The sequence below is a fragment of the Achromobacter sp. FW305-C-28 genome (assembly GCF_058783235.1).
Genome location: NZ_JBYSYL010000003.1, coordinates 337635 through 392552, shown reverse-complemented (window position 1 = coordinate 392552; position 54918 = coordinate 337635). Strand labels below are relative to the sequence as shown.

The following is a 54918-nucleotide window of genomic DNA, read 5'->3' as shown; positions in this document are numbered from 1 at the left end:
CCGCCGACACGTGCACGCGCTGCACCGATTCGGTGGCGTTCATGACGCTGAGCGCCGCCGGGAAGAACGCCGACAGCGCCACCACCACGATGATGGGCGTGTTGCCAAAGCCCATCACGATCAGGAACAGCGGCACCCACGCGATCGACGGAATCGATTGCAGGATGACGATGGCGCTGCGCAGCACTTCGCGAAAGAAGAACAGCACCGCGGCCACCAGACCGAAGCCGATACCCGCGGCCAGCGCCAGGCCATAGCCCGCGCCCAGCCGGCCCAGCGTGCCCATCAGGCTTTGATGGAACGAGGACTTGCCGAGGTCTTCAATCAGCCGCTGCACCACGGCCGGCACGCCCGGCATCAGGAAATCGGGCAAGGCAAAGGCAGCCAGCTGCCACAGCGCCAGGATGAAGACGACGCCCAGCACCCCCGCCAGATGCTTGCGGGCACCGGTGACACGAGTGGATGCGCTCAAAGCTTGCGAGCCTCTTGCCAGGACAGGTCGACGATGCTGGAAACGTCGTACGGCTTGCCGTCACGCGTCTTGAGCGAACCCTGGGCCTGCAGGATGTCGGCGATTTCCTGCATGCGGCGCGTGTCCTTGTCGGTCAGCTTGGGCGTGAACACCTGGGTGCTGATGGCTTCGGCAATGACCGTTTCGCGCGGCAGCTCGCCGCGATGCAGCGTCTTGAGCGTGGGCTCGGCGATGAAGTACGACGCGATCAGCTTGGAGGCCTGCGCGGGTTCCTTCTGCAGCAGCGCGATGGCCTGGTTCTGCGCGTCCAGCGCCTTCCAGACATCGCCCTTGCGCTTGGCCAGCGTTTCGCCGGAGGTGATCACCACCATGCACGGGAACGGCCAGGCCTGGCCCACTTCGTAGATCTGCTTGACCGGCGCCACCAGCTGCGCAATGCGGTCGTAGGGTTCGAACAGGAACGCGGCGTCGACGCGCTTGCCGACCAGCGACTGCACGGCCACCGCGGGGCTCACGCCCATCACGTTGACGTCGTCGGCGCCCAGGTTGCCCTGCTTGAGCACCACGCCCTTGAGCACCACGTCGGCGGTACTGCCTTCGGCTTGCGAAGCCAGCGTCTTGCCCTTCAGGCCGGCGATGTCCTTGATGCCCGAATCGTCGCGCACGATCAACGAGTGGTAGCCCTGCTGCGCGCCGCCCACCACCTTCAGGTCCGCGCCCTTGGACGCCCACGCGACCGCGTTGGTGAAGCCCAGCACGCCGATATCGAGCTGGCCGCCGACGATGGCCTTGATGAGGTCGGTGCCCGACTTGAATTCGATCAGCTCGGAATCCAGGCCGGCCTTCTTGTAGAAGCCACCCTCTTGCGCCACGATCGCCTGCGCGTCGTCCATCACGCGCAGATAGCCGACACGGAACTTCTCGGCGGCCATGGCGGGGGCCGCGGCCAACAGCGCCGCGGCGAGCGGCAGGGACAGCCATTGCTTGAATTTCATGGGAAATACTCCAGGGAATCAGGGATGGCCGGCGCCGCCAGGCGCCGTCCGCAAAACCGGAAAATCGACAGGGATCAGGCCGCCAGCGCCAGGTCGGCGTGCGCCGCCGAGCCATCGACCGCAATGCCCAGCAGCCGCAGGATCTCGCGCTTTTCAGCGGCCAGGTCCGACAGGTCGTGGGTCTTGCTGCGGTGGGCCAGGTTGAACTCGCGCAGCACCCGGGCCGGACGCGGGCTGAACACCACGATGCGGTCGGCCAGGAACAGCGCTTCGTCGACGTCGTGGGTGACCAGCAGCACGGTGGGCTTTTCCTGGGCGATGAGCTGGCGCAGCACGTCCTGCAAGGCCAGCCGCGTCAGCGCATCCAGCGCGCCGAAGGGTTCGTCCATCAGCATGGTCTGCGGCTGGGCGATGAAGGCGCGCGCCAAAGCCGCGCGCTGGCGCATGCCGCCGGACACCTGGTGGGGGTAATAGTGTTCGAAACCCGCCAGGCTGACGCGCGCCAGCCACTCGCGCGCGGCTTGGCGGGCGCGCTTCTTGGGGGTGTTCTGGAATTCCAGGGCCAGCGCGACGTTGTCTTCCAGCGTCAGCCACGGGTACAGCGCGTGTTCCTGGAACACCAGCGTACGGCTGGGATGCGGGCCGGTCACGGGCTTGCCGTCGGCCAACACCTGCCCTTGCGTGGGTTTTTCCAGGCCCGCGGCCAGGTGCAGCAAGGTGGACTTGCCGCAACCCGACGGGCCGACCAGCGCGACCAGCTCGCCGGTCTTGAATTCGCTGGAAAAGCCATCCACGACCGGCAGGTCGCCGAAGTGCTTGTGGACGTGATCGAAGGTCAGGTTCATGGAACGAATCGTGCGCGCGTGGGGAACGGGCCTAATCTAACAATTCGTTATATGAACTCCAACGATCAATATTGAATGTCTTTAAGACTTTCAGTTATATGAATAAGGGCAAGCGGCGCAGGCGGGGCGCCTAGGCCGCCGCCTGCGCCCGGCTGGCGTGGCGTTGCAGGCCATACGCAATCACGAAGCCCAGCAGCACCGCCACCGCCGCGGCCAGGAAGATGGCCGGATAGCCGAAGCCGCCCGAGATGTAGCCCGCCACCGGGCCGGTGGCGCCCAGCGCCAGGTCCAGGAAAGCGGAATACGCGCCCAGCGCCGCGCCGCGGCTGCCGGCGGGCACGCGCGCCACCGCTTCGACGCCGATGGCCGGGAACACCAGCGCGAAACCACAACCGGTCAGGGCCGCGCCCACCAGGGCCGCGGTGGGATTGGGGGCCAGCCACAGCAACGCCAGCCCGGCCGCCTCGACCAGGAAAGACACCTGCGCAACCCGGAAGCCGCCGAAGCGCGTGATGGTGCCGGCAAACAGCAACCGCACGCCGATGAAGGCGCAGCCGAATGCGCTGAGCGCGTGGGCGGCACCTTCCCAGGAGAAACTGGCGTAGTACAGCGCCACGAAGGCGGCCAGCGTGCCGAAGCCCACCGACCCCAGGCCCAACGCCATGCCGTGCGGAAACACCCGCAGCACCACGCTCTTGAACGCCATGCGGTGGCCGCCGACGATGGCCACCGGCGCCCGCGCCACCGCCAGCCCCAGGCCGGCCAGACCCAGCAGCAGCACGGCCCCGCCCAGGGCGCCCATGCTCCATTCGGTTTCCAGGTACACGCCCAGCGGCGCCCCCAGCGCCAGGCCGCCGTAGGTGCAGATGCCGTTCCAGGAAATCACCCGAGCGGTGTGCAGCGGGCCGACCCGGGCGATGGCCCAGGTGGCAGACCCCGTGCCCACCCAGCTTTCGCCAAAGCCCAGCGCCAGGCGGCTGACGATGATGGCGGACAGGCTGAGCCAGGCGCTGCGTTCAAACGCGTAAGCCAGCAACAGGAAGACCCCGCTGGCCGCGCAGGCGGCCATGCCGATCACCACGGTCTGCTTGGGCCCCACCGTATCGGCCATGCGGCCCGCGTGCGAGCGGCTGAGCAGCGTCGCCACGTACTGCACGCTGATCGCCAGCCCGGCCAGCACCGAGCCGTAGCCCAGTTGCCCATGCACGTAGCCGGGCAGCACGGCCAGCGGCAGGCCGATGGCGAGATAACAGATGAAGGTGAAGAAGGCGATCGCGACGATGCGCGAGGTCAATGCGAACGTCCCGATCGGCGTGCCGTCGGGCGTGGTGTGGGGTGTGGGAGACATGGCTACCGGAGTGGAGCCTGGCGCGACAGAGAAGCCAGGGTTTACCCGAATGATAGCCCAGCAGGATTGCGGCAGGCTGAACGAGGTTCAGCCGGCCGCCAGGGAAATCCAGGAATGAGTCTGAAAAGCGAGCCTGAACAGCGGGCCGGATGCCGCAAGCCCGCGCGTCAGACGCCGGCCATCAGGCCTCGATGCCGCGCGAGGAAAGGTAGTCTTCGTAGCCGCCACGGTAGTCGACGATCTCGCCCGAGGGCAGGATTTCGATCACGCGGGTGGCCAGGCCCGACACGAATTCACGGTCGTGCGACACGAACACCAGGGTGCCTTCGTACTTTTCCAGCGCGAATTGCAGCGACTCGATCGATTCCATGTCCAGGTGGTTGGTCGGTTCGTCGAGCAGCATGACGTTGTGCCGGCCCAGCATCAGGCGGCCGAAGGTCATGCGGTTCTTTTCGCCGCCCGACAGTACCTTGGGCGCCTTGGGCAGGTCGTCGGCCGAGAACAGCAGGCGGCCCAGCACCGAACGGATCGACTGGTCGTCGTCGCCCGGCTGGCGATGGTCGCCCATCCAGTCCAGCAGGTTGATGTCGGTTTGCAGGAACTGGTCGGACACGTCCTGGGCCATGTAGCCCAGGTCGGCGTTGTCAGACCATTTGACCGAGCCCGAATCCGGCGCCAGTTCGGTGGCCAACAGGCGCAGCAAGGTGGTCTTGCCCACGCCGTTGGCGCCGATGATGGCGATCTTTTCGCCGGCATCGACCATGGCCGAGAAGTTGCGGATCACGGGCGCGTCGTAGGCCTTGGTCAGGTTTTCGACCGTGACGGCCAGGCGGTGCATGACCTTGTTCTGCTCGAAGCGGATGTACGGGTTCTGGCGCGACGACGGCTTGACCACGACCTGCTCGGCCTTGATGCGGTCGATCTGCTTCAGGCGCGAAGTGGCCTGGCGCGACTTGGACTTGTTGGCGGCGAAGCGGCGCACGAAGTCCTGCAGTTCGGCCACGCGTTCCTTGGCCTTGGCGTTGTTGGACACCAGGCGTTCGCGGGCCTGGGTCGAGGCCAGCATGTAGTCGTCGTAGTTGCCCGGGTAGATGCGGATTTCACCGTAATCCACGTCGGCCATGTGCGTGCACACCTGGTTCAGGAAGTGACGATCGTGGCTGATGATGATCATCGTGCTCTGGTAGCCGTTGAGCACGTTTTCCAGCCAGCGGATCGTGTTGATGTCCAGGTTGTTGGTCGGTTCGTCCAGCAGCAGCACGTCGGGATTCGAGAACAGCGCCTGCGCCAGCAGCACGCGCAGCTTCCAGCCCGGCGCCACTTCGCGCATCGGCAGGTTGTGCTGGTCGACGGCGATTTCCAGGCCCAGCAGCAGCTCGCCCGCGCGGGCTTCGGCGGTGTAGCCGTCGTACTCGGCGAACTTGGCTTCAAGGTCGGCCGCGCGCATGTAGTCGTCTTCGGTGGCTTCCGGATTCGCGTAGATGGCGTCACGCTCGGACATCGCGGCCCACATCTCGGTGTGGCCCATCATGACCACGTCCAGCACGCGCAGGTCTTCGAAGGCGAACTGGTCCTGGCGCAGCTTGCCCAGGCGCACGCCGGGTTCCAGCGACACGTTGCCCGCCGACGACTCCAGGTCGCCGCCGATGATCTTCATGAACGTGGACTTGCCGGACCCGTTGGCCCCGATCAGCCCGTAGCGGTTGCCTTCCCCGAACTTGACGCTGACGTTCTCGAAAAGGGGCTTGGGACCGAACTGGATGGTGAGATTGGCGGTGGATATCACGGTGGTTTTGGCTGGGGGAGGAGTGAGTTGCGAAGGTCGCGGGCGTCCAGGGACGCATCCGGCGAAACCCGATAGTGTACCAAGCCCGACCAAGCGGGGGAGTCCCTCCGGCCTTCGCGGTATCGCCCGACAGCATCGGCCCGTACCATTTGTTGTCTTAACGTAAACATTTGTATTAAATGGGGTAGTATTGCAACGAAAAATCGCATGGTTTGCCTGCCGGCCCCTGTCGGCTGATCCCATCTTCCCCGCCCGTGACCGATACCTCCTCGTCCTCCGGAAACATCAGGTTCTATTTCCGGTCACTCGTCATCGCCGCGCTCGTCGCGATCGTCATGCTGTGGGCCACGCCCCGGCTGGCGCCCAGTTCCGATCTGCTGACCTACGCCGTGGCGCGCCTGCAGGCCCGGCTGGTGGGCGGCTACTACAGCCCCGCGCACCGCAACGACACCACCGTCGTGCTGATCGATGACGATTCGCTGGACCCGCAAAAAGGCGCCTGGCCGGTGCCCTACCGCACGCATGCCCGCTGGCTGCGCAATATCGGCCTGATCCACCAACCCCGCGCCCTGTTCCTGGACATCACCTTCGACCGCGAGCGCGACGACCCGACGCTGCCTGAGCTGATGTCGGCCCTGTGCGAGCTACGCGACGCGGGCGTGCCGGTATTCCTGGCCGCCCTGCCCGGCGCCGATGGCGCGCTGCGGATACGGCCGGGGTTGACCAACCCGCTCGGGCAAGCGCCTTGTTTCACCTTGGTGGATGTGCGTTATGCACCCAGCAAGGTCGACCGGCTGGTCTGGAGTTACCCGCTCTGGTCCGACCCCGACACGCGCAGCGCCGCCCTGGCCATCGCGCAGGACGCGGCAGGCATCACCTTGCCCCGGACGCGCGACGCCATGGCCTTGACCTGGGGCGTGAACAACCTGGACCAGCGCCGCTTCACGCCTGACTGCCGCCTGGCCCGCGGCGGCATCGGCGAAATGCTGCCGGCCTATCTGCGCAAACTGCTGGGCCAGGCCGATGCCGACATGCCGGTGTGCCCCTACACCCGCACGCTGGCCTTGTCCGAATTGCGGGCCGCGGACGCCGACGAGGCCCGGCTGGACGACCTGCTTCGCGGCCGCTACGTCATGATCGGCGGCGCGCTGAGTGGCTTCAACGACACGGTATTGTCGCCCGTGCATGACGTCATTCCCGGCGTGTTCATGCACGCCATGGCGCTGGACAACCTGCTGACCTACCAGGACCGCTACAAGCGCGCGGTGGAATGGGATATCTGGCCGAACATCTTGTGGCTGCTGGGCATTCCGGTCGTGATGGCCGCGCATTTCCTGCATTGGCTGGCCCAGTGGCTGGCCCGGCGCCTGCGCGAACGCAGCGCCCGCGCCAGAAAGTGGCTGGTGGCGCCGACGCAGTGGCATTTCGAAGCGACGAACCCGGATGGCGCCTCCGCCCCCCTGCCGGCCCCGCTCGCGGCGCTGGCCGCGGCGCCAAGCCTTTCGGCGCGCGCCCGCCTGCTGGCCCGCGTGGCGGCGGATCGGGCCTCGCGCCGCTGGCTCGCCCGCAAAGCCGGCGGCAAGCTCGTGATCGTGCTGGCCCTGGGGCTGCGCAAGATCGGCACCATCCTGCTGTCTTCGCTGGCCGTCATGCTCATCGTGCTGATCGCCCAGGCCTATGTGGATGTCGGCACCTTGCCCATCGTCGACCTGGCGATCCTGGCCCTGGCCGCGCACTGGCTGGGCTGGACCAACAAGATCACCGAATTTCTTATCGGCAAACCCGGGAACCGGCCCGCCGCGCCCACGCCCGCCCCCCAGCAGGAACCTTCCGCCAAACTTCACCAGGAGTAGCCCCGCATGACCCCGCTTTCCTCCCTGATCGCCGCCACTGCGGCGGTGCTGGCTGTCTCTGCCACGCCGGCAGTCGCCGCCGACCAGATCGTAGGCGTCAGCATCAAGCCCCTGCCGCTCTATGCCCAGCCAGGCGGCACCACCCCCGCGGCCAAATCCGATGGCCAAGGCATGCCCTGGCCCGTGCTGGAAACCCGCGAAGAGTTCTACCGCGTCAAGGTGGACGGCGGCGACTATTGGGTGGACAGCATGCAGGTGCGCGTGTCGCGCAATTCCGCGGCCCAGTGCGGACCGGTGATCAAGCGCGTGCCCGGCCCCACGGGGTCCACCGCCGGCGCGGGCGAGAACGCCTGCCGCTGACATGCCGATGCCTACCCGATACGCCTTGCGGCTCGCCCCCCTGACGTTGGCGCTGGCCCTGGCCGGCTGCGCCAACCTGCCTGGCGGCAGCACGTTTTCCGTCAAGACCGGCGAACTGCCGCCGCCGCCCACGGGCCGCCTGTGGCCGGATGCCGAGCGCGATGCGCGCAACCAACGCGCCGCGCAGATGGGCCTGGTGTCCATGCCCGACATGCAGGCCTACCTGAACGGCCTGCTGGGCCGCATCAAGGAAGCCGCGGGCGTGCCCGACTGGCCCGGCCGCGTCTACATCACCGCTTTGCCGGCCCTGGATGCCCAGAGCACCGGCGCGGGCAATATCTATCTGTCTATCGGATGGCTGCAGTCGGCCGAATCCGAAGACGAGATCGTCGCGATCCTGTCCCACGAATTCGGCCATATCTACCTGGACTACCACCAGCTGGAATCGGCCAACGCCACCACCGACCAGGTCGCGACGCTGGCCGCGGTGGGCGTCGCGCTGGCGCAGAAAGCCGGCAGCGCCGCCGGCTGGAACCCTGTCGACAGCGTGATTGCCTCGTACACGCTGGGCAAAGACGTGCTGATTCCCGCCTGGAGCCGTCAGCAGGAAGAAAACGCCGACCGCTTCGGCGCCACCGTCAGCCTGAGGCTGGGCTATTCGTACACGCAGGGCTTCAAGGCTTTCCTGGAACGGCAGGCCACCTGGGAGGCCGACAACGCCACACTGCAGGAAGCCTCGCGCAAGCGCATGGTCGAACAGGTCAAGCAGGCGGCCGCGCAGGACACCCGCAAGCAGGCCGCCGCCAAGGGCAACACGATCGCGCCGCTGACGGAAATGCAGGCCTCGCTGAGCGCCGGCATGGCCGGGGCGGGCGAAGACCTGCGCAATGGTCTGGACGACTTCTGGAAAAAGCTCACGGTCAGCCACCCTAGCACCGAAGCCCGGCTGACGTCGCTGACGGCCCAGGTCACGCCGCTGATGGCCGGCAAGCCGCGGCCCGCGGCCACGATCGCGCCCTGGGACAAGGCCCGTGCGCAACGCCGCAGCGCCGCTACCCTGAAGAATTACCAGGCGGTCAATGCGGCCCAGCAAGCCTTGCAGGCGCAGGACTTTGCTCAGGCCCGCAAGCTTGCGGCGCAGGGCGCGTCCGGCCCCACCGCCCAGCACGCCCTGCCCTTGCTGACGCTGAGCCTGGCGCAAGGCGAATCCGGCAAGCCTGCCGCGCGCGCCAGCGCCTTGCTGGACCGCAACCTGCAGTCCGAAGGCGACCGCGCCTGGCAGATCTATGTCTTGCGCGCCAACACGCTGCTGGGCGCCGGCCAGCGCGGCCCGGCCACAACGGTGATGAACCAGGGATTCGACTACTTCAAGGATGCGGCGCTGGCCTGGCCGGAGGCCATCCGCTTCTACGGACAGGCCGACAGCTGGGACCGTGCGCGCAAGCTGGCGCAGGAATGCGGCTCGCGCTTTCCCACCCACGCCAGCGCGTGCAGCAAGGCGGCGCAGAGCCCCGCCGAGCAAGCCGAGGCCAAGCGCCGCGGCGAACAGAAGGCGCAGTCGCTGGTCGACAAGCTGTTCAAGAAGTGAAGTGAGGGGCCGGGCGCCGTGCCCGGCTCGTCTCAATGGTGGTGTTCGTCCAGCACCAGGTGGGCCAGGCCGTCTTCGGTGGCGATGCCCACCTTCTGGCCGATCGGCAGGGTCGCCTTGGTGGCCACGTGGCCGTAAGGCAGGCCCGTGATCACCGGCACCTTGACGGTCTTGCGCAGCCACGCCACCACTTCGTGCAGGTCGTAGCCCTTGTCGTGCGGCGCCAGCTTGTAGTCCGAGAAGCGGCCCAGCACGATGGCCTTCTGCTTGCCCAGGATGCCCGCCTGCCACAGCTGGATCAGCATGCGTTCGATGCGGTACGGGTGTTCGGCCACGTCTTCCAGGAACAGGATGCCGCCGCGAATCTTCGGCATGTAGGGCGTGCCGATCAGGGACGCCAGCATGGCCAGATTGCCGCCCCACAGGATGCCGCGGCAATCGACCGGGTCGGCGTCCCGGGTTTCGAAACTGAGGATTTCCAGTTCGCCGCGCATGACTTCGCCGAACAGCGCTTCGGTCAGGTCGTCGACCTTCTTGCCGCCGAAATCATAGATGGCCGTGGCGCCGGTATAGCTGACCGCGCCGGTCTGCGCCAGCAGCGCCAGGTTGAAGGCGGTGAAGTCGCTCATGCCGACAAAGCGCTTGCCGCTGTCGGCCATGGCCTTCCAATCGATGGCGTGCAGCAGCCGGCCCATGCCGTAGCCGCCGCGGGTCACCATGACGATGGGCAGCTTCTGCTTGGTGGCGCGCGTCAGGCTGGCCAGGCGCTGGGCATCGGTGCCGGCAAAGCGCTGGTGCTCGGCCAGCGCGGTGCGGTCCAGCGCGGTCTTGAAGCCCTGCTGCGCGAGACGTTCACGCGCCAGTTCGACGGTGTGCGGGTCGCGCACGGCCGACGACGGCGAGATCAGATAAATGCCACGGGCGTCGGGGACGTTGTGGCGGTGATCATGGCTGTGATCGTGGCCGCAGGCGTCGCCGCACTCGTGGTCGTGATCGTGGGTGTTGCTCATGCGATGGATTCCTTGGCGCGGCGTTCGCGGAAGAACCGGCGCAGCAGGTCGCCGCAGGGTTCGGCCAGCACGCCGCCGGTGACTGAAGTGTGATGATTGAGTTTGGGCACCGAGCCCACGTCCAGCACGCTGCCGCAGGCGCCCGTCTTGGGGTCGTAGGCGCCGAACACCACCCGCGCCAGCCGGGCATGCAGCATCGCGCCGATACACATGACGCAGGGTTCCAGCGTGACATACACGGTGATGCCAGGCAGGCGATAGTTTTCAAGCGCGCGCGCGGCGCTGCGCAAGGCGACGATTTCGGCGTGCGCCGTGGGGTCGTGGTCGATGATGGTGCGGTTGTAGCCCTGCCCCAGGATGTCTCCCTGGGCCGAGACCACCAGCGCACCCACCGGCACTTCGCCGATGTCGTAGGCGGACTGCGCCCGTTCCAGCGCCAGCGTCATGTAGCGGGCGTCCTGCGCGGTCCAGGGCGGCTCGGCCGCCATGGCAAGCGGATCAACCACGGTACACCCGCGACTTCAGCGCGATGCGGCCAGCCAGGCTGGTAACCGCTTCTTCGAGCCATTGGTAGAGTTCGGCATTTTCGTCGTAGCGGGCCTGGTTCAGGTTCGACACCCGCCCTTCTTCGATGAAGCCCCAGGCGCGGCTGCGCTTGTCGCGGTGCTTCGGGTCCCAGACGCCAAAAGCGAAACCGCCGGCGCGGCGGATCAGCGAGAAACACGGAATGTCGGTATAGCCGTCGCCCACGAACACCATCTGGTCGAACGGCACGCGCAAGCGGTCTTCGGGCACCTTGCGGTTGACCTCGAACGGCTTGTTGCGAAAATCGCGGCCGATGATGCCCTTTTGAATGTGGAACAGGTAGCGCGTCTTGTCGGTGAAGCTGACGATGCGGCGCGGAAACGTGATGCCGCCGTCTTCGCCATAGACGAATTCCGAGGCCCAGATTTCGGTGAATTCGTGCGCAATGGGCGTGGACCGCACCACATCGCCGATGCCGCTGGAAATCAGGTAGAACTCAAGCTGCACCTGCGGCTGCTCGGCCCGCACGGCCGCGCGCAGGCGCTGGAACAGCGTGGTGACGCCGTCGTGCAGTTCGAGCCGCGCGCCCCATTCCTGCAGGCGTTGCTGCGTGATCAGGCCGTGCTTGCCCTCGCGGGACAGCTGGATCATCTGGTAGAGGTAGGCGGGAACGGGGTCCCAGTCCTGTTTGGACAGCAGCGGATCCACCTGGTCTTTCCAGAAGGACGCCGTGTCCACCCCGATGCTGTCCAGGAAACCGGACGTGCTGTCCGAGGCCAGCGTGTCGTCGAAGTCGAAAATCAGGGCGATGACGTCGGACATGGATATGCGTAAGTAAGGGCGACAGCCGCCATTTTGCCTGAATGTGGCGGCTGTCGCCCTCAAGGGGATGCCATGAGACCGTTATGAGCCGGTCAGGCTGCCTTCATCAGCGCATGGGCGCGGGCGGCGGCGGGGCCATGCCCGGGGCGGGGGCCATGCCGGGAGCCGGCGCCATGCCCGGGGCCGGCGGCGCCGGCGGCACGGTATTGGCCGGCACCTGGATCACGGTTTCACGCAGTACGCCGCCGCCCTGCACGCTGCCGCGCACCTGGGTGGGTTGCGTCATGCCGGTGATGCAGTCCTGGCGGGAATCGGCCGGCAGGCGGTTGCAGCGGTCGATCATGTTCTGCTGGTGCTGCTCGGTGGTGCCATCGCTGAGTTGCTTGCGGTTGGCTTCCTGGCGCGCCGCGCCGGCTTCGCGCATGCACGCGGCACGGTCCTGGCCGGTGCTGCCGTTCTTGCAAGCCGCCACATCCTGTTCGTATTGCGCCTGGATGCCCGCGCGGCCGATCGGGTCGGCCGCCTGGACCGCTCCGGCGGCCAGCATCAGGCCCGCCGCGCAAAGGGATGCCGCAAGGCGTTTGGTATGCATGGGACGTACATTCATGGTCAGCTCCTTAAAGAGATTGAACCCGAACGGTGTGGCCCCGAAAGACCCGACACCGTTTGCTTGATACAACTATCCCACGATGCCTCAAAGGGGACATGTCAGGCAACGTGCAATCGTAAGCCGACGTATCAGATGCTGCGACGCAAAATCAGCGCGCGTCCAGATCGGCATCCGCCTTCGTCAGGCGGTTACGGTAGGTGGCCGCGCGCATCAGCAGCATCGCCGTCACCGGCGAAGACACCACCAGCAACAGCGTGATGATCACTTCGTGAAACACCGGCCGCCCCGCCATCGACGAAAACACCAGAATGGATGCGGCCAGCACGCTGCCGCAACCCAGGGTGTTGCCCAGCGTCGGCGCATGGATGCGGGCGTAGAACGAGCGGAATCGCAGCAGGCCCGCCGAGCCGGTCAAGGCCAGCAGGCCGCCCAGTACCAACAGAATGCTGGCCGGAATGCCTGCCCACAGGGGGATGGGAGTTTCGATCATGGCTCGATCACCTCGCCGCGCAACAGGAAGCGGGCCATGGCGGTGGACCCGACAAAGCCGAACAGCGCGATCAGGAGTGCGATGTCGAAGTACACGGACGTGCCCGAGCGGATGCCGAACACCAGCATGGTCAGCATGCCGTTGATGTACAGCGTGTCCAGCGCCAGCACGCGGTCTTGCGCGGTGGGGCCGCGCAACAGGCGGATGGCGGCGAACACCATGCCCAGCGCGAAGCACACCAGGGCAAAGGACGCCGCCAGGTACAGGACGTTGTTCATCAGTATGGCGCTCATTCGAAGATCTCCATCAAGGGGCGCTCGTAGCGGTCTTGCACCAGGCGGATCCAGTCGTCTTCGTTCTGCAGGTCCAGCACGTGCAGCTTGAGACGATGGTCGTCGGTCAGGTCGACCCACACGGTGCCCGGCGTGTAGGTCACGATGCAGGCCAGCATGGCCAGGCCGTGGGGCTCGCGCATGGTCAGCGGAATCATGATGAAGCCGGGCGAAAAATCATTGCGCCGCGGGTTCAGGATGAGTTTGGCCACCGCGATGTTGGACTTGATGATGTCCAGCGTGACGTGCAGGAACAGCGGAATCACCTTCCAGAGGCGCCGTGGCTTGGCGCGCAAGGGGCGCAGGCGCGAGGCGGCCCAGGTGAACCACAGCGCCAGGGCGATGCCCAGGGCGATCTGTCCGGCCGACAGGCTTTCGTTCAGCACCAGCCACAGGACGAACAGGAAGACGGGCAGGAAAAGGAAGTAAAGGCGGCGCATCAGCTTCCTCCCGGGGTGGCGCGTACCGTCTGCGCGGACATGACGGCTTCGATGTAGCGGTTGGGTTGGTCCAGCGAGCGGGCGGCGTCGTCCAGGTAGGCCGACACCGGGCCCGCGCCGGCCGCCAGGCCCACGCAGAGCAGCAGCAAGATGGCAACCGGCCCCGCTTCGATCACGCGCAGGCGCGGCGTGCTGCGGTCGTCGCTGGCCCAGAACACGCGGATGCCGGTGCGGCCCAGGCCGATCAGCCCGGCCAGGCCGGACACCAGCACGGCCGCCACCAGGATCCAGGCGTCCATGGGCGGCGCCGATTCGTTGGCCGCCGACACCGCGGCCGACAACAGCGAGAACTTGGCCACGAAGCCCGACAGCGGCGGCAGGCCGGTCACGAGCAAGGCGCAACAGATGAAGGCCAGCCCCAGGAACGCCATGGCGGCCGGAATGGCCACGCCCACGACGTCGTCGGACCGGTTGACCGAGGTGGGGTCATCCAGGTCGAAGGCGTCGAGCGTGACCGCCAGCACGTTGGCGCCGAAGCTGCGCGTGCGTTCGATCAGTTCGGCCAAGAGGAAGAACGCGCCCGTGGTCAGCACCGAGCTGATCAGGTAGAACAGCGCCGGCCCCGTCAGTGTCACGCCGGGCATGCCCAGCGCGGTCAGCAGCGTGCCGGCCGAGACGATGACGCAGTACCCCACCATTTTTTCCAGCTGCTGGGTGGCGAGCAGGCCCAGGCCGCCGAACAGCAGCGTGGCCAGGCCGGCGGCGAACATCCAGTCCAGGCTGAAGGCGGCCGGTGCACCGGTAGGCAGCAGCAGCGAGCCGATGCGCAGCAGCGCATAGATGCCGACCTTGGTCATGATCGAGAACATGGCGGCGATCGGCGCGCTGGCCGAGCCATAGCCCTTGACCAGCCAGAAGTTCAGCGGCCACGCCCCGGCCTTGACCAGGAAGGCCACGCCCAGGATGGCGGCGCCGGCCTCGAACAGCATGCGGTCGGCGCCGGTCAGGTTGCCCGCGCGCAGTGCCAGGTCGGCCATGTTGAGCGTGCCGGTCACGCCGTAGATCAGCGCAATGCTGATCAGCAACAGGAACGACGCGACCAGGTTGACCGCGATGTACTGCAGGCCGGCGCTGACGCGTGCCACGCCCGAGCCATGCAGCAGCAGGCCGTAGGACGCCGCCAGCAGGACCTCGAAGAACACGAACAGGTTGAACAGGTCGCCGGTCAGGAAGGCGCCGTTCAAGCCCATCAGGAGGAACTGGAACAGCGAATGGAAATGCACGCCCGCGCGGTCCCAGCGGGCCAGCGAATACGTGAGCGTCGCCAGGCCCAGCACCGCGGTCAGCGTCAGCATGACGGCGGCCAGGCGGTCGACCACCAGCACGATGCCGAACGGCGCGGGCCAGTCGCCCACCAGGTAGACGCCGACGCCGTCGGGCCAGACGCCAGGCACCGCGCCGCCGGCCACGGCCAGCAGCGCAATGGCCCACACCAGCTGGGCCAGCGTCGAGACCGTGGCGATGGCGCCGCGCGTGTAGCGGCTGGTATCGGCCAGCAGCAGCATCACGGCGCCGGCCAGCAGCGGCGTGATGATGGGCAATACAGGAAGATGTTGAAGCCAGAAACTCAAGATTGGGACTCCCGTCCATCGACGTGGTCAGTGCCCGTCAAGCCGCGCGAGGCCAGCAGCACCACCAGGAACAGCGCGGTGGTGGCGAAACCGATGACGATAGCCGTCAGCACCAGCGCCTGCGGCAGCGGATCGGCGTGCCAGGAAGGATCATTGATCATGGCCGGGTCGATCACCGGCGGGCGGCCGGACTTGAGCCGGCCCATGCCGAAGATGAACAGGTTGACCGCATAGGAGACCAGCGACAGGCCCATGATGAACTGGAACGTCCGTGGCCGCAGCAGCAGCCAGACGCCCGAGCCCGCCAAGACGCCGATCGCGACGGCGTAAATCAATTCCATCAGGCTTCCCCCGTTTGTGCGGCGGCTGCCTGGCTTTCGGCGGCCGCCTTGCGTTGCGCGCGCAGCGATTGGTGAGCCAGCGCCACCAGCACCAGCACGGTGGACCCGACCACCAGCATGTAGACGCCCAGGTCGAAGAGCAGCACGCTGGACAGGTGCACGTGGCCCACCAGCGGCAAAGCGATGTCCCAGGCCAGCGCGGCCAGGAACGGTTTATAGGCCAGCCAGGCGGTGACCGCGGCGGTGCCGGCGAACAGCAGGCCGATGCCGATCCAGTTCTGCGGGTTCAGGCGGCTGCGTGATTCCACCCAGTACACCCCGCCCACCATGTATTGCAGGATCACGGCGGTGGCGAAGATCAGGCCGCCGACGAAACCGCCGCCCGGCTGGTTGTGGCCGCGCAGCAGGAAATACACCGAGATCAGCGCGGCCGTGGGCAGCAGCAGGCGCACCAGCACGGTGGGCACCATCATCGAGCCCTTGGGCACGACGGTCTTGATGTCGGGCGCGGCGGGCACCGGGCCGTCCTGGTCGATCTGCTGGCGCGGCAGGTCGGCGCTTTCGGCGGCGGGCCGGAAGCGACGCAGCAATGCGTAGACCGTGAGGGCCACGATGCCCAGCACCGTGATTTCGCCAAAGGTATCGAAGCCGCGGAAGTCGACCAGGATCACGTTGACCACGTTGGTGCCGCCGCCATCGGGCAGCGCCCGGTCAACGAAATAGGACGAAATGGTGTCGCCTTGCGGACGCACCAGCACCGCGTAGGCCAGCGCGGCCATGCCGGTGCCGGCGGCAGTGGCCATCAGCAGGTCGCGCAGCCGGCGGCCGCGGGCGCGCAGCGTGGCGCCCAGGCCTTCTTCTTCGTCCTGCTCGATGCGGCGCGGCAGCCAGCGCAGGCCCAGCAGCAACAGCACCAGCGTCACGACTTCCACCGACAGCTGCGTCAGTGCCAGGTCGGGCGCCGAGAACCAGACGAAGGTCAGGCAGGTGACCAGGCCCGCGCCGCCGGCCAGGGCCAGCGATGCCAGGCGGTGGTACTTGGCCTGGTAAGCGGCGGCCACGGCGCAGACGCACCCGACCAGCCACAGCAGTGCAAAGGCCGGGTCGACCTTTGCCATGCGGCCGGTGCCTTCCAGCCAGCCCCCTGCCCGCAGCGGCAGCCAGGCCACGAACAGCGTGCCCAGCACGATCAGCAGCATCTGCACCTGCAGGCGCGACGAGGCCAGCCAGCGCAGCAGCCAGGCGGCCGCCACGCTGGAGCCATCCAGCAGCGTCTCGAACGACCGGCGGCCATCGAGCCGGTAGATGAACGGCACGCGGCCCGGGTTGGCGCGCTGGTGCGCGCGCAGCGCCAGGTACAGCACCACGCCCGAGGTCATGGCCACAAAGCTCATGACCAGCGGCAGGTTCACGCCGTGCCAGACCGACAGGCTGTACTCGGGCATGTCGTTGCCCAGGATGCTTTGCGCGGCGGTGGCCAGGAACGGGCCCAGCGTCACGCCCGGCAGGATGCCGACCAGCAGGCAGATCAGCACCAGCAATGCGCTGGGAAACAGCATCCAGCGCGGCGGCTCGTGCGGGGCGCGCGGCAGGTCGGTGGCCGGCGGGCCGAAGAACACTTGCAGGATGAAGCGCAGCGAATACGCCACGCTGAAGGCCCCCGCCACCGTGGCCGCCAGCGGCAGCCCCATGCGGGTGACCCAGTCGCCGCTGACGAAGGTGGTCTCGGCGAAGAACATTTCCTTGGAGATAAAGCCGTTGAGCAGCGGCACGCCGGCCATGGACGCCGCCGCCACCATGGCCAGCGTGGCCGTGATCGGCATGGCCTTGTACAGACCCGACAGCCGGTTCAGGTCGCGGGTGCCGGTTTCGTGGTCGACAATGCCAGCCGCCATGAAGAGCGAGGCCTTGAAGGTGGCGTGGTTGACCATGTGGAACACCGCCGCCACCAGCGCCAGCGAACTGTTCAGGCCCAGCAGCAGCGTGATCAGGCCCAGGTGGCTGATGGTGGAATACGCCAGCACCCCTTTCATGTCCTGCTGGAAAATAGCCGCGTAGCCGCCCAGCACCAGCGTGATGAGGCCCGCGCCGCCGATGATCCAGAACCATTCATCGGTACCGGCCAGCACCGGCCAGAAGCGGGCCAGCAGGAACACCCCCGCCTTCACCATGGTGGCCGAGTGCAGGTAGGCCGACACCGGCGTGGGCGCGGCCATGGCGTTGGGCAGCCAGAAATGAAATGGGAATTGCGCGCTCTTGGTCAGCGCGCCCAGCGCCACCAGCACCAGCACGGCCGGGTACCAGGGATCGGCGCGCACCAGGTCGCCCGACGCCAGCACGCGGTCCATGTCATAGCTGCCGACGATATGGCCCAGGATCAGCACGCCGGCCAGCAGACAGAGCCCGCCCGCGCCCGTGACCGTCAGCGCCATGCGCGCGCCGCGGCGGGCGTCCAGCCGGTGATGCCAGTAGGCGATCAGCATGAACGAGGCCAGGCTGGTCATTTCCCAGAACATGACCAGCTGGATCAGGTTGCCCGACAGCACCACACCCAGCATGGCCGCCATGAAAGCCTGGAAAAACGAGAAAAAGCGCGGCACCGGGTCTTCCGGCGACATGTAATAGCGCGCATACAGCACCACCAGGGCGCCCATGCCGGAGACGATCAGGGCGAACAGCCAAGCGTAACCGTCCATGCGCAGCGAAAACTGCAGCCCCAGCGCGGGCGCCCAGGGCATGTCCACGCGGATGACGCCGCCGTTGGCGACTTGAGGATAGAGGCTGCCCACCAGAACCGCGCACGTCAGGGCGATGATGCCCGCCAACCAGGCCTCGGCATTGCGGGCATTGGAAGGCAGCAGCGCGGCGCACAGGCTGCCGGCAAACGGCAGAGCGAGGATCAGTATCAGCGACATGGCGTTCCGAGAATGTCCGGGCCCCCTCCCGCCAGCGCAAGCAGCGAGAGACGAAACAGACCGGGGATTGAAAAACGGACGGAACCCTGGCCCGGTGCGTCGCTGCACTACACGTTGCCCCGTGGGGACATCAACCAACGCCCATTGAACGGCGCAGACAGAAACAAACGCAATAGCTTTCTTGCAAGACCGGCCAAGAATCTCATCCGAAAAATATCAGATTCTTGTAAGTTATGCAGCGATTTATGCGCGTACCGGGCTAAAGACAGCACGATCGCTGCGCAATCATTGCGCACGCGTTCTGGCCCCGATAGCGTTCAAGTTATTGTCAGCATACGTTTTTTCCGGCTTCTGCCCCTATTTTCGGCGACCTGGCAAGCCGGGACAAATACCCCCACGCCGGGCGGGGGAATCCCGATTGACCCACTGGCTGGAACTGTGTGCAATGGCGCCCACGAAGTGTCGGCCTGGCCAGAATCCGAGCCAGGCGCGCTTCACCGACGCCGGCCATCGAAGCCGGCCGGGTCGGATTTCAAAAAATATGGAGAAGACTCTTGACCGTGCTGTCCCAAGCCAAGGCCGTCCTGGCCGCCGCCATCGCAGGCGTCTGCTTTAGTTCCGCCGTACAGGCCGCCGATGCCTATCCCAACCGCCCCATCCGCCTGATCGTGCCGTTCGCGGCCGGCGGCACCACCGACATCGTCGCGCGCGTCGTGGCCGAAGGCCTGGGCCGCGAGCTTGGCCAGGCCGTGGTCGTGGAAAACCGCGGCGGCGGCGGCGGCTCGATCGGCGCCGACGCCCTGGCGCGCTCCACCCCCGACGGCTACACGCTGGGCGTGGCCACCGTCAGCACCATGGCCACCAACCCGGCCACCAACCCCAAGAACCCGTACAACCCGCTCAAGGATTTCGCGCCCATCACCAATATGGTGAACGTGCCCAATGTCCTGACGGTGAACCCGGCGGTACCCGCCAAGTCGTTGACCGAGTTCGTCGCCCTGCTCAAGGCCAACCCGGGCAAGTACAGCTATGCCTCGTCGGGCGCGGGCGGCATCGGCCACCTGGACGGCGAACTGTTCAAGTCGCTGACCCAGACCGACATGGTGCACGTGCCCTACCGCGGTTCGGGCCCGGCCCTGAACGACGTGATCGCCGGCCAGGTCAACGCCCAGTTCGACAACCTGCCCTCGTCCATGCCCCACATCCAGGCCGGCAAGCTGCGCGCCCTGGCCGTGGCCGCGCCCAGCCGCCTGCCCACACTGCCGGACGTGCCCACGTTCAAGGAAGGGGGCCTGCCGGAAATGGACAACATGGCCTGGTACGGCCTGGTCGCCCCCGCCGGCACGCCCCAGGCCGTGATCGACCGCATCCACGACGCCACCGTCAAGGCGCTGAAGGATCCCAAGATCATCCAGCGCCTGGCCGATGGCGGTTCGCTGGTGGACGGCAACACGCCTGCGGAATACGCGGCGCAGATCAAGCGTGAATTGGAGCTGCGCCAACGCATCGCCAAGGAACGCAACATCCAGTCGACGAATTAAGGCCCCCACGCTGCGCGCGCGTTGCGCGCTTGCTGCCCCCCGAGGGGGCTGCCCGGCCTTCGGGCGGCCGGGCGGCCGGACGGCTATTCTTGCGACGCGCCGTTGCAGGCTCCGATTCCGCACGGCTTCATTTGCTGGCCGGAGGGGGGCTGTCCGGCCTTCGGGCGGCCGGGCGGCCGGACGGCTATTCTTGCGACGCGCCGTTGCAGACTCCGATTCCGCACGGCTTCATTTGCTGGCCGGAGGGGGCTGCCCGGCCTTCGGGCGGCCGGGCGGCTATTCTTGCCTCGCTCCTCTGGGGCGGGGCAGGTCTTGCCCCCTCTGCTACCATTCGCCCCGTGCGAACTGAATTCTCTCTTCTCTCATCCGCTGCCTGCGCCCTCTGCGCCCTGCGCTCGACCTTGTTGAGCTCGCAGGAAGTCGCCGCGCGTTCCGCCTACGCGCGCTCCAAGCCCGGCTGATCGGCCGGCTTCGCCCTTCCCTTTCTCTCTAAGCCACCGGCCTGCCGCCGGCCCTGGGTACGCCTGACCGCCTGACGGTACTCGCGCCTGGGCCGGATGCCGTCCGGCACGACCGCCCTGCCATTTGGCCGGGCGCCTGGCCACGTTTCCACTCCGCCTGCCGGCGTCGTCCGGCGGCGGCGTCACGCCTTGATCGCCATTTAGCGCCATGCAACTCACCAAGAAATTCGTCAAAGCCAAGAACCCCTGCGCCGGGGGCTACAAATGGTTCCTGCGGGACCACAACGGACAGGGGGACTACCAGGCCGTCCTGGATGCCCTGGTGGCCGACGGGCGCGTGGGCGACGCCTGCTGGCTGCTGGATCAGTTCGGCCCCACCGACGCGGTGCTCAAGCTGGACACGCTGGACGCCACCGCCATCGTCTTTGCCGGCACGCTGGAAGTGCGCATGGGCATCACGGTGGACAGCGTGGTGCGCGCCGGGCGCAGCATCGTCACCGGCGGCGGCATCCGGGCCGGGGAATCGATCGTGGCGGGCGAGAACATCGTAGCCGGCGGCAACATTGCCAGCGCAGGCGATCTGCGTGCCGGTGGCGACGTGTCGGCCGAATGGGGCATCGAGGTTGCGACGGCGCTGGATTGCCGCGGCAACCTGCGGGCCAAGTGGGACATCTGCGCCGGGCAGGACTTGGCCGTGACCGGCCACCTGCGGGCCGGCCAGGACATCCAGGTGCAAGGCGCCCTGAAATGCGGCCAGGGCATCAAGGCCGGCGGCGAAGTGCAGGCGGGCAAGGACATTGACGCGGCCAGCGGCATCCAGGCTGGCGCCTCCATTCGTTGCGGCGGCCACCTGGCCACGGGCTGGGGTTTGATCGCGGGCGAGGATATCTGTGCGGAAGGCTCGATCCGCGCAGGCGAAGGCGTGTGCGCCGAGGGGCGGATCGAAGCCGGTGCCGGGCATGGCGTCTATGCCGGCCTGAACGTACGACTGGATGCGTGGTCGGTGTGCGCACGGGTTCACGCGTGCGAGCGGCCTGCCCAGCTGGTCAGCGGCCACTGGGCCGGCCAGGAACAGGTCGAGCACGCGTAACGCGCCCGCTTGCGCGCGGCGCCGAACCCGGTCGGGTCCGGCGCCAGCGGGTCAGGCCGAACACGGCTCGAGATCGACCGACGACACCGCGCCAAACGCTACCTCAGCCCGCAGGCCGAGCCGCCGCCGGCGTGCGCAGCACCAGCATCAATCCCAGCAGGATCGCTGCCATGCCCGCCAGGCTCAGCGCGGACAGGCGGTTGCCCAGCACCAGGTAGTCCAGCGCCGCCGTGCCGGCCGGCACCAGGTAAAACAGGCTGGTGACGTTGACGAGGTTGCCCGCCTGGATCATGCGGTAGAACAACAGCGTGGCCCCCACCGAGATCACCAGGCCCATCCACAGCAGCGGCACGATGAAGCCGATGTTCCATTCCACCCGGATCGGCTGGAACGGCACGAACACCAGGCACAGCGCCAGGCTGACGGCGTACTGCAACGGCATGACGTCCATCGGCGCCTGGCGCACGCGCTTTTGCAGGATCGCGCCGGCCGTCATGCTGGCCAGCGCGGCAAACGCGAACACCATGCCGGCCACGGAAAAGCGCGCCATGCCGATGCTCTGGTACACCACCATCACCAGGCCGCACAACGCCAGGAACAGGCCCGCCAGCCGCGCGGGCGGATAGCGCCGCTCCATCAGCGCCAGCGTCAGGATGGGCTGCGCGCCCAGCAACGTGGCCAACACGCCCGGCGTGATGCCGTGGTCCAGCGCCAGCAGATAGCAGATGGAGTAGCTGCCGATCAACAAGAGGCCCGTCAGCGCGACGATGCCGCGGGTGCCCGGCGCGGGCAGCAGCGCCCCGCGTCGCAGCCGCGCCAGCACGCACAGCACCGCCAGGGCCAGGATGAAGCGCGCCAGCAGGAAGCCGAAGGCCGAGGCATGCGCCAGGCCCCATTTGGCGAAGATCGCGCCGGCGCTCCACAGCAGCACGAACAAGGTGGTGGACCCATAGGCGGTCCACGTATTGCGATTGAAAGACATGAAGGGTTCTACCTGTCAGGAAAGGAACAGGCTCCCGCGGCCGGCAGGCGCGTCAGGACGCATAAGTCCGGATGCTCAAGCAGGCCAGGCACCGTCAGGCGCGCGGCGGACGCACAGGCGTCGGCGCATCAGCGCGGATGAAACGGGCAACGAGGCGGGAGCGGAAAGTCTGCGGCGATCAGCCGACGACGGGCGTGACGGGAGTCACAGGCGCGACCGGAGCAACCGGCGGATAAGCGCCCGATACACCCGATACACCCGTCACGACGCCGCGCGGCGGCGCCACCGGCGGCGATGCCACGGGCCGGACAAAGACCGGCCGGACAGCCCTGGGCGGCGACTGCGGCGGCGAAACGACCGTGCAGACGACAGGAGAAAAGACAGGAGGCGATGCCGCGTGCCGACGGTTGGCACGCGCGCCGGCGCCCGCTGCATGGGCAGCGAAAGCGGAATCGGCGAAAGGCGTGACGTCGGTCATGGGGATCGATAGACGTTCGAGAAGGAACCCGGATAGGCTACCGGCGCGGCCAGCCGTCGTCAAGCCGGGCCGGCGCTGGCGGCTGGCGCATCGCCTGCCGGGAACGCGCCCGCGTTAGGCGCATCGACAAACGGAAAGGCGCGCGTGACGTCGACATGCCGGTACGGCAGCTTGCGCAGGTCCGCCACGCCATAGTCGGGTGTATCGACGATAAGGATGTCGCGCGCCAGGGGTCCGTAGAACGCGCGGAAATGGGTTTTGGAACGCAGCACGATGATATCGAAATCCTCGGGCCGCAGGCCGAACTGCGTGAAGGCGTCGCCGTCGACCGCGAAGGCGAAATGGCTGACCACGCTGACCGAGATGCCGTTCACGTCCAGCAAGGCGCTGACGCCCAGGTCCACCGGCATGCCGCGCATGTAGTCGCCGGACACCCGGTACTGCTTCGGCCCGGCCCACAGCACGCGGGCGTCGACCTCGAGCTTGGGGCCGGCCTTGTCCGAGCTGTGCGCGCCCAGCCGCAACCGGATGCATCGTCCCGCGCCGGCCTGGGCCGCTTGCTGCGCGGCGGCCGCGTCCCAGATGAAGGGCACCGCCGCGCGCGTCACGCCCCGCTGCAGCAACGCGTCCAGCAGGTACGTCGAATCGTTCATGCGGTCGGCATGTTCGAGCAGCACATAGGGCCGCCCGGCGGCCGGTTCGCGGCGCAATTGCGCCAGCACCTGGTCGACCGCCGCGTCGATCTCGTACACCGGCAATGGCCGATACAAGGCATGGCGTTGCGCATGGATCTGCCCAGCCAGCGCATCGGCCGCAGCCTGGGCGCCCGCGCGGTCGGCGTCGCGCACGCACAGCACCGAAAAGCCCGTGTTGTGCGCATCGGCATAGGAAAAGCCCGCCATGACGGACGTATCGCTGTAACCCGCGCACGCCGCGTCCCGCTGCTTGCCGGCGTCGATGATGCCCGCGAGCGGCTGCAAGGCGGTGGCGCTGAAGATGCTGGGCACCAGCACGTCCGGCTTGGCGATGGCCCACACCGGCGCGATCTCGCCGCGCAGCGTGCGCGCCAGGCAATCGGCCGCGCGCGCGCCGGTTTCGCCGGTATCGGTGTGGGGCGAGCGGCGGTAGGCGAACGGTGCGGTGACACACTCGAGCGAATCGGCGTCCAGGTTGCCGTGATAGTCGAACGCCACCATCAACGGCTTGTCCGGCCCCAGGGCCTGGCGCACGAGCCTCAGGAAATGGCGTTCAGGGTCGGGATACGATGGCGCCCAGCAGGCGCCATGCAGGAACAGCAGTACGCCATCGAGCGAGTCGGCGTGCTGCCGCACGCCCTGCGCGATCTCATCGGCGTAGCAGGCCACGGCCTCGTCCGACGCCGGCCCCACCGCGCCCAGCGCGGTGTGAACCAGCGGGACCATCTCGATGCCCTGGGCCTCGCAGACCTGGATGAAGCCGCCGATCACCGTATTGGTGCCGCGCAGTTCGGTCAGGATCTGTTCGCCGCGCAGCGCAACGGCGTCGAAATCGGCTTTGGTGGCCTCGATCGGCAGGAAGCTGACCGATTCGATATGGAACCCTGCGATGGCGACGCGCCAGGGCTTGTTCATTATGGGTGTGTCCTTGGTTGCAGCGGAATCGGCTTCGGCAAAGTCGCTTCAGCAAAAAGAAACAAACGAATCTTTATTTATCTATAAGAAACGTTCGTTTCAAAACACCTTAACAAACGCACCCACCCGGCGCAATCCCGGGTTTGCACGGGCAACGGTCAATAACGCGAACCCAACGGCAGATAGGCGCCGGATTCCACCAGGTCCTGTTCGTTGCGCTTCAGGCGCGCCACCACGTCGCCGCCGCCTTCGGCAACCAGCAAGCCCAGCAGCGCTTCGGTCACGCCCATGGCCGCGGTGACCGACGGGAAGAACGAGGCGCCGGCCACGGAATACAGCACCGTCACCTGCGCGGCGCGCGCGAGCGGCGAGGCGTCGCTGTCGGTCAGCGCGATCAGCGATGCCCCCGCTGCGCGCGCCGCATCTGCCACCGCCAGGCTTTCGCTGGAATACGGCGCAAAGCTGATGGCGACCACCACGTCGCGCGGCTCGATGGCGCGCAACTGCATCTGCAGATTGCCGCCCAGGCCGTCGACCAGGTGCACGCTGTTGCGGAACAGCCGGTAGCCGTAGACCAGCGAATGGGCGATGGAAAAGCTGGCGCGAAAGCCCGCCACGTGCACCTGGCGCGCCTGCTTGAGCAACTTGGCGGCGGCCTTGAGCGATGGCAGGCATTGCTCCGCGGTGGCTGCCAGCGCCGCCTGCTGCGCGCGAAACAGGTCATCCAGCAAGTCCGGCCGGCGGCTGCGCTGGGCCAGGCTGCGGGCGCGTTCGCCGTAGCCCTGCCCGTTCAGCCCCAGGTCGCCGGCAAACGCCGACTTCAATTCCGGCCAGCCGCCATAGCCCAACTGCTGCGCCAGCCGCACCAGCGTGGCAGGCGGCACGCCCGCGCGCTCGGCCAGCGTGCGCATCGAGCCGATGACGACTTCGTTGGGATGGTCGATGACAAAGCGCGCGGCCACTTGCAGCCGCGGGCTGAGGCTGTCGAAGCCATCGATGATCTGTTGTCGGGCTTTCACGGGGTCTCCATCGCGCCGATGCGCCGCTGTTCGACGCCCAAGTCGCGCCAGGCGTCGCCATGGCAGGTGAACATCAGCACCTGGTGACGCGTCGCGGCATCGAACAGTGCGCGCTTCATCAGGTCGCGGCGGACGTCGTCGGTGTGCACCAGCGCGTCGTCCAGCACCAGCAGGGTCGGCCGGCCTGCCTCGCGCAGCAGATCGGCGTAGGCAAAGCGCGCCAGGATACCCAGCTGTTCGCGGGTGCCGAAGCTGAGCGCGTCCAGCGGGTCCTCCGCGCCGGCGCGTTGCAAGGCGGCGGGCAACAACGCGTCGTCGAGTCGCAGCGCGGAATCCGGGAACAGCAGGCCCAGGTAGTGGCCGAGGCGACGCGCCAGCGGGGCTTGCAGGCGTTGGGTAGCGGCATCGCGTTTGGCGGCCAGCAAGGTGGACAAGAGGTCCAGCGCCTGCGCGCGGCGCAGGAATTCATCGCGGCGGCGTTGCAGGCGTTCGCAGGCGGCTTGCGCCTCGGACAGCCGTTCGCCCAGGCCCTGCGCGCCCGCCTGTTCCAGCTTGCCCAGCAATTGCTGGATGTCGCTATGGCGCTTGTGCTGGGCGTCGCGCTCGATCGCGGCGGACTTTTCAAACCGCAGCGCATCCTGTTCCAGCAGCTCGGGGCGCAGCGCTGCCAGCGCCGCCTGCGCGGCTTGCAGGCGATGTTCGAGCAGGTCGTGGCCGCTGCGCGCCTCGGCCAGCCGGCCGGCGCGGGCCTGGCGCTGCGCCGCACGTTCGGGCGATTGCAGATCGGCGCCGCGCGCGGCGGCCTGGGTTTCCAGCAACTGGGCGCGTGCGCTGTCGGCATCCAGCGCGCGCTGGGCCGCTGCGAGCGCTTCCGTCGCCTGGACCGCGCTGCTCTCGGCATCGCGCAGCGCCTGGCGCGCGGCGGGCAGGTCGACATCGCCTGCGTCGGCCGCGGGCGGCAGCGCCGCCAGCCGCTCGCGCAAGGCGCTGCGGCGGGCCAGGGCGTCGTCACGTTGGCCGCGCAACACGTCGATGCCCTTGGGCGCATGAATGGCCAGGGTCTTGCGCATGGCGTCCAGCTCGCGCTGCAAGGCGGTGCTGCGGGCGTGGCGTTCTTCGGCATCGGCGGCATTGGCCACGCCCAGGCGCGACAGCAGCGCGGCGCTGGCGGCGCGCGCTTCGGCCAGTTCGCGCATCAGCGCCGGCAGGTCCTTGCCGCCGGGTTCGATACGCAGGCGGCCCACGCCGGGCAGATCAAGGTCGGCCGCAGCGGTCAACAGCACTTCCCCGTTGCCCGACAGCGCCGCGCCGTCCAGCCGCACTTCGCGGCCAGGCTCGAAGGTATAGGCCACGCGCGTGGCGATGGCCTGCTGCTGCAATTGCAGGTCGCCCAGAGCGCGTTCGCTTTTGCGCAGCGCCTGGATGTCGGCGTCGGCGATCTCGAGGCGCACGGCTTCGACCTTCAGCGCCGAGCCTTGTTCGATCAAGGTAGTGGCTTCTTTCAGCGCACCGTCCAGGCGTTCGACGTCGCGGTCCAGCTGTTGCAACTGGTGTTCCAGGTCATGCCGGTCGGCCACGGCCTGCACCGCGGCGACGCGCTGGCGGGCCTGTTCGGCGGCGGTGGCATGCGTGTCGCGCTGCTTGCGGGCGCGGGCCAGCGGCTCTTGGGCGTCCTGCACGCGGGCGCGCGCAGCGGCGGCTTCGTCCGTCAGGGCGCGCAGATCGGCCTCATCCTGCTGATCGCGGCGCACCTGCTCTTGCAGCACTGCCAGCGTCTGCGCGGCCTGGCGCTGTTCGCGTTGCAGGCCGTCGAAGGCCTCGCGCTCTTTCGCGACCGCCGCCAGGCGGGCCCGGGCATCGGCGGCGCGGGCCTCGAAGTCCTTCCAGGGCTGGCCGGCGTCGGCGCGCGCGTGCTCGGCGCGCAGGCTGGCCAGGCGGTCGACGTCGGCGTCCAGCTGGGCCTTGGCGGCCGCGCAGGTGTCGCGTTCGGCCTGGGCGCTGGCCAGGGCGTCTTCGGCGTCTTTGTAGATGCCCTTGGGGCGGCCGTTGCGCGCATCGAGCAGCGCCGCGCGTTCGGCGGCCACGCGTTCGTATAGCCGGTCGCCATCGCCCGAGGCCAGTTCGCCCGACAGCTGTGTCAGCGTCTCGCGCAGATGGCCATCGGCATGACCCGCGGCCGCGCGCAGGTTCTGGCCGTCACCCTGCTGGATCCACAGCAGCCCGGGCACACCGGCCAGGTCGGGCTTGCTCTGCCCCCGCGTGGCCAGCTCGAAGCCCAGCAAGGCGGCCAGCGCGTTCTCGGCCTCTTCGCCCTCCAGGCGCTGGGCGCCGTTGTCGATCAGCAATTCGCAGCGCGCGCGCGACAGGAACTGCTTTTTCAAGAGATAGTCGTGACCCGCGTGGGCGAACGCCAGTTCCACGCTGGGGCGCGCGCCGGATTCGCCGCGCGGCGCCAGGTCGGCCACGGTGCGGGTGCTGTAGCGTTCCAGGAACGCCGCGCGAATGGCCGCGGCCACCGTGCTCTTGCCGGCCTCGTTGGGGCCGACGAACAGGTTCAGGCCGTCTTGCAGATCGTCCAGCACCAGGGGCTGGCGGAACTTGCGAAATTCTTCCAGGGCGATACGCGAGAGCTTCATTGCAGGCTCCCCTGGGTTGCGGCGTCACGGCCGGCAGCGTCCCGGGGCGCGGCATTGCCCCCTGCCCCGTCGCGCTGGAACCGCAACAGCAAGCGCAACGCCTCGCTGGCAACGGCCGCCTGTTCCGGGTCGGCCTGCATCGCCTGCAATTGCGTCGCCACTTCGCCCACGTAGCCGCTGGCGCCCAGTTGCGCCAGGTCGGCCTCGTCGGGTTCGAGCAGCAGGCCGGAGAAGTCCGGCAGCACGGCGCGCGCCTGGGCGGCGGCCTGGTCTACCGCCCGTTGCAGCGCTTCCCAGGTGGGCACGTTGACGTGGCCCTGCAATTCCAGCCGCAAGACGTCTTCGCCCCGCAGGCCCGCCAGGCGCTGCGCCAACGCCTGGGCATCGGTGGGCAGGCTGAGCGTTTCGGTCCAGGCCGACCAGCGGTACTTGCCGGTGGCCACGCGTTCCACCCTGGGCACCGCCCCCGGCGCCGCAATGCGCACGTCCAGCACATAGCCCGGCTCGTTGCCGCGAAAGCGATCCTGTTCGGGCGTGCCGGCATACCAGGTGCGTTCGTCGATGGCCAGGCAGCCGTGCCAGTCGCCCAGCGCCAGGTAATCCAGCCGCGCACGGGCGGAGCGGTCGGGCGCGATGGGGTTGGTGGCGTCGATGGTGTCGGGCAGCCGGCCCGCCACGCTGCCGTGCGCCAGGCCGATGCGCAGGCGGCCCGGCTCGGTGTCCATGGCGTCGAAGGCCTGCGTCACGTCATCATAGGTGTGCCGCTGGGTCAGCGGCGCGGCCAGCACGGCCAGGTTCTGCGCGGGCAGGTCCACCACCCCCGGAAGCAGCGGCACGTGCACGTTGGGCGCAATGCAGTCCAGTTGCGCGGCGCGGCTCCAGACGCTGTCGGCCAGCGCGGCGTCGTGGTTGCCTGCAATCATGACCCACGGCCCGCTGTAGGCGGCCAGCGCGGCGAACAGGCGGCGGATGGTGCGATCGGACACGCCCTGCGTGTCGAAGACATCGCCGGCCACCAGCACCGCGTCCACCTGGCGCTCGGCGGCCAGCGCGGCAATGCGGGCCACGACATCGAAACGGGCCTCGGCCAGCAAGGCGGCATCGTCGGTCTCGAACTGGCCGTATTGACGGCCGATCTGCCAATCGGCGGTATGCAGGAAATGAGTCATGCCCGGATTGTAGAGGCCGGCGGCCCGCCAAAGAACAATGGCCCGACCGGCATTTTGCGCCGAGCGGGCCATTGAGGCGCCGGCTGATGGCCGGCGGCCGGAAAAAGCGGAAAACCGGCGGGCGTCAGGCGCCCTTGCCGTCCAGCACCAGCGGCCGGTGGGTGGCCTTGTGGCGGTCGTAGCGCGACAGGTCCAGGCCGTCGGTGCGGATCTGCGGACGCTGGCCCATGACCTGGTCGGCTACCAGCTTGCCCGAGCCGCAAGCCATGGTCCAACCCAGGGTGCCGTGGCCGGTGTTCAGGAACAGGTTGCCGTAGCGCGTAGGGCCGACGACCGGCGTGCTGTCCGGCGTCATGGGGCGCAGGCCGGTCCAGAATTCGGCGCGGGCCACGTCGCCGCTGTCGGGGAACAGGTCGCTCACGACCAGTTCCAGTGTCTTGCGGCGCGCGTCTTTCAGGCGCAGGTCAAAGCCCGACAATTCGGCCATGCCGCCCACGCGGATGCGGTTCTCGAAGCGCGTGACGGCGATCTTGTAGGTTTCGTCCAGGATGGTGGACACCGGCGCGGCGGCCTCGCCCTTCATGGGAATGGTCAGCGAATAGCCCTTGACGGGGTACACCGGCAGGTCCAGCCCCAGCGGTTCCAGGAAGCCGCGGGTGTAGCTGCCGAAGGCAGCCACATAACGGTCGGCAGTCAGCACCTGGTCGCCGACGCGCACGCCGGTCACCTGGCCGCCGGCCGTGTTCAGGCCGGCCACCGGCTGGTTGTACCGGAAGTCCACCCCCAGCGCCGCGGCCATCTCGGCCAGGCGGGTGGTGAACAGGCGGCAATCGCCGGTTTCGTCGTTGGGCAGGCGCAGGCCGCCGGCCAGCTTGTGCAGCGAGCGCGCCAGCGCGGGCTCGGCGCCGACCAAGCGGTTGCGGTCCAGCAGTTCGTAGGGCACGCCGACTTCTTCGAGCACGGCGATGTCGCGGCGCGCGGCTTCCATCTGGGCGTCGGTACGGAACAGCTGCAGCGTGCCGCGGGTGCGTTCTTCGTAGTGGATGCCGGTGTCGATGCGCAGTTCGCGCAGGCAATCACGGCTATATTCAGCCAGGCGCAGCATGCGTTCCTTGTTGACGGCGTAGCGCTCGGCCGAACAGTTGGCCAGCATGGCCGCCATCCATTTCAGCTGGTACAGGCTGCCGTCCAGGCGGATCGCCAGGGGCGCGTGCTTCTTGAACAGCCACTTGATCGCCTTGAGCGGAATGCCGGGCGCGGCCCAGGGCGTGGAATAGCCCGGCGAGACCTGGCCGGCATTGGCGTAGCTGGTTTCCTGGGCGGCGCCGGGCTGGCGATCCAGCACCGTCACCTTGGCGCCCTGGCGGGCCAGGTAGTAGGCGGTCGTGGTGCCGATGACGCCGCTGCCGAGGACGATCACATGCATGATTCTTTCCGAAGTTTGGTTTTAGTCAGGAATTTCGGTAGTCTATGAGCCTCATCACAGTGAAAAACACTGATTATTTTTCTTTGGCAGTGCTTTTTCTCGGACACCCCCGCTTTTTTGCCACCCAAAAGTGAAATGCGCGACCTGGACCGTATCGACCTGAAAATCCTGGATATCCTGCAGCGGGAAGGCCGCATTTCGGTCACCGAATTGGCCGAGCGGGTCAGCCTGTCGGCCACCCCCTGCTCGGACCGGGTCAAGCGCATGGAACGCGAAGGCGTCATCACCGGTTACCATGCGCGCGTCAATCCGGCCGCGCTCGGCAAGAACCTGCTGGTGTTCCTGGAAATCAAGCTGTCCGCCAAGTCGGGCGACGTGTTCGACAAGGTCAAAAAAGAACTGCTGTATGTACCCGAGGTCATGGAATGCCACCTGGTGTCGGGCGACTTCGACTACCTGGTCAAGGCCCGCCTGACCGAAATGAACGAATACCGACGTCTGCTTGGTGAAATCCTCAAGCGCCTGCCCGCCTCGGCGGAATCGCGCAGCTATGTGGTGATGGAGGAAATCAAGGAGACCCTGTACCTGCCGGTCGACCGGTAACGCTTCCCGCGCCTTGTTACCGGCGCGCGCGCCGTCGGCTGCTATGCTGGCGGCCGTTCTGGTCCCGGCCCTGCACGGACCGACCCCGATTTTCTTGTTTTTTTCCCGACTATGACGCGTCTTTACAAATACTTCTTCCGCGGCCTGATCACCGTCCTGCCGCTGGCCCTGACCATCTACGTGCTCTATATCTTCCTGGCGTGGACGGAAGCGGTGGCGCTGACGTTCCTGCGCCCGTTCATCGGCGGCTTCTATTTCCCCGGACTGGGCCTGTTGCTGGGCATCCTGGGCATCCTGGCGATCGGTTACCTGGTGTCCAAAGAGCGCGTCAAGCGCGTGCTGCTGCTGGTGGAAATGCCTTTCACCAACCTGCCCGTGGTCAAGAGCATCTATTCGTCGCTCAAGAGCTTTGCCGATTACTTCTCGCCCGGTTCCAAGAGCACCGCCCAACAGGTGGTGGTACTGCGCATTCCCGGTCAGCAACTGGAATTGGTGGGCCTGATCACACGGCGCAACCTGGACGGCCTGCCTGAGGGCTTCACCCAGGGCGACCGCGTGGCCGTCTACCTGCCCATGGGCTACATGATCGGCGGCTACACCGTGTTCGTACCGCAGGAATGGGTGCAGCCGATCCAGATGTCGGTCGAAGAAGCCATGCGCTCGTCGCTGATCGCCTGGATGGCGCGCGCCGAATCCGGCAATGTCCGGCCGGCCCCGGTCGACCTTACGGGTGTTGTCCCGCCGGCGCCGGTTGCGCCCACGGCCGCCCCCAACGCAGGCGACGCCCGCGCCAATCCCCCCGGCGGCAACCCGCCCGGCAGCCAGGGCTGATCGGCCCGTTTTCTCTTTCCACTGTTTGTTCGCGACATGCCCATCATTGAATTCACGCTTGCCGAAGGCCGCCCCTATATTGAAGTGAACCAGCTGCTGAAAGCCACTGGCGTGTGCGACAGCGGCGGCGCCGGCAAGATGCTGGTGGCCGATGGCCACGTCAGCGTCGGCGGCGTAGTCGAAAGCCGCAAGACGGCCAAGATCCGCCCCGGCCAGATCGTGACCTGTGGCGACGTCCGCATCGTGGTGCGCGAAGCATGAAGCTCAAGATGTCGCAGAATTCCATCTTCGCGGTGCTGTTGCGCTCGCCGTGGTGGATGAGCGCCGGGGTGGCCCTGGTGCTGGCCGTGGGCGGGTTCGCCGCCCTGCCGCTGGAGTACGCGGCCATGGGCGTGTTTGCGGCCGTGCCGTTCGCGGTCATTGCCATCATGGCGGCCTACAAGCAGTTGCGCGCCCCGTCGGGCGCCCGGGTCGAGGCCGTGGCGCAAGCCACCGCGGCCATGTCCTGGACCGAATTCGCCGCGGTCGTCGAAGCGGGCTTTCGCCGCGACGGCTGCGAGGTCGAACGGCTGAACGCGCCGGGCGCCGACTTCGCCCTCACCAAGGATGGCCACGTGGCGCTGGTCAGCGCCAAGCGCTGGAAGGCCGCCCGCACCGGCGTCGAGCCGCTGCGCGAATTGCAGGCCGCGCGGGAAAAGCGCGGCGCGCGCGAAGCCATCTATATCGCCTTGGGCGACGTGTCGGACAACGCCCTGCAATACGCCCGCGCCCAGGGCGTGTCGCTGATGACGGCGCCCGAGCTGGCCAAGCTGCTGCGCGACCTGAAGCCCTGATCCCTGCCTGACCGCGGAGTGCGCCGCTGAAGCGCCCCGCTTGCCCGAACCTGGAGAACGCCCCGCATGACCTATCGCCTGATGGCCGACGCAGTGCTGGTACTGCATGGCCTGTTCGTTGCGTTCGTGGTGTTTGGCGGCTTGCTGGCGCTGTGGCGCTGGCGCCTGGCCTACCTGCATCTGCCTGCACTGGCCTGGGGCGCCACGGTCGTGGGCATGGGCTGGATCTGCCCCCTGACGCCCCTGGAAGTGTCGCTGCGTCAGCAGGCGGGCCAGGCGGGCTACGGCGGCGGTTTCATCGAACACTACATCCTCGCCGCGATCTACCCGGACGGCCTGACACGCAACGTGCAGATACTGCTGGCGGTCTTGCTGGTGGTGGGCAATCTCATCATCTACACGGTGTGGATCAGCCGCCGCGCCCGCCGCGGCAAGCCCGCTGCGGCCCTTCTCAGTCGACGCGCACGCTCGTAGACGGCGCGGCCGCCTTCCCCGCATACGGAGTTCCGAATGAGCCTTCTGAAGAAAAACCTGGGCCAGCAGCCCGCGCCGACCGACGCCGAAACGCCCCACCACAGCGATCCGGCACAAGACCCGAACCTGATCCGCGCCTACGACGCCTACGGCCGCGAAATCTTCGTGACCCGCGAGCAATGGCGCGACAACGTACTGGCCGGCGCCATCGAACGCCACTGGGACGATGCCGATTCGCTGGCCAGCCTGATCATCCAGTCGCTGGGCGATGGCTTCGTCGATGAAATGCTCAAGCCGGCCGAACGCCTGGTCGCCCTGGAACCCGCCGCCGAGCGCGCCGCGGTGCTCCTGGCCATCGTCTACATGAAGACCGGCCGGCTGGACGACAGCGAACGCGTGCTGCTGGCCTACACGCAGCAGCATGGCGAAACCGGCGTCACCTTGACCAACCTGGCCAAGATCCACGACGAACGCGGCGACGAAGCCCGCGCCCGCGACACGCTATGGCGCGCGCTGGAACTGGACCCCAACCAGGAAAACGGCCTGGGCTGGTACGAGGCCATCCACCGCGAATACGGCGGCGACGTGGCTGGCGTGACCGCCATGCGCAAGGTCGCGGCGCTGCCCGGCAGCTGGCGCGCGCAGCTGTGGCTGGCGCACGCCGAACTGGGCGCGCACAACCTGGCCGGCGCGCTGGCGCTGTACCGCGAAGCCCTGGCCCGCGCCGGCACGCCCACGCCCGCCGGCTTGCTGATGCAGCTCAGTGCCGACCTGGGCAACGCCGGCGCCATCGAACCCATCCTGCAACTGGCCGGACCGCGCTTTGACGCGGCGGCGCACGGCGTCATGGTCGGCAATAACCTGATCCGCGCCCACGCCGAACTGGGCCAGTACGACGACGCCCGCCGCATTCTCGACCAGCTCTACGCGCAGCAGCGCCCCGACTGGCAGGAAAACCTGGCGTACTGGGACACCGAACTGGCCCGCGCCGCGCTGGGCGACGGCAGCGTGCCCGAATCCACCGAGATGCGCTTTGCCATGCTGCTGGGCCGCGGTCCGGTGTGGCTCGCGCCCGAATCGCCCGCCGCCGCGCTGTTCGACTCGATCGCGCCGAATCGTCCGCTGGTGTCATTCCTGGGCGGCTCGGCCGAAGTCGACGCCGCGCCCGACCACGCCGAACGCCAGCTGGCGGACGCCACCGGCCGCCTGAGCCGCGCGCTGCCGCTGTACTTCAACGAGCAATTGGCGCTGCGCTGCGGCCTGCGCACGCAGACCCTGATACCGTGGCTGACGGAACCCGAGCCGGGCTTCGTGCTCAGCGGCGTGGCCTGGGACGACGCCGATGCCATCCGCTACGCCCAGCAATGCGAGGCACAGAGCGACTTCGTGGTGATCTCGCACCTCATCACCACCACCGAGCCCTGGCAGGCCCAGGTGCGCGTGCTGCGCACGGATGACGAGGAATGCGTCGGTACCCTGTCCGCCCGCTTTCCCATGGCAGACCCTACGGCCGCCCTTCAGCGCCTGACCGAAGACCTGGTGGCGCTGATGGCACGCGCCACGGCGCAGCCCCCCGGCAATGCGCCGCGCAACTACACGGTGCCGGACGGCGCGGCGTTCCCGCGCTACCTGCTGCGGCTGGAGCAACTGCTGGCCGTGCGCTGCAACGGCGCCGACGACAAGCACCCCGGCCACCTGAACGGCGAACGCGAAATCATCGACGGCAATCTGCGCCAGTGCCTGGATTTCCCGCACAGCGTCAATGCCCGGCTGCTGCTGGCGCAGACCGTGCGTGCCATGAAACAGATCCGGCCCGACGTGGTCAAGGAATTCAAGGACAGGATCGCCCTGTTGCAGCGTGAGCAGCCGCTGGCGCCCGAGGCGCAAGCGGCGGTGCAAGCCTTGCTGGATTGACCCTCTACAAGGCTCGCGCGATCACCAGGCGCTGGATGTCGCTGGTGCCCTCATAGATCTGGCACACCCGCACATCACGGTAGATGCGTTCCACCGGAAAGTCGGCCAGGTAGCCATAGCCGCCTAGCGTCTGGATCGCGGCCGAACACACTTTTTCGGCCATTTCCGATGCAAACAGCTTGGCCATCGACGCTTCGGTCAGCGCCGGCCGACCGGCCTCGCGCAGCGCCGCGGCGTGCAGCACCATCTGGCGGGCCGCGTGAATCTGCGTGGCCATGTCGGCCAGGCGGAACGACACCGCCTGGTGCTCCATGATGGGCTTGCCGAACGCCTGGCGATCGCGGGCGTAGTCGCGCGCGCATTCGAACGCCGCGCGCGCCATGCCCACCGATTGCGAGGCGATGCCGATGCGGCCGCCCTCCAGGTTCGACAGCGCGATCTTGTAGCCCTCGCCCTCGTCGCCCAGGCGCCACGCGGCCGGAATGCGCATGTCTTCAAACGCAATCTGGCAGGTGTCCGACAGATGCTGGCCCAGCTTGTCTTCCACCCGCACCACCTGGTAGCCCGGCGTATCGGTGGGCACGATGAACGCCGAAATGCCGCGCTTGCCAGCCTGCGGGTCGGTCACGGCGAACACGATCACGGTCTGGCCCGTGCGGCCCGAGGTGATGAATTGCTTGGCGCCGTTAATGACGTAATGATCGCCGTCGCGCACCGCGCGCGTGCGCAGGCTGCTGGCATCCGAGCCGGCCTGCGGCTCGGTCAGCGCAAAGCCGCCGATGTGCTGGCCGGTGGCCAGGGGCCGCAGGAACTGGTCTTTCTGCGCGTCGGTGCCGTACTTCAGGATCGGCATGCAGGCCACTGAATTGTGCACGCTCATGATCGTGGAGCAGGCGCCGTTACCGGCCGCGATTTCCTCCAGCGCCACCGCGTACGACAGATAGCCGCTGGCGTTGCCGTCCCATTCCTCGGGCACCAGCATGCCGAAGAAACCCAGCTGGGCCATCTCGGCAATGGCGTCAGCCGGATAATGGTGGTCGCGGTCCCAGCGTTCGGACTGGGGCGCCAGGCGTTCCTGGGCGAAACGGCGCGCCATGTCCTGGACGCTGAGCTGTTCTTCGGTCAATAGCATGGTTGTCTCCTGTGCGGGCCGTTCCGGACTGGCGCGGGTGAGCGCCGCCCGTGTTTTCTTGCGCGGGCCGACCGCCCGGGATGTGGGCGCGGCACGATTGCGAGAATACACCGGCGGCGGCTATTTGCGCCCGCTGCTACCCCCTGCTTCAGACGGCCCGCCCCTCACCCCTGCTAGCCCGCCGGATCGTCCAGGATGCTGCTGACGAAATCGATGAAAGCGCGCACCTTGGCCGCCGGCAAATGGCGCGACGGATACAGTGCGTACAGCGCATAGCGGTCGCCGATGTAGTCGGGCAGCAGCTCGACCAGCTTGCCCTGGCGAATCAGGTCCTGGACGCCACTGGCCTTGAAACGGGCGATGCCCGCGCCGCCCAGGCAGGCGCCCAGCATCGTCCAGCCGTCGGTCAGGTGCAGCGGCCCCGACGTTTCCACGCGCGTGGTCCGGCCTTTTTTGCGGTAGTTCCATTCCAGCAGTTGGCCGGTCATGGTGCTGCGCATCTGGATGCAGGCGTGGCGCGCCAGGTCGGCCGGCGTCGTGGGCACGCCATGCTTGCGCAAGTACGACGGCGCCGCCACCGTCACCGAACGCGTATCGAGCAGCTTGCGGGACACCAGCGATGACGACGGCGGTTCGCCGAAGCGCACCGCGATGTCGAAACCGTCGGACACCAGGTCGCCCAGTTGTTCGCGCGTGGCCAGGTCCAGCGTCAGGTCCGGGTGGCGTTCCAGGAAGCGCGCCAGGTGCGGCGCCAGGATCAGGCGGGCAAAGAACGCGTCTACATTGACGCGCAAGCGCCCCTTGACCGCCGCCGAGGCACCGCCGGCGGTAGCGATGGCCTCGCCGATGCCCGCCACCAGCGGATTGATCTGCTCGTACAGCCGGCGGCCCTCGTCCGTCAACGCCACGGCCCGGGTGGTGCGATCCAGCAGGCGCACGCCCACGCCGGCCTCCAGCCGCCCCACCGCCCGGCTGACCCCGGACGCGGTGATGCCCAGCGCCTCGGCCGCGCGCGCAAAGCTGCCGCTTTCCACCACGGCGGTCAGCACTCCGATGTTTGCCAATACCCGGCCATCCAGCGCCATGTTCGAGACTCCTGATCTGAAGTCATGAATGTTATGACTGAATTGCCATTCTCTCAACAAAGGCCGAGCACTACGATTTGCCCCGGCGTGATCGATCCGCATCGCGCCAGTGTCTGGAGAACCCCTCATGTATGCCATTACCGGAATCAGCGGCAAGGTCGGCGGCGCGGTCGCCGAGACCCTGCTGCAAGCAGGCCTGCCCGTGCGCGCCGTGCTGCGCAACCCTGCCAACGCCGCCGCCTGGGCCGCCCGCGGCTGCGACATCGCCATCGCCGACATGACCGACGCCGCGGCTTTGGCCCGCGCCTTCGAAAACGTGGACGGCGCGTTCATCCTGCCGCCGCCCCAATTCGACCCCGCGCCCGGCTTTCCCGAAGCGCGCGCCGCCATCGACGCGGTGGCCTCGGCCATCGCCCTGGGGCAGCCGCGCCAGGTCGTGTGCCTGTCGACCATCGGCGCGCAATCGACGCAGCAGAATCTGCTGACCCAGCGCACGCTGATGGAACAGGCGCTGCGACGCCTGCCCGTGCCCATGACCTTCCTGCGGCCGGGCTGGTTCATGGAGAACTTCGCGTGGGACGTGGCGTCGGCGCGCGATGACGGCCTGATCGCATCCTTCCTGCAACCGCTGGACCGCGCCATTCCGATGGTGGCGACCGCCGACGTCGGCCGCATCGCCGCGCAGTTGCTGCAAGACACCTGGACGGGCCTGCGCGTAGTCGAACTGGAAGGCCCGCAGCGCATCAGCCCGAACGATGCCGGCCGCGCCTTTGCCGACGCACTGGGCACGCCCGTGTCGGTGCAGGCCGTGCCGCGTGAAACCTGGGGCGCCCTGTTCACCGCCCAGGGCATGAAAGAGCCGATGCCGCGCATTCAGATGCTCGATGGCTTCAACGAAGGCTGGATCGACTTCGAAGGCCCGCGCGACAGCATCTTGAGGGGCCAGGTGACGCTGGCCGATGTGGTGCGGGGGTTGATCGCGCCCTAGCTGCAGTGCCGCTTGCCGTCCGGATGATGGCCGGGCGGACGCCGGTCGCATTCCGGGTGCTGCTTCAGGCGTTCCTGGAAGTCGCGCGCCAGCTGATCGATGCTGATCGTCGCAAAACGTTCCAGGAGCAGGCGGCGCGATTCGACCAGCGCGCCTTCCAGCCCGGCGTTCACCGCCTGCTCGACCAGGCATTCGGGTTCGCTGTCGGCCAGCCCCAACGCGAAGATGGGCGGCTCGCCCAGCGCCTGGTAGACGTCCAGCAGCGTCAGGTCGGCCAGCTTGCGCGTCAGCACCCAGCCGCCGCCATGGCCTTTTTCGGACTGCACGTAGCCGTGCTCGCGCAGGCCGGACATCATCCTGCGCACCACCACGGGGTTGGTGCTGAGCATCTTGCCGATGGTCTCGGAGGTCAGCGGCGCATCGTGCTCGGCCATGTGGATCAGCACGTGCAGCATGCGTGACAGGCGGTTGTCGCTGCGCATCGGGAAAGTTTCCTGGGTCTTTGATCGAAACATTATAAGTTGCGTGAAAAGCAAAGTCCGCCGTATCATGCAACTTTTAAAGTATCGAGAAAGCCATGCAACTGGAAATACAGCCCCCCCGCTACGACGCCGTCATCGTCGGCGGCAGCTTCGCCGGCCTGTCCGCCGCCATGCAACTGGCCCGCGCCCGCCGCCGCATCGCCCTGGTGGATGCCGGCTTGCCCCGCAACCGCTACGCCGCGCACTCGCATGGCTTCCTGGGCCTGGACGGCAAATCGCCTACCGAGATCGTGCGCATCGGCCGCCAACAACTGGCCGCCTACGGCACGGTGGATTTCGTCGATGGCACCGCCACCCGCGCCGAAGAATCGGCCGGGCGCTTCCTGGTCACGATGGACGATGGCCGCGTGCTGCACGCGTCCCGCCTGGTCCTGGCGACCGGCATGCGAGACGAACTGCCGGCCCTGCCCGGCCTGCAGGAACGTTGGGGCCAGACGGTGCTGCATTGCCCCTACTGCCATGGCTACGAAGTGGCTGACCGCCCGCTGGGCGTGCTGGCGGCGCATCCGCTGTCGGCCCATCAGGCCGCGCTGCTGCCCGACTGGGGGCCCACCACGTATTTCACGCAAGGCGAATTCGAACCCGACGCCGAACAGGCGGCGCTGCTGGCGGCGCGCGGCGTGCGTATCGAACGCACGCCCGTGGTGGGCCTGCTGGGCCAGGCGCCGCAGATCGACGCGGTGCAGCTGGCCGATGGCCGCCGCCTGCTGATCAATGCGATTTTCGTGGCCGCGCGCGTCCACATGGCCAGCCCGCTGGCCATGCAGCTGGGCTGCGCCTTTGATGAAGGACCCATGGGGCCTTACCTGCGGGTCGATGACTTCAAGCAGACCACGGTGCCGGGCGTGTTCGCGGCGGGCGACGCCACGTTGCCGATGGCCAATGCCACGCTTGCCAGCGCCTCGGGCGTCATGGCGGGCGGCGGCGTGCACAACTCGCTGGTGCGCGCCGCGCTGCGCAGCCTGGGCTGACAAAGGGTCAGGCAGAGGCGTCTGGCGGCAACGTTGTTACCGGGCCGCCCAGCGCCCGCTCAGGTGCACTGCCAAAGATGCCCGCTGACGCGGCAATCCGCGCACCAGAAGGTGTAGTTGCAGCCGCCGCTGCCCCACGACCATTCGCCGCCGCCTTCCTGCGGCAGGTCGGAATCCAGCTGCATTGCAAACGCCATGCGGGTGTCGCAATCGGGACACGGCGGGTATTCGCCCTGCTGCACCCAGCTGGGCGGGCCGCCCACGCGGCTCAGGTTCTGGCGGCCGTTGGAATCGCCCCAGTCCTGCCAGGTCCAGCGCTTGGGCGCCTGGAACAGCGTCACGTCGGCTTGCAGCAACGGCCCGGTGGGAAACTCGGGGACAAGCGGGTCGTCCCGGCGCTGCGATGGATGCGCCTGCGGCGCGCCCTGGCCGTCGTGCTGAAAGAACAGCACTTCGGCATCCGCCTCCCAGCCTTGGCACGCCAGGCAGGTGGCGAATTCCAGCGGCGTCGCGCAATCGATGCCGGCTTGCGCCGGTTGCGGCAAGGCCAGCAGGCGGTGCAGCGGGCCGTGGCACAGGCCACAAGTGGCGGTCAGGGTGCCGCCCATGCGGCCGGCGGCGACCGCGGGCGCATCGGCCTGTGGCGCCTTCCCGGCAACTGACGCGGCGGCTGACGGGGCAACCGCGACGGGCGGCGCAGCGTTCACGGCCCCCCACGTCGGATGCAGGCGCTGGATATCCCGCCGCCAGGCCGGCTGAGAAGTCGTCATCAATGTGCGCTGGACCGCGCTGAAACGAATGTGCAGCGGCTGTTCACCGTGCAGCGCCCGGGCCTGCCCGTTGTCATCGGCATAGCCCACCGCCATCAGCCAATAGATGCCGCTGGACGCATCTTGCGGCACGAACACGCGCCGCCAGACTTCCAACACCAGATCCGGATGGCGCGAATGCAGCACGGCGCGGGCCTTCAGGTATTCCAACGACCCATCTTCGGCCTGCGGGCCGACATCCGCCAGCCACGCGCGAGCCGTGTCGGCGTCCAACGCACGCCAGGCCAGGTCCACGCCAAAGCGCGGGCCGCCCTGCCCCTGGTGCGCGGCCGCGAGCAGATGATCCCAATCGTCGGCGAAGACCTCGGGCCATTGCGCCGCGGCGCAGTCCAGCACTTCGGACAAGCCGCTGCCTGTCTCGCCACGCCGGGACCGCTGCCAGGCCTGGCGCAGCACTTCGGCGTGCGTGGCGTCGTCCATCAGGTCCAGGGCAGCGTCGATGAAGGTGGCGTGTTCCAGGCCGCGGTCCAGGAACAATCGGACCAGCTCGCCCAGAGCCCGGGAGTCTTCCTGCCGCAGCCGCAGCACCTGGCCCATGGGGTCGTTGTTCTGCCAGCCCCGTTGCTGGAATGCCTCCACGATTTCAAGAGGCGACATCACGCCATCAGCCCGCTTTTGCGTCATAACGGCTCCTTGCGGCCCGCACTGGCGAATTTCTTCCAGTCTTCGTTGTCCACCAGCGTGGACCGGAACACGCGCAGCTTCTCGCAGCCCTTGATGGCCTTGAGCACCTTCTTGACCTGGTCGCACACCGTGGCCGGCAGCCATGGGCTGAGGGTGACGCGCTTGATGGCCGCCAGTTCGACCGGCACTCGCAGCACCGGCGTATCGCGCGTCCTGCGGCACACGAACAGGCGGAATTCCTTTTCGTCGCGAAAGGCGTGGCGCTTGAGGAACGGCAGGTCGGCATCGGCCGGCGGCTGCTCGCGCAGCGACTTGATGGTGCGGTACTGCACGGCCTCGGCGCGCATATCGGGCACGCCGGCCACCTGCGCCACCAGTTTTTCCTTGTCGAATTCGATGCAGACCCCACCGCTGCCGTGCGAGAACACGCGCCAGTGATGGTAGGTTTCGGACGCCTCGGCCAGGCACAAGGCGTAGATGCCCTGCAAGCGCTTGGCCCGGGCATATTCCTCGATGTAGAACGAATCGTTGCGATCGTCCCACGCCTTCGGGTTCAGCAGCGCCAGTTCGCCGGACATGAGGAAATCGATCAGATAGGGAAGCTCGGTGTATCTGCGCAACGAGGTAGCCAAGGCGGCGCTCCGGAAAAAAGCCAGGTGTCAGTCTACCCGTGCCATGCACGCCACGCACGCTACACTGGCCGCTTCGCCAAGGAGACCCGATGCTTCAGAACGATAGCGAATCCCGCCCTGCGCCCCGGCGCCGCGCCCCCACCAGCCAGCGCTTCTGGTTCATCGCGCTGGGCGGCACCCTTGCCTCGTCCAGCTACCAGATCCTGCCCTTGCTGCAGGGCGATTTCTCGGTCTTGCAGAAGATGATCGTGCCGGCGGCCTTGCTGATCTGGCTGTACCGCGGTAGCGAATGGGCGCGTTGGCTGCTGATGATGGTGCTGCTTGGCTTTGGCATCATGAACATGTACCTGGGCATCTCGCTGCTCGACTTGCCCATCGGCTATTGGCTGAAGGTCTATGTGTTCAGCAGCTTCATGGTCGCAACCGGCCTGTACCTGGCGCTGGCCGGCAAGGATTTCCAGCACTACCGCAATTACGTCACCCAGCGCGACGGCCCGCGCGCCGCGGCCCGGCAGCGGGCAGCGCAGCAGGCTCGCCGCCAGGGGCCGGCGCGCTGACGCGCTTCGCGTCAGCGCAGTGCCGACTGAAAGAACGCGATCACCTTCGCGTTGAATTCACGATGCCATGCCGCCCGGTCGAACCCGGGCGCATCGGCGCAGATCGCGGGCATGGCCTCGGCCTGCCCGGCCGCGCAAGGCGCCAGGAAAGCGAAATGCCCCGCGCCGTCGACCCGGTGAAACTCGGCCTGCGGCAAGCCCGCGCGCACGGCATCCACGCTGGCCGGTGTAACCCCATCGCCACCTTGCGCCGACGCCCATAGCTGCACCGGTATCGAGACGGCATTGAGCGTGTCCGCCGTGAACGCATTGAGGGGGTCGGCGATGACCGCCGCGCGGATCCGTTCATCACGCACATACGGCTGCGCGGCAATCTTGCCGTCGCGGATGTCACGGCACATCGGCAGCCCCGATTCGCCCGCGCAGAGACTCAGCCCCTGCTTGAAATCGGGCACGGCCCCCGCCAGCACCAGACCGGTATAGCCGCCCCGCGAGAACCCGAAGAACCCCACCCGGCCATCCAGTTGCGCCTTGCCAGGCCAGGTGCCGGTCAGGTAGTCGATCAGCCGCCGCATTTCGCGCGGGCGGGTCGAGAAGATCGACAGATATCCCTGTCGCGACTTGTCCAGCGCGTTGTCGCCCACATGATTGATGGCCGCCACCACGAAGCCCGCGTCCGCCAGCGCCACCGCGGTGTCGTGATGGCCCAGGAATGATCCGGCCGACCCGTGCGACATCACGATCAGCGGCCTGGCGCCCTCGGTCATCGGGCAGTCCGGCGTGGCCGCCATCTCGACGCGGCCGATCTTGACCTGGCCTGCCGGCGCCGCGCAGGGATACCAGATGCCGCCCTGCAAGGCCGGGCCGTTCATGTCCATGGGCAGGTTCAGGCGCTGGAAGCCCGCGGCCTGGACCGTGCCGGCGGATGCCAGCAGCAGGGCCAGACAGAGGCGAAGGGAATTAACAAAAGCGGCTGCGGCAGGCATAGGGACAACGAGTCGGGGTGAAGGATCTGGCAGAAAACCATGACCCGCTGTGAGACGGGCCGCGATCGGAATTGTCATTTTAATGTTCGCGAACTGTCGGTCCGCGGTGGTCAGACTTTGATTCGCCGCGCGGCAGGACGTCAAGCCTTCCGTCTGCGTGGCGCATCCGCTTTTTTCCTGCTTTCCGCCTCCGGAGCTCTTCATGAAAAAACTCTTTTTCGCCGCGGCCGCCACGGCCCTGTCCGGCGCGGCGTCCGCGCAATCGTCGGTCACGCTGTACGGTCTGATCGACACCGGCATCGGCTACGCCAACGTCGACGGCACCTACACCGACCCCGCCACCGGCCGCCGCACCCGCATCGACAACAGCCGCATCGGGTCCACCACCGGCACCACCGCCGGCTCGCGCTGGGGCCTGCGCGGCAAGGAAGACCTGGGCGACGGCCTGTACGCCGTGTTCCAGCTGGAATCGGGCTTTGACAGCCGCAACGGCAGTTCGCTGCAGAGCAATCGCCTGTTCGGCCGCGAAGCCACGGTCGGCCTGGGCAGCGCCGAATGGGGTGAAATCCGCCTGGGCCGCCAGTACAACGTGGCCGCGCGCTACTTCTCGGGCATGTTCGGGTCGTCGTTCGGCGGCGGCTTCAACCAGCTCAGCACCGGCGCCGGCCTGGGCTTCAGCTCGGCCTACTACGTGCGCTACGACAACCTGGTCGTCTATGAAACCCCGTCCCTGGGCGGCTTCAAGGCCGCGGTCGGCTACGCCTTCAACGCCGACGACCGCCGCACCGCGCAGACCGGCTTCGCCACCGCCGACAACACCCGCGCCATCACCGCCGGGCTGCGCTACGACAACGGCCCGCTCATGGGCTTTGCCACCTACGACCAGCTCAACGCGTCCAATAAGCTGCCGCCAGGGCAGATCGACGCCACGCCGCGCTCGTACATCGTCGGCGGCTCGTACGACTTCGAGGCCTTCAAAGTAGCGCTGGCCTACAACCGCATCACCGACGGCTGGTTCGCCGGCAAGAGCCTGCCCAACGGCGGCAGCATCGGCGCATTCACCGGCACGCCGTCGTACGCATTCGCCAAGGGCTTCCGGTCCAATTCCTACATGCTGGCCGTGGCCGCGCCCGTGGGCAAATCCGGCGGCGCATTCGCGTCGTGGCAGCGGGCCGATGCCAACAGCAGGCAGCTGACCGGCGGGGATTCGGCCAGCAATACGTACAGCCTGGGCTACAACTACAACCTGTCCAAGCGCACGGATCTGTATGCGGTGGCATCGTACACGACCAACTGGGCGTTCCTGGACAACGCCAAGGCCACCGAGGTGAACATGGGCATTCGGCACCGGTTCTAGGGGCGGCGCGCGTGGACGCTACCCCCGGGCCTGGATCATCTTCCAGCCATTGCCTGCCGGGTCCCGAAACCCAGCATCCACGCTGCCATATCGCTCTGTCGGTTCCTCGGTGAACTCCACTCCCAACGCCTTGTACCTGGCATAGCTGGCTCGGCAATCGGCCACCGACAGCACCAGTGTGGGCATGGCGCCTTTGGCGACCATGGCGCGCAGGGTTTGCGCGGTGGCCTCGTCGTGAACGGGCGGGCCCGGACGCAGCAGGCCCAGTTGAAACGACGGCTGGTCCGGGTGCTGGACGGTCAGCCAGCGGTACGGGCCGTTACGCACGTCGGTGTGGACGCGAAACCCCAGCTTCTCGACATAGAATTTCAGCGCTTCGTCCTGGTCGTCGACGTAAATGCCTGCAGTATTGATGCCTTCGCTCATGATTGCTCCTTGGGTAAAGACCGCACTGTATTGCTGGCCAGGCGGCGGCGCTTCTCCAAAACTGCCATGGTGAGATCGGGACGCAGCACCGCCTTCACGACGCACGCGGGAACCTGGTCCAGCCCGGCCATGCCGGCCCGGACCTCGGCGCGCAGGTCGCTGGGGGTGCGGCCGGTTACGTCGCGGAAAATGCGGCCAAATGTGCCCAGGCTTTCCCAACCGGTGGCGAACGCGATGTCGGTAATCGGCAGGTCGGTGTCGCGCAGCAAGGCGGTGGCCTGCTCGATGCGGCGCGTCAGCAGGTAGCGGTGCGGCGGCAGGCCGAAGGCGCGCTTGAAGGAACGGGCGAAATAGGCGTCTGACACGCCGCTGACCTCGGCCAGCCGGCTGATGGGCCAGGCCTGGTGCGACGCCGCGTCCATCCGGTCTTTGGCGCGCAGCAGGCGGCGCAATAGCACCGGGTCCAACAAAGGCGCATCCGTCATCGGGTTGCTCCTATCCGAGGCGATCAACCCGCCGCGCCAGCCAGATCGTCGCGCCGCCACAGGTCGGATCGTTCGCCACGTGCCGCACGACATCAAAGCCGTTGTCCGCCAGCAGTTGGCGATATTCGGCCGGGTCCAGGCTGCCATGGTAGAGCGGCCGGCCTTCGAACTGGCCGATGGCATGCCCCTGCGCCGGGCCGCTGGTGAACATCAAGGCCGCGCCCGGTGCGGCCAGGCGGCGAAACCGGGCGAACATCGGCCGCTGATCGTCGGGGGCCAGATGGAAAAAGCTGTGCCAGGCAATCACGCCCTGGAACGTGTCAGGACTCGAAAACTGCCGCATGTCGGCCGCAATCCAGCGGTGCTCGGGAAACGACGCCTGAGCAATATCCAGCAGCGGCTGTGACGTATCCACCCCCGTGATATGGCAGCCCTGCTCGATCAGGTGCCGCGCGATCGGGGTGCCGGCACCGCAACCCAGGTCCAGCACTCGTGGCACCTCGCCCGCCGGCATCAGGCCAAGAAAGTCCGCCAGCCAGGCCCGCTCGATCAAGGCATGCGCGCGGCGCAGTTTCTCGAATGCGGCGGCATGGTCCTGATACAGCGCAATCACGTCATCGGCAGCGGGGTGGGACATGGTCAGGTTCCGGGAAATCGGGGCGTGGCAGCGACGCCTGCCCGATCCTCAACGATTGATCAGCAGCGCATACGCGGGCGGCGTCTGCGACGCGTCGACGAAAACAAAGGCCGTGCCATCCGAGCAGAAGTTGGCGACTTCCTGGTAACCGCCGTCTTGCATCGGCACGCAATTGTCGATCTGCAACAGCAGGCGTCCTGGCGGCACGCCCTGCGCGCCGTTGGCGGTCCAGTACGGCACGCCGTTGTACTTGGTGCGCCACTCGGTGGCCCAGTCATGGGGATGCGCGATGTCGTCGGGCAGGTCATCGTGGCGACCGTAGTCGTAGAAATCCGCTTCCAGTTCGGGCGGGGCGCCATCGTCGTCGATGCGCCAGCTGGCAATGCCCAATTCCGGGATCAGTTCAGGCAAGCCATCTTCGGCGTGTTCGGGCGGGGCCGTGGGCGCATCGCCCAGCGCGGCGCGCGGCAGGCTGAAGACGGCATTGGCGCCGCCGTCGCTTTCCCAGAAGCTGCAAATGCTGTCCCATTCGCACTTGAAGGCGAACAGGACTTCGCCCGCGGGGATATCCAGGTCAGGCGCATTGGCCTCGGTCGATTGCCCCGGCACTTGCGCCAGAAAGCTCATGGCCCGGCCGCATTCCCGGCATATCGGCCAATGCGCGATGGGCAGGCCCCACGGCAAACCGCCCAGCTTGTGTACCAGACCCGGCGCCGCACCGACGCGAAACGTGGGGTAGTGACTCTTCATGCAAGCACCTGCGCTGTGAATGGAACCGCCCAGACTATATCCGCTGCCTTGCGTCCCGTGCTGACACGACGGTGACACGTCATTAAACCTCTTCGATGCGGACCTTGGGCGCGAACGGCGTGCCCAGGTCCAGCGCGCGATAGATGCGTTCCAGAATCCGCTGCCGCCGCGTTGGCCGCCCCAGGCGCCAGCGCGTGTCCAGATACAGCAGCGGCACGGCGAAGCAGGCCCACACGAACAGCAGCATGGCAAACAGGAATACCGCCAATTCCGGCAGGTCGGTGCGCTCTTGTGGCGATCCGCCGAAATACAGGAAACCCAAGACCACCAGCCAGGTCGTCAGCAGCAGGCTGCCCAGCAGCGCCAGCATCGGCACGCGCTGACCGAGGCCGACGCCGACCGGCCCGATCCGGGCATGGGCGCCGCGAAAGTGCCGATGACAGACATACACGCGGTCGTCTTCCCGATTGCGCAGGCCGTAGACCAGCCGATGCGGACCGGCGCCGGGAATCTCGCCGGCATAGGCAGCCAATTCGACCCGGTCGCCCTCGGCCAGGAAAGGCTGGACGTTGCCCAGGTCTTCGCCGACGTGCAAGGCGTAGGGCTGACGGCCGACCTGAAAGCGGTAGACGCCAGAACTGGGGCGGTGCCGCGTGCCCGGACGGGCCTCGTGGGTCAACGACGTCAACACGCCGTGGACATGGAGGATTTCGGGCGATGCATCGGCGATGAGTCGTTCACTGATCTGCGGTTCGACAAGCCGCTGCTTGTCTGCCTGCGACGCCGACGCGGCGGCGGTCGCATCGGCGCCCCGTGAGACCGGTCTGCCCTGCTGCTGGCGATACCACGCCTCACTCTGCAAGATGGCCGGCCGGTGCAGGCGGTTGTGCCACAAGCCATACAGGGAACTGCCCGCCAGGATCAGCGCGAACAGCGTCACCGTCAGCGCCACCACCAGCAGCAGCACCTGCACGAACGACCCCAGGTCCAGCAGGAAGCAGCCCGCGACCATCGCGGCGGCCAGCGCGGTGCTGATGCCGATGCTGCGCCAGGCGCGCCGCCGTTGGTCCACGTAGTAGCGCGGCGGGATACCGGGGCCTTGCGCGGCGGATAGCCATGAAAAGTGCCGCAGCGACTGCGGGCCTTCCAGTATGCCTACCCGCACGGGCACGCCTTGCTGCTGCAGGCCTTGCAACGTACGGATGTCGGCGGCGTTCTCGAAGGCGCCAAACACCGACCCCCCATTCACCACGATATGGACGTTGCCTCGGACAAGCGGCACGGCGACACGCATCTGCTCGATGCGGCCTTCGACAACGGCGGCGGTGGTGGCAGGCGTGCGCTTGAACATGGAGCAGATGGCCGCGGCGGCAGGCGGGAAAAGCGCACAGCATACCGCAGGGATTCCGGGGCAAGCGACCGACAGCCTGCGCCCTGATCCCGTGGCGGTCACAGCGGCCCGGCCGCCAGCATGAAGCTGCCGCCGCGTATCACGTGCAACAGCCGCGGCCGGCAACCGCCATCGACCTTCTTGCGCAGGCGGCGCATGGCGATGGCGACCGCCTGACACTTGATGTGTTGCGGCCCATGGATATCGGCCTTGGTCTTCCAGACCAGCGCGGCCAATTGCCAGCTGGTGAACACCGCGCCCGGGCTGCCCATCAGCGAGGCCAGCAGCCCGAATTCCTTGGGCGTCAACAGCAGCGCCTGGCCGTCGCGCCACGCCCGAAAGCGCAGCAGGTCCAGCTCCAGGTCCGCGAACTGCAACCTGTCGCCGGACGCGGGCATGCCGGTGAGCATGATGTGGCTCACGTCCAGGCCCTCTCGCCTCTAGCGGCGCGCGTCGGTCTGGCGCTGCACCTCGGCCTGGTAATCCGGCCCCGTGCGCAGCCGCACATACTCCGAGAACGCGGCCTTGTATTCCGGGCTGTAGATATCCGGCGTGGCCTCGCCGCGCCAGAACCGGTCCACCCCGGCCCGCTTCCACAGTGCCAGATCGGCCAGCACTTCGGCGCGGGTCAATGACTGGCCGTACGGGCTGGTCAACGCCGTGGCCGGCGCGCCGGCCGATGCCACCGGCTGCGCCAGCGCGGCGCCCGAAACACCCGCCGCCAGGGCCAGGGCCAATGCGGTTTTACGAAGAATCTGCATGCTTCACACTCCTAGAAATCACGTTGGGTACTGCACGGAATTCATTCTAGGAAGGTGATGCAGACAGAAAGCGAATAGGGAGATTACGTTTTTGACATCCACAGAAAAGCGCCACGGACCAAGCCGTGGCGCGGGATGAAAAAACTCAGGCGTCGATGCGCTTACCGCACCTTGCCCTCCTTCCAGGCTTCCAGCAGCTTCTCATAAGCAACCGTCTCGCCCTTGGGCTTTTCATTGGCCAGCTTCTTCCACGGCGCGTGTTGATCCGACAGCCACTTGTTCGGATCGCCCTTGGCGTTCAGCTTGGGCGCGCATTGGGCCATGCCGGCGCGTTCCAGCCGCGCCATGACCTGGTCCATTTCATTGGCCAGGTTGTCCATGGCGGCCTGCGGGGTCTTTTCGCCGGTGACGGCGGTGGCGACGTTCTTCCACCACAGCTGGGCCAGCTTGGGGTAGTCGGGCACGTTGTTGCCGGTGGGGGTCCAGGCCACGCGTGCCGGGCTGCGGTAGAACTCGATCAGGCCGCCGTAGTTGGCCGCGTTCTTGGTGAAGTAGTCGCTGTGGATGTCGCTGTCGCGAATGAAGGTCAGGCCGGTGATGGACTTCTTGAGCGAGACCGACTTGGACGTGACGAACTGGGCGTACAGCCAGGCGGCGGCCATCTTGTCGGGGTTGGTGGACTTGAAGAAGGTCCACGAGCCGACGTCCTGGTAGCCGTTCTGCATGCCGTCCTTCCAGTACGGGCCGTAGGGCGACGGGGCCATGCGCCACTTGGGGGTGCCGTCTTCGTTGACGACCGGCAGGCCCTTCTTGGTCATGTCGGCGGTAAAGGCCGTATACCAGAAGATCTGCTGGGCGATCTGGCCTTGCGCGGGCACCGGGCCGGATTCCGAGAAAGTCATGCCCATGGCCTGCTGCGGCGCGTACTTCTTCATCCAGTCGACGTACTTGGTCAGCGCATAGACGGCGGCCGGACTGTTGGTGGCGCCGCCGCGCGCGACCGAGGCGCCCACGGGGGTGCACTTGTCGTCGGCGACGCGGATGCCCCATTCGTCCACCGGCAGGCCGTTGGGCAGGCCCTTGTCGGCGGCGCCGGCCATGGACAGCCACGCGTCGGTGAAGCGCCAGCCCAGCGACGGGTCTTTCTTGCCGTAGTCCATGTGGCCATAGACCTTCTTGCCGTCGATTTCCTTGACGTCGTTCGAAAAGAAATCGGCGATGTCTTCGTAGGCGGACCAGTTGGTGGGCACGCCCAGGTCGTAGCCGTATTTGGCCTTGAACTTGTCTTTCAGGTCCTGCCGGGCGAACCAGTCGGCGCGGAACCAGTAGACGTTGGCGAATTGCTGGTCGGGCAACTGGTAAAGCTTGCCGTCGGGCGCGGTGGTGAACTTGGTGCCGATGAAGTCCTTCAGGTCCAGGCCCGGGTTGGTCCATTCCTTGCCGGCGCCAGCCATGTAGTCGGACAGCGGCAGGATGGCGCCGTAGCGGTAGTGGGTGCCGATCAGGTCGGAATCGGAGATCCAGCCGTCGTAGATGGATTTGCCGGACTGCATCGACGTCTGCAGCTTCTCGACCACGTCGCCTTCCTGGATCAGGTCGTGGTTGACCTTGATGCCGGTGATTTCCGTGAAGGCCTTTGCCAGGGTCTTGGATTCATATTCATGCGTGGTGATGGTTTCGGACACCACGTTGATTTCGGTGACGCCCTTGGCCTTGAGTTTGGCGGCGGCGTCGATGAACCACTTCATCTCGGCCATCTGCTGGTCTTTGGACAGGGACGACGGCTGGAATTCCGAATCGACCCACTTTTTCGCTTCCGGCTCGCCGGCCCAGGCTCCTGACGTACCGATCAGGGCGATGGCGGCCGCCATGGCGTGCATGCGCAATTTCATGACCTGTCTCCTCGATAAGTCTTCCCGTATCGTGCTGCGGACCGCTGGCCGGGGAAGACGCTGGCCGATAGTCCTTCCAAACCGCTGATGTCGCGTGGGGTTCTGTTGCCCCGTTCAGCCTTTTCTCATGATGAACGCCAAGAGCAGCATGGACAGCACGAAGCTGATCCACACCGAAGGCGGCTCATCCAGCGAAAACCATTCCACCGCCTTCTGGCCGAAACCCAGGAACGCCAGGTTGAGCCAGGCCGCGGCCATCAAGCCGATGAACAGGCGGTCGCCCCGCGTGGTGCGCAGGGGCAGAAAGCCCTTGCGCTCGACCGTGGGCGATTTCAGTTCCCAGACAGTCATGCCGACCAGCATCAGGACGATGCATGAGAAGAACACGGCGACCGGGGTCGTCCATACCATCCAGCTGAACATGTGTGCTCCCTGCCCCATGGCCCGTTGACTCGCCTGTTGACCCTAGACCCGACCCATCGCGAAGCCCTTCGCGATGTAGTGCCGCACGAACCAGATGACGATGCCGCCGGGCACGATGGTCAGCACGCCGGCCGCCGCCAGCACGCCCCAGTCCATGCCTGATGCCGAGACGGTTCGGGTCATGGTGGCGACGATGGGCTTGGCGTTGACGGACGTGAGCGTGCGGGCCAGCAGCAGTTCGACCCAGCTGAACATGAAGCAGAAGAACGCCGCCACGCCGACGCCGGACTTGATCAGCGGCAGGAAGATGGTCAGGAAGAAGCGCGGGAACGAGTAGCCGTCGACATACGCGGTTTCGTCGATCTCGCGCGGCACGCCGGACATGAAGCCTTCCAGGATCCACACGGCCAGCGGCACGTTGAACACCAGGTGCGCCAGCGCCACGGCCAGGTGGGTGTCCATCAGCCCGAACGAGCTGTACAGCTGAAAGAACGGCAAGAGGAACACGGCCGGCGGCGTCATGCGGTTGGTCAACAGCCAGAAGAACACGTGCTTGTCGCCGATGAAGCGGTAGCGCGAGAACGCATACGCCGCGGGCAGCGCCACGGCCAGCGAGATGACGGTGTTGATGACGACGTAGATCAGCGAATTGATGTAGCCGGAATACCAGGCGGGATCGGTGAAGATCGTGCGGTAGTGTTCCAGCGTGAAATCGCGCGGCCACAGGGTCAGCGTGCTGACGATTTCGGTATTGGTCTTGAACGACATGTTCAGCATCCAGTACAGCGGCAGGATGGCGAACACCAGGTACAGCGCCAGGAAGGCGCCGCGCCACCAGGTGGATGAATCACGCATTGGCGCGCTCCTCGTCAAAGCCGCCGGTGGTGCCGGCGCGCTGCATCCAGTTGTAGAGGATGAAGCACAAGAGCAGGATGATCAGGAAGTAGATGATCGAGAACGCCGCGGCCGGACCCAGGTCGAACTGGCCCACGGCCTTCTGCGTCAGGTACTGCGACAGGAAGGTGGTAGCGTTGCCGGGGCCGCCACCGGTAAGGACGAAGGGCTCGGTGTAGATCATGAAGCTGTCCATGAAGCGCAGCAGCACCGCGATCATCAGCACGCCGCGCATCTTGGGCAGCTGGATGAAGCGGAACACGGCCAGGCGCGAGGCGCCGTCGATGCGGGCAGCCTGGTAGTAGGCGTCGGGAATGGCGCGCAGGCCCGCATAGCAGAGCAGCGCCACCAGCGGCGTCCAGTGCCACACGTCCATCACCAGCACGGTGACCCAGGCGTCGACGTCGTTGCCGGTGTAGTTGTAGTCCACCCCCAGCCACGACAGCGTGGCGCCCAGCAGGCCGATGTCGGTGCGGCCGAACACCTGCCAGATGGTGCCCACCACGTTCCACGGGATCAGCAGCGACAGCGCAATGATGACCAGCACCGCCGACGCCCGCCAGCCGCTGGCCGGCATCGACAGCGCCAGCAGGATGCCCAGCGGGATCTCGATGGCCAGCACGGCCAGCGAAAAGCCGATCTGGCGAAACAGCGCGCCGTGCAGCTCTTCGTCCTGCAGCACGGCGGCGAACCATTCGGTGCCGACGAACACGCGGCGCTCGGGCGAAATGATGTCCTGCACCGAGTAATTGACGATGGTCATCAGCGGCAGAATGGCCGAAAACGCCACGCACAGCACCACGGGCAGAACCAGGAACCAGGCCCGGTGATTGATCGGTTTCATCGGATCAGTTCCTCGTCACGGTAGAAGCACGTGTGCGGATTCAAGGCCGACAGCCACACCGTGGCGCCGGGCGCGATCGCGGCAATGTCGGCGCCCAGGCGGGCCCGCAGCGGCGTGCCTTCGAAGTCGGCCACCAGCAGCGTGTAGGTGCCCACGTCCTGCACGCGGTCCACCCGCACCGGCAAGGCGCCGGGCGCCTGGGCGTCGGTCAGGCGCAGGTATTCGGGGCGCACGCCCAGCTTGACCGGGCCGGCATGAGCCAGCTTGGCCGCCAGGGCATCGGACACGCCATCGACGCGGCATTGCCCCACCCGCAGCGCGCCGTCCCGCCACTGGGCGGGCAGGAAGTTCATGCCGGGCGAACCGATGAAGTGGCCCACGAAGGTATGCGCGGGACGTTCGAACAGGTCGTCGGCGCTGCCCACCTGCACGGCGCGGCCGCGCGCCATCACCATCACCTGGTCGGCAAAGGTCAGCGCCTCGGTCTGGTCATGCGTCACGTAGATCAGCGTGAGTTTGAATTCGTGGTGGATTTCCTTGAGCTTTCTGCGCAGTTCCCATTTGAGCTGGGGGTCGATGACGGTGAGCGGTTCGTCGAACAGAATGGCCGACACGTCGTTGCGCACCAGGCCGCGGCCCAGCGAGATCTTCTGCTTGGCGTCGGCGGTCAGGCCGCTGGCGCGGCGATTCAGCACGTGCGACATCTCCAGCATTTCGGCGATGCGGCCGACGCGTTCGCGGATGCGCTCGGGCGGCACGCCGCGGTTGCGCAGCGGAAAGGCCAGGTTCTCGGCGACCGTCATGGTGTCGTACACCACCGGAAACTGGAACACCTGGGCGATGTTGCGCGCCTGCGGCGTCTTGCCGGTGACGTCTTGGCCGTCGAACAGGATGCGGCCGTGCGATGGGCGCAAGAGGCCCGATACGCAATTGAGCAAGGTGGTCTTGCCGCAGCCCGACGGGCCCAGCAAGGCGTAGGCGCCGCCGTCGCGGAAGGTGAATTTCAGCGGCAGCAGCGCATAGTCCTCGTCGGCCTGGGGGTGGGCGACGTAGGAATGAGAGAGGTCCAGCTCGATCTGTGCCATCAGTCGGCCCCTGCCACCGTGCGGCGCGCGGGCGCAGCCAGCAAGATGCCGTCGGCGCCAAAGGCATAGGTCTGCGCCGGGTCGAAATACAGCGTCAGCGGCTGGTCCAGCGTGTAACGGTGCACGCCGGGCAACTGCGCCACCACGTCGCCGGCGGCCGTGCGGGCATGCACGAAGGTGTCAGACCCGGAGATCTC

Annotated in this window: 55 protein-coding genes (2 of these 55 running past the window's edge); 15 read left to right on the top strand and 40 right to left on the bottom strand. The window is 67.3% G+C overall.

What is annotated here, in order from left to right; translation table 11 throughout:
• The 5 genes from AC3WMR_RS10635 to AC3WMR_RS10615 form a co-directional block, all read right to left on the bottom strand.
• Window positions 1-472: the 5' portion of an ABC transporter permease gene (locus AC3WMR_RS10635; protein ID WP_175193778.1), read on the bottom strand. Its footprint begins 302 nt before the window's first position; only the first 472 of its 774 coding nucleotides appear in the window; the start codon lies at window positions 470-472; the stop codon falls past the left edge of the window.
• Window positions 469-1467, bottom strand: a complete 999-nt coding sequence (locus tag AC3WMR_RS10630; RefSeq protein WP_492263065.1) for an ABC transporter substrate-binding protein — start codon at window positions 1465-1467, stop codon at window positions 469-471. Before AC3WMR_RS10630 ends, AC3WMR_RS10635 begins: the two co-directional genes overlap by 4 nt.
• Window positions 1468-1541: 74 nt before the next feature.
• The gene (locus tag AC3WMR_RS10625) at window positions 1542-2312 is read right to left on the bottom strand and encodes an ABC transporter ATP-binding protein (protein WP_492263064.1); all 771 of its coding nucleotides are present in this window, start codon (window positions 2310-2312) and stop codon (window positions 1542-1544) included.
• A 130-nt stretch (window positions 2313-2442) separates the two neighbouring features.
• On the bottom strand, window positions 2443-3660 hold the full coding sequence (locus AC3WMR_RS10620) for an MFS transporter (protein WP_492263063.1): 1218 nt from the start codon (window positions 3658-3660) through the stop codon (window positions 2443-2445).
• A gap of 181 nt (window positions 3661-3841) precedes the next feature.
• A complete protein-coding gene (locus AC3WMR_RS10615; RefSeq protein ID WP_492263062.1) occupies window positions 3842-5446 on the bottom strand; it encodes an ABC-F family ATPase in 1605 nt (534 codons plus the stop codon).
• A 254-nt stretch (window positions 5447-5700) separates the two neighbouring features.
• Here AC3WMR_RS10615 and AC3WMR_RS10610 point away from each other — a divergent pair, with 254 nt between their 5' ends.
• The 3 genes from AC3WMR_RS10610 to AC3WMR_RS10600 are packed head-to-tail and all read left to right on the top strand — an operon-like array spanning window position 5701 to window position 9247.
• Window positions 5701-7299 carry a CHASE2 domain-containing protein gene (locus tag AC3WMR_RS10610; RefSeq protein ID WP_492263061.1) on the top strand — a complete coding sequence of 533 codons (1599 nt, stop codon included), beginning with the start codon at window positions 5701-5703 and terminating at the stop codon, window positions 7297-7299.
• 6 nt (window positions 7300-7305) lie between these two features.
• Window positions 7306-7659: a hypothetical protein gene (locus AC3WMR_RS10605; protein WP_492263060.1), complete on the top strand. Its 354-nt coding sequence runs from the start codon at window positions 7306-7308 to the stop codon at window positions 7657-7659.
• Window positions 7660-7666: 7 nt separating this feature from the next.
• Window positions 7667-9247 (top strand): M48 family metalloprotease, encoded by a 1581-nt coding sequence (locus AC3WMR_RS10600; RefSeq protein ID WP_492263059.1) that lies wholly within the window; start codon window positions 7667-7669, stop codon window positions 9245-9247.
• A gap of 32 nt (window positions 9248-9279) precedes the next feature.
• On the opposite strand, the gene AC3WMR_RS10595 is transcribed toward AC3WMR_RS10600, so the two are convergent.
• The 10 genes from AC3WMR_RS10595 to AC3WMR_RS10550 form a co-directional block, all read right to left on the bottom strand.
• Complete coding sequence (locus AC3WMR_RS10595; RefSeq protein ID WP_492263058.1) at window positions 9280-10257, bottom strand: LD-carboxypeptidase; 978 nt, start codon at window positions 10255-10257, stop codon at window positions 9280-9282.
• Window positions 10254-10745, bottom strand: a complete 492-nt coding sequence (gene tadA / locus AC3WMR_RS10590; RefSeq protein WP_492263309.1) for a tRNA adenosine(34) deaminase TadA — start codon at window positions 10743-10745, stop codon at window positions 10254-10256. The genes AC3WMR_RS10595 and tadA overlap by 4 nt, the downstream gene beginning before the upstream one ends.
• 10 nt (window positions 10746-10755) lie before the next feature.
• Window positions 10756-11604 (bottom strand): HAD family hydrolase, encoded by an 849-nt coding sequence (locus AC3WMR_RS10585; protein WP_492263057.1) that lies wholly within the window; start codon window positions 11602-11604, stop codon window positions 10756-10758.
• Window positions 11605-11710: 106 nt separating this feature from the next.
• Complete coding sequence (locus AC3WMR_RS10580) at window positions 11711-12211, bottom strand: hypothetical protein (RefSeq protein WP_029953606.1); 501 nt, start codon at window positions 12209-12211, stop codon at window positions 11711-11713.
• A 151-nt stretch (window positions 12212-12362) separates the two neighbouring features.
• Window positions 12363-12704: a monovalent cation/H(+) antiporter subunit G gene (mnhG, locus tag AC3WMR_RS10575; RefSeq protein WP_492263056.1), complete on the bottom strand. Its 342-nt coding sequence runs from the start codon at window positions 12702-12704 to the stop codon at window positions 12363-12365.
• Complete coding sequence (locus tag AC3WMR_RS10570) at window positions 12701-12982, bottom strand: K+/H+ antiporter subunit F (protein WP_029953605.1); 282 nt, start codon at window positions 12980-12982, stop codon at window positions 12701-12703. The genes mnhG and AC3WMR_RS10570 overlap by 4 nt, the downstream gene beginning before the upstream one ends.
• A gap of 11 nt (window positions 12983-12993) precedes the next feature.
• Window positions 12994-13476 (bottom strand): Na+/H+ antiporter subunit E, encoded by a 483-nt coding sequence (locus tag AC3WMR_RS10565; protein WP_029953604.1) that lies wholly within the window; start codon window positions 13474-13476, stop codon window positions 12994-12996.
• Window positions 13476-15107 carry a monovalent cation/H+ antiporter subunit D gene (locus tag AC3WMR_RS10560; protein ID WP_492263055.1) on the bottom strand — a complete coding sequence of 544 codons (1632 nt, stop codon included), beginning with the start codon at window positions 15105-15107 and terminating at the stop codon, window positions 13476-13478. Before AC3WMR_RS10560 ends, AC3WMR_RS10565 begins: the two co-directional genes overlap by 1 nt.
• The gene (locus AC3WMR_RS10555) at window positions 15104-15448 is read right to left on the bottom strand and encodes a Na+/H+ antiporter subunit C (protein WP_199163556.1); all 345 of its coding nucleotides are present in this window, start codon (window positions 15446-15448) and stop codon (window positions 15104-15106) included. Before AC3WMR_RS10555 ends, AC3WMR_RS10560 begins: the two co-directional genes overlap by 4 nt.
• Window positions 15448-18363: a monovalent cation/H+ antiporter subunit A gene (locus AC3WMR_RS10550; RefSeq protein ID WP_492263054.1), complete on the bottom strand. Its 2916-nt coding sequence runs from the start codon at window positions 18361-18363 to the stop codon at window positions 15448-15450. The genes AC3WMR_RS10555 and AC3WMR_RS10550 overlap by 1 nt, the downstream gene beginning before the upstream one ends.
• A gap of 554 nt (window positions 18364-18917) precedes the next feature.
• Here AC3WMR_RS10550 and AC3WMR_RS10545 point away from each other — a divergent pair.
• Both AC3WMR_RS10545 and AC3WMR_RS10540 read left to right on the top strand, forming a co-directional pair.
• Window positions 18918-19904, top strand: coding sequence for a tripartite tricarboxylate transporter substrate binding protein BugE (locus AC3WMR_RS10545; RefSeq protein ID WP_175193790.1), 987 nt, complete (start codon window positions 18918-18920; stop codon window positions 19902-19904).
• Window positions 19905-20573: 669 nt separating this feature from the next.
• Window positions 20574-21455, top strand: a complete 882-nt coding sequence (locus tag AC3WMR_RS10540) for a hypothetical protein (RefSeq protein WP_492263053.1) — start codon at window positions 20574-20576, stop codon at window positions 21453-21455.
• A 103-nt stretch (window positions 21456-21558) separates the two neighbouring features.
• On the opposite strand, the gene AC3WMR_RS10535 is transcribed toward AC3WMR_RS10540, so the two are convergent.
• The 6 genes from AC3WMR_RS10535 to AC3WMR_RS10510 all read right to left on the bottom strand — a co-directional run bounded on the left by AC3WMR_RS10535 (window position 21559) and on the right by AC3WMR_RS10510 (window position 30775).
• Window positions 21559-22437, bottom strand: a complete 879-nt coding sequence (locus tag AC3WMR_RS10535) for a DMT family transporter (RefSeq protein ID WP_492263052.1) — start codon at window positions 22435-22437, stop codon at window positions 21559-21561.
• A 537-nt stretch (window positions 22438-22974) separates the two neighbouring features.
• Window positions 22975-24525: a M81 family metallopeptidase gene (locus AC3WMR_RS10530; protein WP_492263051.1), complete on the bottom strand. Its 1551-nt coding sequence runs from the start codon at window positions 24523-24525 to the stop codon at window positions 22975-22977.
• Between the two features lie 158 nt (window positions 24526-24683).
• On the bottom strand, window positions 24684-25544 hold the full coding sequence (locus AC3WMR_RS10525; protein ID WP_492263050.1) for a MurR/RpiR family transcriptional regulator: 861 nt from the start codon (window positions 25542-25544) through the stop codon (window positions 24684-24686).
• Entirely contained in the window at window positions 25541-28180 is a 2640-nt protein-coding gene (locus tag AC3WMR_RS10520; RefSeq protein WP_492263049.1) for an AAA family ATPase, read from the bottom strand. The genes AC3WMR_RS10525 and AC3WMR_RS10520 overlap by 4 nt, the downstream gene beginning before the upstream one ends.
• A complete protein-coding gene (locus AC3WMR_RS10515; protein ID WP_492263048.1) occupies window positions 28177-29349 on the bottom strand; it encodes a metallophosphoesterase family protein in 1173 nt (390 codons plus the stop codon). The genes AC3WMR_RS10520 and AC3WMR_RS10515 overlap by 4 nt, the downstream gene beginning before the upstream one ends.
• A gap of 124 nt (window positions 29350-29473) precedes the next feature.
• Window positions 29474-30775: a D-amino acid dehydrogenase gene (locus AC3WMR_RS10510; RefSeq protein WP_492263047.1), complete on the bottom strand. Its 1302-nt coding sequence runs from the start codon at window positions 30773-30775 to the stop codon at window positions 29474-29476.
• Between the two features lie 135 nt (window positions 30776-30910).
• Here AC3WMR_RS10510 and AC3WMR_RS10505 point away from each other — a divergent pair, with 135 nt between their 5' ends.
• From AC3WMR_RS10505 to AC3WMR_RS10480, 6 genes are all read left to right on the top strand, one after another.
• Window positions 30911-31378: an Lrp/AsnC ligand binding domain-containing protein gene (locus AC3WMR_RS10505; RefSeq protein WP_054422406.1), complete on the top strand. Its 468-nt coding sequence runs from the start codon at window positions 30911-30913 to the stop codon at window positions 31376-31378.
• 111 nt (window positions 31379-31489) lie between these two features.
• Window positions 31490-32209: a DUF502 domain-containing protein gene (locus AC3WMR_RS10500; protein ID WP_492263046.1), complete on the top strand. Its 720-nt coding sequence runs from the start codon at window positions 31490-31492 to the stop codon at window positions 32207-32209.
• 36 nt (window positions 32210-32245) lie between these two features.
• Window positions 32246-32470, top strand: a complete 225-nt coding sequence (locus AC3WMR_RS10495; protein WP_492263045.1) for an RNA-binding S4 domain-containing protein — start codon at window positions 32246-32248, stop codon at window positions 32468-32470.
• Complete coding sequence (locus AC3WMR_RS10490; protein ID WP_492263044.1) at window positions 32467-33042, top strand: restriction endonuclease; 576 nt, start codon at window positions 32467-32469, stop codon at window positions 33040-33042. The genes AC3WMR_RS10495 and AC3WMR_RS10490 overlap by 4 nt, the downstream gene beginning before the upstream one ends.
• Window positions 33043-33108: 66 nt before the next feature.
• Entirely contained in the window at window positions 33109-33516 is a 408-nt protein-coding gene (locus AC3WMR_RS10485; protein WP_492263043.1) for a DUF2784 domain-containing protein, read from the top strand.
• Window positions 33517-33552: 36 nt separating this feature from the next.
• Window positions 33553-35430, top strand: coding sequence for a tetratricopeptide repeat protein (locus AC3WMR_RS10480; RefSeq protein ID WP_492263042.1), 1878 nt, complete (start codon window positions 33553-33555; stop codon window positions 35428-35430).
• A gap of 4 nt (window positions 35431-35434) precedes the next feature.
• Here AC3WMR_RS10480 and AC3WMR_RS10475 read toward each other — a convergent pair whose 3' ends face one another.
• Entirely contained in the window at window positions 35435-36562 is a 1128-nt protein-coding gene (locus tag AC3WMR_RS10475; protein ID WP_492263041.1) for an acyl-CoA dehydrogenase family protein, read from the bottom strand.
• 173 nt (window positions 36563-36735) lie between these two features.
• Entirely contained in the window at window positions 36736-37647 is a 912-nt protein-coding gene (locus AC3WMR_RS10470) for a LysR family transcriptional regulator (RefSeq protein ID WP_492263040.1), read from the bottom strand.
• Window positions 37648-37774: 127 nt separating this feature from the next.
• Here AC3WMR_RS10470 and AC3WMR_RS10465 point away from each other — a divergent pair, with 127 nt between their 5' ends.
• A complete protein-coding gene (locus AC3WMR_RS10465) occupies window positions 37775-38635 on the top strand; it encodes an NmrA family NAD(P)-binding protein (RefSeq protein ID WP_492263039.1) in 861 nt (286 codons plus the stop codon).
• Here the strand turns inward: AC3WMR_RS10465 and AC3WMR_RS10460 are convergent.
• Complete coding sequence (locus tag AC3WMR_RS10460) at window positions 38632-39117, bottom strand: Rrf2 family transcriptional regulator (protein ID WP_492263038.1); 486 nt, start codon at window positions 39115-39117, stop codon at window positions 38632-38634. The genes AC3WMR_RS10465 and AC3WMR_RS10460 overlap by 4 nt on opposite strands.
• Before the next feature lie 95 nt (window positions 39118-39212).
• Between AC3WMR_RS10460 and AC3WMR_RS10455 the strand changes: the two genes are divergently transcribed.
• Window positions 39213-40148, top strand: a complete 936-nt coding sequence (locus AC3WMR_RS10455) for an NAD(P)/FAD-dependent oxidoreductase (protein ID WP_492263037.1) — start codon at window positions 39213-39215, stop codon at window positions 40146-40148.
• A gap of 59 nt (window positions 40149-40207) precedes the next feature.
• Here the strand turns inward: AC3WMR_RS10455 and AC3WMR_RS10450 are convergent, their stop codons facing one another.
• Together AC3WMR_RS10450 and AC3WMR_RS10445 are read right to left on the bottom strand one after the other, a co-directional pair.
• Complete coding sequence (locus tag AC3WMR_RS10450; protein ID WP_492263036.1) at window positions 40208-41602, bottom strand: hypothetical protein; 1395 nt, start codon at window positions 41600-41602, stop codon at window positions 40208-40210.
• Window positions 41599-42234 (bottom strand): DUF2971 domain-containing protein, encoded by a 636-nt coding sequence (locus AC3WMR_RS10445; protein ID WP_492263035.1) that lies wholly within the window; start codon window positions 42232-42234, stop codon window positions 41599-41601. Before AC3WMR_RS10445 ends, AC3WMR_RS10450 begins: the two co-directional genes overlap by 4 nt.
• An 89-nt stretch (window positions 42235-42323) precedes the next feature.
• On the opposite strand from AC3WMR_RS10445, the gene AC3WMR_RS10440 reads away from it, so the two are divergent.
• The gene (locus AC3WMR_RS10440) at window positions 42324-42791 is read left to right on the top strand and encodes a hypothetical protein (protein ID WP_492263034.1); all 468 of its coding nucleotides are present in this window, start codon (window positions 42324-42326) and stop codon (window positions 42789-42791) included.
• 11 nt (window positions 42792-42802) lie between these two features.
• Here the strand turns inward: AC3WMR_RS10440 and AC3WMR_RS10435 are convergent, their stop codons facing one another.
• The gene (locus tag AC3WMR_RS10435) at window positions 42803-43777 is read right to left on the bottom strand and encodes an alpha/beta hydrolase family protein (RefSeq protein WP_492263308.1); all 975 of its coding nucleotides are present in this window, start codon (window positions 43775-43777) and stop codon (window positions 42803-42805) included.
• Window positions 43778-43979: 202 nt separating this feature from the next.
• Between AC3WMR_RS10435 and AC3WMR_RS10430 the strand changes: the two genes are divergently transcribed.
• Window positions 43980-45134 (top strand): porin, encoded by a 1155-nt coding sequence (locus AC3WMR_RS10430; RefSeq protein WP_492263033.1) that lies wholly within the window; start codon window positions 43980-43982, stop codon window positions 45132-45134.
• Between the two features lie 18 nt (window positions 45135-45152).
• On the opposite strand, the gene AC3WMR_RS10425 is transcribed toward AC3WMR_RS10430, so the two are convergent.
• The 13 genes from AC3WMR_RS10425 to AC3WMR_RS10365 all read right to left on the bottom strand — a co-directional run.
• Window positions 45153-45560, bottom strand: a complete 408-nt coding sequence (locus AC3WMR_RS10425) for a VOC family protein (protein ID WP_492263032.1) — start codon at window positions 45558-45560, stop codon at window positions 45153-45155.
• The gene (locus tag AC3WMR_RS10420; protein ID WP_492263031.1) at window positions 45557-46045 is read right to left on the bottom strand and encodes a helix-turn-helix transcriptional regulator; all 489 of its coding nucleotides are present in this window, start codon (window positions 46043-46045) and stop codon (window positions 45557-45559) included. Before AC3WMR_RS10420 ends, AC3WMR_RS10425 begins: the two co-directional genes overlap by 4 nt.
• Before the next feature lie 10 nt (window positions 46046-46055).
• Window positions 46056-46682, bottom strand: coding sequence for a class I SAM-dependent DNA methyltransferase (locus AC3WMR_RS10415; RefSeq protein WP_492263030.1), 627 nt, complete (start codon window positions 46680-46682; stop codon window positions 46056-46058).
• A 48-nt stretch (window positions 46683-46730) separates the two neighbouring features.
• The gene (locus AC3WMR_RS10410; protein ID WP_492263029.1) at window positions 46731-47432 is read right to left on the bottom strand and encodes a YwqG family protein; all 702 of its coding nucleotides are present in this window, start codon (window positions 47430-47432) and stop codon (window positions 46731-46733) included.
• 82 nt (window positions 47433-47514) lie between these two features.
• Complete coding sequence (locus tag AC3WMR_RS10405; RefSeq protein WP_492263028.1) at window positions 47515-48783, bottom strand: hypothetical protein; 1269 nt, start codon at window positions 48781-48783, stop codon at window positions 47515-47517.
• A gap of 98 nt (window positions 48784-48881) precedes the next feature.
• The gene (locus tag AC3WMR_RS10400) at window positions 48882-49244 is read right to left on the bottom strand and encodes a winged helix-turn-helix domain-containing protein (protein ID WP_492263027.1); all 363 of its coding nucleotides are present in this window, start codon (window positions 49242-49244) and stop codon (window positions 48882-48884) included.
• A gap of 18 nt (window positions 49245-49262) precedes the next feature.
• Window positions 49263-49583, bottom strand: coding sequence for a DUF4148 domain-containing protein (locus AC3WMR_RS10395; protein WP_492263026.1), 321 nt, complete (start codon window positions 49581-49583; stop codon window positions 49263-49265).
• 161 nt (window positions 49584-49744) lie between these two features.
• Window positions 49745-51475, bottom strand: coding sequence for an ABC transporter substrate-binding protein (locus AC3WMR_RS10390; protein WP_492263025.1), 1731 nt, complete (start codon window positions 51473-51475; stop codon window positions 49745-49747).
• Window positions 51476-51589: 114 nt separating this feature from the next.
• A complete protein-coding gene (locus tag AC3WMR_RS10385) occupies window positions 51590-51898 on the bottom strand; it encodes a DUF2160 domain-containing protein (RefSeq protein WP_047992707.1) in 309 nt (102 codons plus the stop codon).
• A gap of 42 nt (window positions 51899-51940) precedes the next feature.
• Window positions 51941-52753, bottom strand: coding sequence for a carbohydrate ABC transporter permease (locus tag AC3WMR_RS10380; protein WP_263913235.1), 813 nt, complete (start codon window positions 52751-52753; stop codon window positions 51941-51943).
• The gene (locus tag AC3WMR_RS10375) at window positions 52746-53636 is read right to left on the bottom strand and encodes a carbohydrate ABC transporter permease (RefSeq protein WP_025136361.1); all 891 of its coding nucleotides are present in this window, start codon (window positions 53634-53636) and stop codon (window positions 52746-52748) included. Before AC3WMR_RS10375 ends, AC3WMR_RS10380 begins: the two co-directional genes overlap by 8 nt.
• The gene (locus AC3WMR_RS10370) at window positions 53633-54721 is read right to left on the bottom strand and encodes an ABC transporter ATP-binding protein (protein ID WP_492263024.1); all 1089 of its coding nucleotides are present in this window, start codon (window positions 54719-54721) and stop codon (window positions 53633-53635) included. The genes AC3WMR_RS10375 and AC3WMR_RS10370 overlap by 4 nt, the downstream gene beginning before the upstream one ends.
• Window positions 54721-54918, bottom strand: the 3' end of a protein-coding gene (locus tag AC3WMR_RS10365) for an ABC transporter ATP-binding protein (protein WP_492263023.1). The gene runs 885 nt beyond the window's last position; the window shows 198 of its 1083 coding nt (coding positions 886-1083); the start codon falls outside the window, past its right edge — the gene reads right to left on this strand; the stop codon is at window positions 54721-54723. The genes AC3WMR_RS10370 and AC3WMR_RS10365 overlap by 1 nt, the downstream gene beginning before the upstream one ends.

What these genes read in the sequence shown, in the direction of transcription:
- AC3WMR_RS10630 (WP_492263065.1), bottom strand. Translation starts at nt 1,467, where the DNA reads ATGAAATTCAAGCAATGGCTGTCCCTGCCGCTCGCCGCGGCGCTGTTG.
- AC3WMR_RS10625 (WP_492263064.1), bottom strand. Translation starts at nt 2,312, where the DNA reads ATGAACCTGACCTTCGATCACGTCCACAAGCACTTCGGCGACCTGCCG.
- AC3WMR_RS10620 (WP_492263063.1), bottom strand. Translation starts at nt 3,660, where the DNA reads ATGTCTCCCACACCCCACACCACGCCCGACGGCACGCCGATCGGGACG.
- AC3WMR_RS10605 (WP_492263060.1), top strand. Translation starts at nt 7,306, where the DNA reads ATGACCCCGCTTTCCTCCCTGATCGCCGCCACTGCGGCGGTGCTGGCT.
- AC3WMR_RS10600 (WP_492263059.1), top strand. Translation starts at nt 7,667, where the DNA reads ATGCCTACCCGATACGCCTTGCGGCTCGCCCCCCTGACGTTGGCGCTG.
- AC3WMR_RS10595 (WP_492263058.1), bottom strand. Translation starts at nt 10,257, where the DNA reads ATGAGCAACACCCACGATCACGACCACGAGTGCGGCGACGCCTGCGGC.
- tadA (WP_492263309.1), bottom strand. Translation starts at nt 10,745, where the DNA reads ATGGCGGCCGAGCCGCCCTGGACCGCGCAGGACGCCCGCTACATGACG.
- AC3WMR_RS10585 (WP_492263057.1), bottom strand. Translation starts at nt 11,604, where the DNA reads ATGTCCGACGTCATCGCCCTGATTTTCGACTTCGACGACACGCTGGCC.
- AC3WMR_RS10580 (WP_029953606.1), bottom strand. Translation starts at nt 12,211, where the DNA reads ATGAATGTACGTCCCATGCATACCAAACGCCTTGCGGCATCCCTTTGC.
- mnhG (WP_492263056.1), bottom strand. Translation starts at nt 12,704, where the DNA reads ATGATCGAAACTCCCATCCCCCTGTGGGCAGGCATTCCGGCCAGCATT.
- AC3WMR_RS10570 (WP_029953605.1), bottom strand. Translation starts at nt 12,982, where the DNA reads ATGAACAACGTCCTGTACCTGGCGGCGTCCTTTGCCCTGGTGTGCTTC.
- AC3WMR_RS10565 (WP_029953604.1), bottom strand. Translation starts at nt 13,476, where the DNA reads ATGCGCCGCCTTTACTTCCTTTTCCTGCCCGTCTTCCTGTTCGTCCTG.
- AC3WMR_RS10555 (WP_199163556.1), bottom strand. Translation starts at nt 15,448, where the DNA reads ATGGAATTGATTTACGCCGTCGCGATCGGCGTCTTGGCGGGCTCGGGC.
- AC3WMR_RS10550 (WP_492263054.1), bottom strand. Translation starts at nt 18,363, where the DNA reads ATGTCGCTGATACTGATCCTCGCTCTGCCGTTTGCCGGCAGCCTGTGC.
- AC3WMR_RS10540 (WP_492263053.1), top strand. Translation starts at nt 20,574, where the DNA reads ATGCAACTCACCAAGAAATTCGTCAAAGCCAAGAACCCCTGCGCCGGG.
- AC3WMR_RS10535 (WP_492263052.1), bottom strand. Translation starts at nt 22,437, where the DNA reads ATGTCTTTCAATCGCAATACGTGGACCGCCTATGGGTCCACCACCTTG.
- AC3WMR_RS10530 (WP_492263051.1), bottom strand. Translation starts at nt 24,525, where the DNA reads ATGAACAAGCCCTGGCGCGTCGCCATCGCAGGGTTCCATATCGAATCG.
- AC3WMR_RS10520 (WP_492263049.1), bottom strand. Translation starts at nt 28,180, where the DNA reads ATGAAGCTCTCGCGTATCGCCCTGGAAGAATTTCGCAAGTTCCGCCAG.
- AC3WMR_RS10515 (WP_492263048.1), bottom strand. Translation starts at nt 29,349, where the DNA reads ATGACTCATTTCCTGCATACCGCCGATTGGCAGATCGGCCGTCAATAC.
- AC3WMR_RS10510 (WP_492263047.1), bottom strand. Translation starts at nt 30,775, where the DNA reads ATGCATGTGATCGTCCTCGGCAGCGGCGTCATCGGCACCACGACCGCC.
- AC3WMR_RS10505 (WP_054422406.1), top strand. Translation starts at nt 30,911, where the DNA reads ATGCGCGACCTGGACCGTATCGACCTGAAAATCCTGGATATCCTGCAG.
- AC3WMR_RS10500 (WP_492263046.1), top strand. Translation starts at nt 31,490, where the DNA reads ATGACGCGTCTTTACAAATACTTCTTCCGCGGCCTGATCACCGTCCTG.
- AC3WMR_RS10495 (WP_492263045.1), top strand. Translation starts at nt 32,246, where the DNA reads ATGCCCATCATTGAATTCACGCTTGCCGAAGGCCGCCCCTATATTGAA.
- AC3WMR_RS10490 (WP_492263044.1), top strand. Translation starts at nt 32,467, where the DNA reads ATGAAGCTCAAGATGTCGCAGAATTCCATCTTCGCGGTGCTGTTGCGC.
- AC3WMR_RS10485 (WP_492263043.1), top strand. Translation starts at nt 33,109, where the DNA reads ATGACCTATCGCCTGATGGCCGACGCAGTGCTGGTACTGCATGGCCTG.
- AC3WMR_RS10480 (WP_492263042.1), top strand. Translation starts at nt 33,553, where the DNA reads ATGAGCCTTCTGAAGAAAAACCTGGGCCAGCAGCCCGCGCCGACCGAC.
- AC3WMR_RS10475 (WP_492263041.1), bottom strand. Translation starts at nt 36,562, where the DNA reads ATGCTATTGACCGAAGAACAGCTCAGCGTCCAGGACATGGCGCGCCGT.
- AC3WMR_RS10470 (WP_492263040.1), bottom strand. Translation starts at nt 37,647, where the DNA reads ATGGCGCTGGATGGCCGGGTATTGGCAAACATCGGAGTGCTGACCGCC.
- AC3WMR_RS10465 (WP_492263039.1), top strand. Translation starts at nt 37,775, where the DNA reads ATGTATGCCATTACCGGAATCAGCGGCAAGGTCGGCGGCGCGGTCGCC.
- AC3WMR_RS10460 (WP_492263038.1), bottom strand. Translation starts at nt 39,117, where the DNA reads ATGCGCAGCGACAACCGCCTGTCACGCATGCTGCACGTGCTGATCCAC.
- AC3WMR_RS10455 (WP_492263037.1), top strand. Translation starts at nt 39,213, where the DNA reads ATGCAACTGGAAATACAGCCCCCCCGCTACGACGCCGTCATCGTCGGC.
- AC3WMR_RS10450 (WP_492263036.1), bottom strand. Translation starts at nt 41,602, where the DNA reads ATGACGCAAAAGCGGGCTGATGGCGTGATGTCGCCTCTTGAAATCGTG.
- AC3WMR_RS10440 (WP_492263034.1), top strand. Translation starts at nt 42,324, where the DNA reads ATGCTTCAGAACGATAGCGAATCCCGCCCTGCGCCCCGGCGCCGCGCC.
- AC3WMR_RS10435 (WP_492263308.1), bottom strand. Translation starts at nt 43,777, where the DNA reads ATGCCTGCCGCAGCCGCTTTTGTTAATTCCCTTCGCCTCTGTCTGGCC.
- AC3WMR_RS10430 (WP_492263033.1), top strand. Translation starts at nt 43,980, where the DNA reads ATGAAAAAACTCTTTTTCGCCGCGGCCGCCACGGCCCTGTCCGGCGCG.
- AC3WMR_RS10425 (WP_492263032.1), bottom strand. Translation starts at nt 45,560, where the DNA reads ATGAGCGAAGGCATCAATACTGCAGGCATTTACGTCGACGACCAGGAC.
- AC3WMR_RS10420 (WP_492263031.1), bottom strand. Translation starts at nt 46,045, where the DNA reads ATGACGGATGCGCCTTTGTTGGACCCGGTGCTATTGCGCCGCCTGCTG.
- AC3WMR_RS10415 (WP_492263030.1), bottom strand. Translation starts at nt 46,682, where the DNA reads ATGTCCCACCCCGCTGCCGATGACGTGATTGCGCTGTATCAGGACCAT.
- AC3WMR_RS10410 (WP_492263029.1), bottom strand. Translation starts at nt 47,432, where the DNA reads ATGAAGAGTCACTACCCCACGTTTCGCGTCGGTGCGGCGCCGGGTCTG.
- AC3WMR_RS10405 (WP_492263028.1), bottom strand. Translation starts at nt 48,783, where the DNA reads ATGTTCAAGCGCACGCCTGCCACCACCGCCGCCGTTGTCGAAGGCCGC.
- AC3WMR_RS10395 (WP_492263026.1), bottom strand. Translation starts at nt 49,583, where the DNA reads ATGCAGATTCTTCGTAAAACCGCATTGGCCCTGGCCCTGGCGGCGGGT.
- AC3WMR_RS10390 (WP_492263025.1), bottom strand. Translation starts at nt 51,475, where the DNA reads ATGAAATTGCGCATGCACGCCATGGCGGCCGCCATCGCCCTGATCGGT.
- AC3WMR_RS10385 (WP_047992707.1), bottom strand. Translation starts at nt 51,898, where the DNA reads ATGTTCAGCTGGATGGTATGGACGACCCCGGTCGCCGTGTTCTTCTCA.
- AC3WMR_RS10380 (WP_263913235.1), bottom strand. Translation starts at nt 52,753, where the DNA reads ATGCGTGATTCATCCACCTGGTGGCGCGGCGCCTTCCTGGCGCTGTAC.
- AC3WMR_RS10375 (WP_025136361.1), bottom strand. Translation starts at nt 53,636, where the DNA reads ATGAAACCGATCAATCACCGGGCCTGGTTCCTGGTTCTGCCCGTGGTG.
- AC3WMR_RS10370 (WP_492263024.1), bottom strand. Translation starts at nt 54,721, where the DNA reads ATGGCACAGATCGAGCTGGACCTCTCTCATTCCTACGTCGCCCACCCC.